We start from the raw sequence: 57,671 nt of genomic DNA, 5'->3' as shown, positions 1-57,671 counted from the left end.
CATCATGGTCGCCGCGTACGAGCAGCTGGCCGCGCAGTGCGACTACCCGCTGCACCTCGGTGTCACCGAGGCCGGCCCCGCTTTCCAGGGCACCATCAAATCCTCGGTGGCCTTCGGCGCACTGCTGTCTCGTGGAATCGGCGACACCATCCGCGTGTCCCTGTCGGCTCCGCCGGCCGAGGAGATCAAGGTCGGTAACCAGATTCTGCAGTCGCTCAACCTGCGTCCCCGCAAGCTCGAAATCGTCTCCTGCCCGTCGTGCGGACGCGCGCAGGTCGACGTGTACACCCTCGCCGACGAGGTCACCGCAGGCCTGGAGGGCATGGAAATTCCGCTGCGCGTTGCCGTCATGGGATGCGTCGTCAACGGTCCGGGCGAGGCGCGCGACGCCGACCTCGGCGTGGCGTCGGGCAACGGCAAGGGCCAGATCTTCGTCAAGGGCAAGGTCATCAAGACCGTGCCCGAGGCGCAGATCGTGGAGACCTTGATCGAGGAAGCAATGCGCATCGCCGAGGAATTCGAGAAGGATGAGACCGCAGACGGCGGCGCTCCGGTGGTGACGGTCAGCTGAGCAGGATCGATCCGGTCGGTGTCCGGTTTGCCGCTCTGCCACCGAGGGAACAGGTTCTCTGGAATGATTCGCTACACGCTCGGTCGGTGTGTATGCGGTAGGTGGGTCAGGAGGTCGGCAGGTGCTCAAGCTCCTCGGTGCGAAGCCTCTCGGTAATCGGGACGTTGCGCATGTCTTACGAGTGCTCGATGCCGACCCGGTTGCCACCTGCATGGTCGCCGCGAGGGTGCAGGAATCCGGACTGGATCCGAGGTCGTTTCACGGTGAGATGTGGAGCCGGGGCGGACCGGACGAGTCGTTGTGTTTCTACGGAGCCAACCTCGTCCCTCTGCTCGGATCGAGTGACGATCTGCGGTCGTTCGCCGACCGCGCATGTCGCGGTCCACGGCTGTGTTCCTCGCTGGTCGGTCGAGCCGAACTGACACTGCCGCTGTGGGAGATGCTCGAAACCGACTGGGGCCCGGCTCGTGAGGTTCGCGGTGAGCAGCCACTGCTGGCCACGTCGGTTCGATCGTGGGTCACCCCCGATCCACACGTACGTCTCGTTCGCCCAGAGGAACTGGACGTGTATCTGACTGCGGCCGTGGCCATGTTCATCGAGGAAGTCGGAGTCGACCCGAGGCAGAACGACGGCGGCCGCGGATACCGGCGACGGATCTCGAGTCTGATTGCCGCGCAGCGTGCGTGGGCTCGATTCGAGGACGGTCGGGTGGTGTTCAAGGCCGAGATCGGGTCGCAGTCGGCGACGGTGGGGCAGATCCAGGGGGTATGGGTTCACCCCGATCGGCGTGGGCACGGTCTCGGTGCGTCCGGTACCGCAGCGGTGGTGAATTCGGTGGTCCGCCAGGGCCGCACCGCAAGCCTCTACGTCAACAGTTTCAACTACGTCGCCAGACGGGCGTACGCGAAGATCGGTCTGACCCAGGTGGCGACCTTCACGACCGTGCTCCTCGACTAGATCGGCCGTCGCTCGAACGGGTTGTGCCGAACCGCGATTCGTTGCCGCAGCCGGAGGCAGCGCCCTATTACTATGGGGCGCAATGAGATCACGTGGTGCAACCGAAGTGCGGTATCGGATCGGCGCGGTATCGGTGGTCGCAGCCGTCGTTGCTGCCGCCCTCGCCGGATGTACCCCCAAGCCCGACGGCCCGGAGCCGGCTGCCCAGGCATTTCTCGCCGCGTTCGAGTCCAACGACATCGCCGCCGCGGCCGCGGACACCGACAAGCCCGACGCGGCGGCCACGGCACTGACCGAGGCGTGGACCAATCTTCAGGCCGAGGCTCTGGAAGCGGAGACGACGTCGGTGCAGGTCGACGGCGACACCGCCACAGTCGGCTACAAATACACGTGGCAGCTGCCGAAAGATCGGGTGTGGACGTACGACGGTCAGCTGAACATGGGTCGCAGCGAGGGCGAGTGGGTGGTGCGCTGGACGGCGTCGGACATCCATCCCAAGCTCGGTGACACTCAGACGATGTCCTTGCGATCCACGGCGGCTCCTCGCGCACGAGTCAACGAGCGCTCCGGGACCGATGTGTTGGTGCCCGGGGTGGTGCACCGAATCAAATTCGACGCGGCCGATGCGAACAATGTGGTTGCCTCGGCGACGGCGCTGTCGACGTTGCTGACGCCGTTCGATGCGTCCATCACCGCGCAGTCCATCGTCGAATCCGCCACCTCTGTCGACGGCGACTATCCGGTGGCGTTGCTTCGAGACAGTGACTACCAGCCCATCTCGGCCGCGCTGACCGAGATCCCGGGAGTGACCGCATCCGACGAATCGGATCTGGTGTCCACCGACCCCACGTTCGCGCCGGACCTGGTCGGCCAGGTCAAGAAGGCCGTCATCGACGAGGTCGACGGCAAGGCGGGGTGGAGTGTGGTCACCACGAATCGCAACGGCGTCGACATCGATGTCCTCACCGACACTCCGCCGGAGCCCTCTCCGTCGTTCTCCATCAGTCTCGATCGCAACATTCAGGTCGCGGCGCAGCGTGCGGTGAACGCACGCACCGAGCAGGCGATGACGGTGGTCATCCAGCCGTCCACCGGGGCGATTCTGGCGGTGGCACAGAACCCGGCTGCCGATCGGGACGGACCGGTCGCGTCGGCCGGCCTCTACCCACCCGGATCGACCTTCAAGATCATCACCGCCGGTGCCGCCATCTCGAGCGGACTCGCGTCTCCGGGAAGCACCGTCCCGTGTCCGGGTCGAATCGTCATCGGTGAGCGCAGTGTGCCCAACTACAACGAGTTCGCACTGGGTGACGTGACGATGAGTACTGCGTTCACTCGCTCGTGCAACACCTCGTTCGCCAAGCTGGCCAGCGAGATGACACCGGATGCATTGACCGTGGCGGCATCCCAGTTCGGCGTCGGGCCGGACTACGACGTCGTCGGGCTGCCTACCGATTCCGGTTCGGTGCCCCCGGCCGAGGAGCTCGTCCAGCGCACCGAGGACGGCTTCGGTCAGGGCCGAGTGGTCGTGTCGACGTTCGGTATGGCCCTGGCCGCCGCGACGGTGGCCCATGGCTCGACGCCGGTGCCGAACCTCCTGGTCGGACGCGACACCGTGATCACAGGAGAGCATCCGCAGATCGAGCCTGCGATGGTCGACGGGCTGCGCGGGATGATGCGTTCGGTGGTCACCAGCGGTACGGCCGAGCGCATCGCAGACCAGGGCGAGGTGTACGGCAAGACCGGCGAAGCAGAGGTCGACGGCGGCTCGCACTCGTGGTTCGTCGGCTACCGCGGAGACATCGCCTTCGCCACCCTCGTGGTGCGGGGCGGCAGCTCGGACAATGCGGTCGCGGTGACCCGAGAGATGTTCGAGCAACTGCCGCCCGGGTACTGACCGCTCGGCGGTGTGCCCGGTTCAGGAGGGCAGCACTCCGAGTCGACGGCAGGCCACCACGGCTTCGTATCGAGTGTGCGATTCGGTTTTGCGCATCACGCTGCGCAGGTACGACTTGACGGTCTCGGCACCGATCGACAAACGCGCGGCGACCTCGATGTTGGTGCAGCCCAGAGCAACTTGCGAGATCACGTCGATCTCTCGTGGTGTCAGCGACTGCGACACGTCCTGGGTCCGCGGGTCGTGGGGCATCTCCTGGCCGAACGACGCGGCCACGCGGGCTGCGACCGCGTCGAGTCTGCGCCGGATGGCCACGTCACCGACAGATCGGGCGAGATCGGACAGTTCCTCGTGGACGCTGCGCAGTTCGGCCGTGCGGGAGAGATCCGAGTCGAGCATCGAGCGGGTGGTCGCCAGCAGACGGATCCGGCGGTCGACCTCGTCACGCACGGAGATCTCCTGGCCGAGACGCCTGGCGGCGGTCGTCATGATGTCGCCGACGCGATCTCCGAGGGGGCCGCGTTCGCGTAGGGCCGCGTACATCACTATTCGCGCCACACCGGCAACGACCACCGGCACGGCCAGTATCGATTTGAGGCCCTCGCCGAGTACCGGTCGGTCGAAGTGATGGGTGATCGACATCGACGCGCCGTAATCGCTCACGGCCGCGGGCCTGCGCTGTTCCATGACTCGCCCGCCGAGGCCGGATCTGGGTGGGATGGCGAGTCCGTCCAGGCCGCGGGTTCTGGTTCCGTGGAATTCACTCAGGTACAGGGTCTCCGAGGAGACCTCGCCGCCGAACACGACGGGCACGTCGGACGCCGCTGCCACCTGGCGCAGTTCGGCGCGTAGGGCATCGCCGTCACGGGGCCGCAACAGATTCGAATGGACCACGGAGCTTCCTTTCCCGTGTCGGATGCACGAGCGACGAACGTGATCCAGATCATATCCACAACGGCAAGCGCTGTTTCGACTGGCACGGGCCACTGCGCTGCGGTTCGGGGCCGAATACGAGCCGACTACTCTGGACGCCATGTCTGTGACCGCCGAGAGCAAGCCCCGTCAGCCACTCGTACCAGGCGTCGTATCGCCCGTCCTCCCGGTGCCCAAGTCCATCGAGCGCCCCGAATACGCCTGGAAGTCGACCGTGGCCGAAGGCAGTGAGCCCTGGGTCCAGACCCCCGAGGTCATCGAGAAGATGCGAGTGGCGTCGAAGATCGCGGCCAGGGCACTACAGGAAGCGGGCCGGGCGGTGGCGCCGGGAATCACCACCGACGAGCTGGACCGGATTGCCCACGAGTACATGATCGATCACGGTGCGTACCCGTCCACGTTGGGCTACCGAGGGTTCCCGAAGTCCTGCTGCACCTCCCTGAACGAGGTCATCTGCCACGGCATCCCGGATTCCACCGTGATCGAGGACGGCGACATCGTCAACATCGACGTCACCGCGTACATCGACGGCGTCCACGGCGACACCAACGCGACCTTTCTTGCCGGCAACGTCTCCGAGGAAGCGCGCCTGCTGGTCGAACGTACGCACGAGGCCACCATGCGTGCCATCAAGGCGGTCAAGCCGGGGCGCGCGCTCAACGTGATCGGCCGCGTCATCGAGTCGTATGCGCACCGGTTCGGCTACGGCGTGGTGGAGGACTTCACCGGCCACGGCATCGGTACCACCTTCCACAACGGTCTGGTCGTTCTGCATTACGACCAGCCGTCGGTGGACACCGTCATCGAGCCGGGTATGACGTTCACGATCGAACCGATGATCAACCTGGGCACGATCAACGCCGAGATGTGGGACGACGGTTGGACGGTCGTCACGCACGACAAGAAGTGGACCGCGCAGTTCGAGCACACTCTCGTGGTCACCGAGACGGGCAGCGAGATTCTGACCCTCCCGTGAGCGGAGCCTGCGGAGTGAATAGAAATACGATGCCGTGAATCCGAAAGGTGCCTTGCTGGTTGCGGGGACGACATCCGACGCAGGCAAGAGTGTGTTGGTCGCCGGCCTGTGCCGGATGTTGGCACGACGGGGCGTGCGGGTTGCTCCGTTCAAGGCGCAGAACATGTCCAACAATTCGGTGGTCACGCTCGACGGCGGTGAGATCGGTCGAGCGCAGGCGATGCAGGCGTCGGCCTGTGGTCTCGAGCCGAGTGTCCGCTTCAATCCGGTGTTGCTGAAACCGGGGAGTGACCGGACCTCGCAGTTGGTGGTGCGCGGGCGGGCCGTTGCGCAGGTGAGTGCGAGCAACTACATCGAGCATCGGAAGTCGTTGCGCGCCGTGGTGGCAGACGAATTGGCCTCTCTGCGTGAGGAATTCGATGTGGTGATCTGCGAGGGGGCGGGCTCGCCCGCCGAGATCAATCTGCGCGCCACGGACCTGGCCAACATGGGGTTGGCGACGGCGGCGTCTCTTCCGGTGATCGTGGTGGGGGATATCGATCGAGGGGGAGTGCTGGCTCATCTGTTCGGCACCGTTGCGGTGCTGTCTCCGGAGGATCAGGCGCTCGTCGCCGGATTCGTGATCAACAAGTTCCGCGGTGATCCTGCTCTGCTGGCACCCGGTCTCGATCAGTTGCGCGCGTTGACGGGACGTCCGACGTACGGTGTCGTTCCCTTCGCAGACGGATTGTGGATGGACGCCGAGGATTCACTCGGAACCGTTCCCGATGCTCCGGTGGGGCGGCCGCGTGCACCGCACGGCTCGCAGTGGTTGCGCGTCGCTGCGGTGCGTTTGCCGAGAATCTCCAACACCACCGATGTCGAGGCGTTGGCCTGCGAGCCCGGGGTGTCGGTCCACTGGGTCACCGAGCCGTCCCGGCTCGAGGATGTGGATCTGGTGGTCGTTCCGGGCAGCAAGTCCACCGTGTCGGACCTGGAGTGGTTGCGGCGCACCGGTCTTGCCGATGCGATTGCGGCACGCGGGGCTGCGGGCCTTCCGGTTCTGGGGATCTGCGGTGGCTATCAGATGTTGGGCCGAACGATCGACGACACCGTCGAATCCGGAGCGGGGGCAGTCCGGGGTCTCGGTCTGCTCGATCTCGACATCGAGTTCGCAGCCGACAAGGTACTCGCGCAGGTGGCGGGGCAGTCGATACAGTTCGGCCCGAATCCCGTGTCGGGCTACGAGATTCACCACGGCAGGGTCGCACGAAACGGCGACGACGCCTTGTCGACCACCGCGTCGGGTATCGCCGAAGGCAGCCTACGCGGCAGCGTTCTGGGTACCCACTGGCACGGATTGCTCGAGTCCGACGATTTCCGTCGCTCCCTGCTCACCTGGGTGGCAGAGAAGTCGGGTCGTACGGGATTCGAGGTGGCACCCGACACGTCGGTCGCGGCACTGCGGGAGCAGCAGTTGGATCTGTTGGCCGATCTGGTGGAAGACAACCTCGACGTCGACGCCGTACTCGACCTCATCGAGCACGGCGTCGATCCGGGCCTCGACACCATTGTCACGCAGTTGCTTTGAGCAGACCGAACCAGCTGGCCGCAGACAGTATCGCCGTGATGGTCAACGGAATGACGACCAGTAGCAGAATTCGCGGTGTGTCGGTGAAGAAATCGCCGACGTTGGGCCACCAGTTCTGCCAGGTCACGAGTACAGATCCGCCGCCGAAGACTACTAGCGCTCCGAGTCCGAGGGTGAACAATCCGTTGGTGCGGAACCGTCGATACACGACGCCGATGAATGCACCGAAGCCGCCGAGGAGCAGCATGACGGTAACGAGTGCGGCCCACTGCACCAACGGATTGTCTGTCGCGTACCGAGCGATGCCGAACATTCGCAGTTTCAGGCCGAATCCATCCGTGGCTGCTTCGATCAAGGACAGCACGTAGATGATCGTGCCGAATGCAATCGACTGGCATACACCTACCAACGCTGTGGCGGTGAGGAATTCGCGGCGAGTGATGCTCAGACCCAGGGCATAGGGAAAGCACTGAGTGATCGCGGTGATGTAGAACGCCATGGCGAATCCATAGATCGAGAAGACGCTACCGGTGAAGTTGTATTCGGAGTCTGTGGTCGGGATGACCAGAAATATGCCGAAGGTGATCACGAAGGCAATCGCGAGAACCGCCATCGGCCACACGAATGTCGTTGCCCACGAAGTGTTGTGGATGCGAGCTACGTTCAGTATCCGTTTCATGACAACGCCTCCTCGGCGGTGGTGCGTTCGATGATCAACTGCTGCAGTGGAACAGCTTCGATGGTGAGCCCTGCGGCTCGGCCGTCGGATCTCTGCTGAGCAGTCAGTCGGGCGTCGATCGTCGTTCGTACGCTCGGTCCAAGAGCGGAGCGGTGCAGGGTCCGGTGAGCAGCGGCGAACGCGTCGACAGCCGGCGCAGGACCGGTGATCTCGAACGCACTCTCGCGCAGGGTATCCGACTCGTCGTCGAGCACGATCCTGCCCTTGTCGATGAGGATCACGTGTTCGATGAGATCGCTGACCTCATCGATGAGGTGAGTGGACAGAACCATGGTCCTGGGGTGCTCGGCGTAGTCGGCCAGCAATCTGTCGTAGAACAGGTGTCGCGAGACCGCGTCCAGTCCCAAGTAGGGCTCGTCGAAAAAGGTCAGTGGTGCACGCGACGCGAGTCCGATGACGATTCCGAGAGCCGACGTCATTCCTCGCGAGAGCTTCTTGATCTTGCGGCCGAGGGGCAGGTCGAAGTCGCGCAGCAACTCGGCGGCGAAGTCGCCGTCCCAGTGTGGAAGGACATGTGACGCGTGCGAGACGGCGTGCTTGACCTTGAGATCGTCGGGATATTTCTGGCTTTCCTTGACGAAGCACACGTGACCGAGCGCGTGAGGGTTTTCCCACGGACGTTGTCCGAATACCGAGATGTCCCCGGCGCTCTGGCGCATTTGAGCCGTCATCATCTGCATGACGGTGGTCTTACCCGCGCCGTTGCGGCCGAGGAAGCCGTAGATCTTGTTGCGTTCGATCTCGAAACTCACATCGTCCACCGCGGTGAACGAGCCGAAATTCTTGGTCAGGTGCGTGGCCGACGCAACGATGCTGCTGGGTTCGTCGAACGAGTCGAGGGTGTGGACGCTCATCGTGCTGCCTCCCAGTTGTCGAGCATGGTCTTGAGTTCGTCGACGGTCATGCCGAGCTTGCGAGCCTCGGTGACGAGCGGATCGATGTACTGGCGAGCGAAGAGGTCTCGGCGACGGAATCGAAGAGCGTCCCGAGCGCCTGTGGTCACGAACATTCCGATACCTCGTTTCTTGTAGACGACACCGTCGGCGACGAGCTTGGCGAGTCCCTTTCCTGCGGTGGCCGGGTTGATTCGATGGAATGCGGCCAGTTCGTTGGTCGAGGGGACCTGCTCTTCCTCTGAAAGGGAGCCGTCGATGATCGAGTTCTCGATCATCTCGGCAATCTGCAGGAAGATAGGCCTGCCCTCGTCCATCAGAACCGCCGCCGGTGCGTCGAGGTTGCTTGCCTCAGTGGTTCATTACTCATGTAACTAACCATAGAACCGACGCGTGGTCGGCGCAAGAGGCAGTACCGTCGTCCCCATGGAGTTCACGCATGTGAGTGCTGCGGGTGGGCAATGTTCGGTGCGAGTCGCAGGCCCGGACAGCAGGCACGCCGTTCTCTTGCTTCCCGATGCAGGCGATCCGGTGGATGTCTACGACGCCGTCAGTGAACGGTTGCACAATTCGGATCTGAAAACTGTTGCGCTGGAGAGCATCGACGGCATCAGCGACGAGGCAATCCTGACGGTTCTCGACGAGCTGAAGCTGTCGTGGGTGCACCTCGTCGGCAGCGGAGCGGGTGCGGAAACGGCATGGACGTTGGCCGCCAAGACCTTCGGACGCTTCGCAAGTCTGATCGCGGTGAACCGGTGCCACCCCGCGATCGCGGACGAGCAGGGAACCGTACGCGGCGCGGATTGCCCCCCGGTCGAGCTGCCGACGACATTGGTCGTCGGGTCCTCGTTGGGCCGCGCATCCGCCGACGCGAGCGGACGGTTCGTCTACGCGGACTTCCGCGTGGTCCAACTCGACGGCAGCGCGAATGTCGTCGCCGACGAGCCGGCTGCGCTGGCCACCGAGATCGTGCTCCGCACCAGCCCCTGGTGAACCGGAACTACAGTTCGAGTCCCAGGAGAGCGTTCTCGACCACCTCGGGAAGACCGGGGTGGATCCAGTACTGACCGCGGGCCATGTCCTGGGCGGACAAACCGAAGCTCATGGCCTGGATGAGTGGCTGGATCAACGTGGGGGCCTGTGCGCCGATGATGTGCGCGCCGAGGATCTTCCCGGTGCCCTTCTCGGCGATGATCTTGCACAGACCTTCGCTGTCCTCCATGGCCCAGCCGTAGGCGACATCTCCGTAGTTCTGGACCTTGACGGTGATGTCCAGGCCGGCGTCGCGGGCGTGCTCTTCGGTCATGCCCACCTCGGCGATCTGGGGATCGGTGAACACCGCAGCGGGAACGAACCGATGGTCGTTCTTCCGTAGCGTCGAGGTGTCGCCGTGCCACGCGTCCTGCAGCAGGTTGTACTGAACGACCCGAGCTTCCTGGTTGGCCACATGCTTGAGTTGGTACGGAGACGATACGTCGCCCAGTGCGAACACTCCCTCGGCCGTGGTGCGGCCGAATTCGTCCACCACGATGCGGCCTTCGTCGTCGAGCTCGATGCCTGCCGCAGCCGGATCGAGACGGTCTCCGTTGGGCTCGCGGCCCACGGCGACGAGGAACGCATCGCCGAGGACCTTGGTGCCGTCGGCGAGTTGGACCCCGTGCAACCCGCCCTCGGACAGGGGAGTGGTCTCGCCGGAGTCGAGGTGTACGTCCCACTTGGCGCGGGCGAGCTCGGTGAATCGCTTCGAGATGTCGGCGTCGAGTGCGCGGAGCAAGGTGTCCTTGCGGGCGACGATCGACACCTTGGAGCCGAGAGCCGAGAAGACGTGCGCGAATTCTGCTGCGATGTAACCGGATCCGAGAATCACCAGGTGCTCGGGTAGCTCGCGGAGACGCATCACATCACTGTTGGTGTGGTACGCGACACCCGAATCGGCGATGGCCTGCGGCACCGTCGGACGCGATCCGGCGGCGACGACGATCTGGTCGGCGGTGATCACGGCGCCGGTGCCGGTGTCGATGGTGCGCGGGCCGACGAAGCGCGCGTGACCCTCGAACAGGGTGAGATTGGGGCTGCCTTCGGCGCGGTAACGCTTGCCGCCCTCCGAGATCGGGTCGATGCGGCCGAAGACGCGATCGACGATGTCCGGCCAGCGCACTGCGTCCACGTGGGCGTCGACACCGTATTTCGAGGAATCGCGTACCGTCCGCGCAACCTCGGCGGCGTAGACGAACATCTTGGTGGGGATGCAGCCGACGTTGAGGCAGGTGCCGCCGAAGGTCGAGTTCTCCTCGATCAGAGCGATCTTCTTGTCTTCGAAGCGCGAATCGGCGATCGAGTTGCCGGATCCGGAGCCGATGATCGCGACGTCGAAATGCTCGGTCATGAAATGTGCCCGCTCTCGGTGTGGTCCTTGCCCGACGCGTGGTCGGTGCTCTCGCTTCGGTGCAACCACTCGATCCACTCGTCCATTTCCTCGAAGGCCCGAGCGCGTGGAGTCTCGGTGGACAGGAAGACGTCGTGGCGGGCTCCCTCGATGGGCACGATCGTGGTGCGGTCGCCCAGGCAGCCCGCCCAGCGCGCGATCTGGCGAACGTCGAGTACGGCGTCTGCGGCGTCGACTGCGGAGCTGTATCGGCGCGAGAAGTGCGTCACCTTGGAGCGCAGAATCAGTGCGGGGATACCGATGTCGAGGCCGCGATGAAGTTCGGCGTGTCCGTGGCGGACGGCGCGAATCCACCCGAAGGTGATGGGGAAGCCGGCCAGGGGCTTCCAGTCGAGGTCGTAGTCCCACTCGCCGTTTTCCGATGCCGCGAGCGACAACCCGTACGTATCGAGCCCGCCGCCGGGAACCTGTGCCTTGGACCGGAACCTGCCGATGACGTCGATCGCGGCGGTACCGACGCTGCGGATGGCAGGTGGGCCCTGCAGATCGAACCACGGGCTGTTGAGGACCACACCCGACAGGCCCAGCCCGGCCGATCCGCCCTCCTGACGGTTGAGACGGTTCAGCCATAGCGGCAGTACGAGGCCGCCGGTCGAGTGCGCCATGAGTAGGACCGGGGCACCCGGGCGTTCCGTGCGGACCAGGGCGAGAGCCTCGTTCAGCTCGGCGTCGTACATCGCCAGATCGGTCACGAAGTGTGCGGTCTGGCCCTCGCGGCGCGAGCGTCCGCATTTACGCAGGTCCAGGGCGTAGAAGGCGTATCCCTGCGCTGCGAAGTGCTCGGCGATGTGGCGCTGGAAGAAGTAGTCGGTGAACCCGTGGACGTAGATCACCGAACGCTCGAAGTTGGCGGCACCGGGCGGTTGGTACCGCACGAGAGTGGCCTCGACCTGCCCTTCGCCGTCCGGATCGTTGCCGAGTGGAATGGTCGTCTGTTCGTAGCCGTCGCCGAGGACGTCGGGCACCCAGGTAGTCACAGATCACAACTGTAGTGGGCACCGCGGGCGGCGTCCGAGGAGCACAATCGGAACCGGGTTGACGTGGTGTCCGACGGGGTAGGCCCAGCTAGTAACCTGACCGCATCGGGTGAAGTAGCCCTCTACAGCAGAGTTCTCCGGTCGATACCGCCACCGGCCGAGACCTCCACAGACAAGGAAGTCGATTCTCCAGTGTCCAAAGATGAGCAGGGTAAGCGGATCAAGACCGACGTCGTTCTGGTCGGTGCCGGAATCATGAGCGCCACCCTCGGTGCGCTGCTCCGTCAGCTCGAGCCGAACTGGTCGATCGACGTCTACGAGCGGCTCGACGCGGCCGCAGCCGAGAGCAGCGACGCGTGGAACAACGCGGGCACCGGCCACTCGGCACTGTGCGAACTGAACTACACGCCGCAGAACAAGGACGGCAGCGTCGATATCGCCAAGGCGCTCAACGTCAACGAGCAGTTCCAGGTGTCGCGTCAGTTCTGGGCACACGGCATCGAGACCGGTGTGCTCTCCGACGCCAAGAACTTCATCAACCCCATTCCGCACGTGAGCTTCGTGCACGGGGCCGAGAACGTGAAGTACCTCCGTGCGCGGTACGAGGCGCTCGTGGGCAACCCACTGTTCGCAGGCATGGAGTACATCGACTCCGAGGACGAGTTCTCGGCGCGACTGCCGTTGATGGCCAAGGGCCGTGACTTCTCCGATCCCGTGGCCCTGAACTGGAGTCAGGAAGGCACCGACGTCGACTTCGGTGCGCTCACCAAGCAACTGCTGAACTACCTGTCGTCCGCGGGCGGCACAGTGCACTTCGGACACGATGTGCGCAACATCACCAAGCAGTCCGACGGCAGCTGGGACGTCAAGGTCGCCAACCAGCGCACCGGCGTCAAGAAGACCGTCAACGCCAAGTTCGTGTTCGTCGGCGCAGGCGGCGGCGCACTGCACCTGCTGCAGAAGTCCGGAATCGCGGAGATCAAGGGATTCGGCGGCTTCCCGGTCAGCGGCGAGTGGTTGCGGTGCACCGATCCGGCTCTGATCGAGCAGCACTCGGCCAAGGTGTACGGCAAGGCTTCGGTCGGTGCTCCGCCGATGTCGGTCCCGCACCTCGACACCCGCGTGATCAACGGCCAGCAGGGTCTGCTGTTCGGCCCGTACGCCGGCTGGTCGCCCAAGTTCCTCAAGCAGGGCAAGATCACCGACCTGCCCACCTCGGTGAAGCCCGGAAACCTGATGTCGATGCTCGGGGTCGGTGTGACCGAACTCGGACTCGTCAAGTATCTGGTCAGTGAACTGGCTCAGTCGCAGGCAGATCGTGTCGAGACGCTGCGCGAGTTCGCGCCCTCGGTGCTCGGCGAGAACTGGGAGCTGGTCACCGCGGGTCAGCGCGTCCAGGTGATCCGCAAGAAGGGTCGCGGCGGTGTGCTCGAGTTCGGCACCGCTGTGGTCAACGCAGCGGACGGCACCATCGCCGGACTGCTCGGTGCCTCTCCCGGCGCATCCACCGCCGTTCCGGCCATGCTGGACGTGCTGCAGCGGTGCTTCGGTGACAAGTACGACGCGTGGCAGCCCAAGCTCAAGGAAATGGTCCCGTCGCTGGGGGTCAAGCTGGCGCAGAACAGCTCGTTGTTCGACGAGGTCTGGGGCTGGACGTCCAAGACACTGCAACTGGAAAATGCTCGTGAGCTCGCACAGCCCACGGGTGTGTGATAGCAAAAGGTATGAATACGCAAGCAGCAGCTCTCAAACGATCATGGGCTCTAGACCTGTCCAACAGCACGTTGTACGACCTGTTGAAGCTGCGTGTCGAGGTGTTCGTGGTCGAGCAGGCGTGTGCGTACCCGGAGTTGGACGGGCGTGACCTGCTGACCGAGACACGGCACTTCTGGCTCGAACGGGACGGCGAAGTGGTGTGCACACTTCGCCTGCTCGAGGAGCACGACGACGGCGAGAAGGCGTTCCGTATCGGCCGGCTCTGCACGCAGCGCTCGGCCAGGGGACAGGGCCACACCACGCGAATTCTGCGAGCCGCGCTTGCCGAGGTCGGTTCGGCCCCGTGCCGGATCAACGCTCAGAGCTACCTCGTCGACATGTACGCCAAGCACGGCTTCCTGCCGGACGGTGAGGAAGTTCTCGAGGACGGCATCCCGCACACGCCGATGCGTCGGGGTGGCGGCACCGCCTGGAGCGAGAGCTGACCTCCCTGTAGTACGACAAGAACGAATGCCACACACGGCCCTACCGTGTGTGGCATTCGTTCGTTCGGCGGTAGTGTTCCGTTCGAAGTCGGTCGCGGAGAAGTCCTGTGTCAATCAGGCGCGGTCCCGCCACTGTGTTCAGGAGAATCTTCGCTCGAGGAGATTCCCCTGTCAGCCAGATCGCCGCTCGGCTTCGCGTATCTCGACCGAACGTCCGGCGCGGAACTCCGGGCACGAAGGGAATTGGCTGTGCAGCGAAGTGGGAGTGTTCCCGAACCGGGATATCCGTTCAGTGCGATCGTCGGTCAGGATCAGCTGAGGTTGTCGCTGATTCTGTGTGCCGTGCACCCCGGTATCGGCGGTGTACTGGTGCGAGGAGAGAAGGGCACCGCGAAATCGACGGTGGTGCGCGCACTCGCGGCACTGCTGCCCGCCGTGGAAGACGAGGACGGCTCGCGTCCGGCGAAGCTCGTCGAACTTCCGGTGGGGGCAACGGAGGACCGAGTGGTGGGGTCCATCGACCTCGAGAAGGTTCTGCGCGACGGCGAACGTGCGTTTCAACCCGGTCTGCTGGCGGCTGCGCACCGTGGTGTTCTGTACGTCGACGAAGTGAATCTGCTGCACGATCACCTGGTCGACGTGTTGCTCGACGCGGCCGCGATGGGTCGGGTGCATGTCGAGCGTGACGGAGTCTCTCATTCTCACCCAGCGCAATTCGTTCTCGTGGGCACGATGAATCCCGAGGAGGGCGAGCTTCGCCCGCAGCTGCTCGACCGGTTCGGTCTGGCAGTGGAGGTGACGGCGTCGCGGGACGTGGACGTTCGCATGAACGTCGTCCGCCGCCGGATGAACTACGAGCGTGACCCGCATGCGTTCGCCGCCGAGTACCGCAACGAGGACATCGCCGTGGCCGAGCAGATTCTGGCCGCCCGAAAGATTCTCGACGATGTGGTGTTGAGCGACAAGGAACTTCGGCGTATCGCCGCGCTCTGCGCATCATTCGACGTCGACGGTATGCGCGCCGATCTTGTGCTCGCTCGCACCGCATCCGCCCACGCCGCCTGGCGAGGCGCAAGCGACGTGGCCGAGGAAGACGTGCGGATTGCCGCCGAACTGGCTCTGCCGCACCGGCGTCGGCGCGATCCCTTCGACGAGCCGGGCATCGACGACAAGCAACTGGACGACGCCATGCGGGACGCGGCCGAACAGGCCGAGCAGCAGCCGGATCCGGATCCAGACCCCGACGGTGGTGGGGGAGCTCCCGATCCCGAGGCTCCCGACGACGCCTCCCAGTCCCCGTCCTCCGACACACAGTCCTCCAATTCGAACGAGGATTCGGCGCAACCACCGCCGCCCTCGGGTACCGGCAGCGAGAAGCAGGCAGGCACTCCGGGAGCACAGTTCAGAGCCCGGTTGCTCGAGGTTCCCGGAGTGGGCGAGGGTGCGCCTGGTCGACGCTCGCGGTCACGGTCCGCGCACGGACGATCGGTACGTCCCACCGTCGAGTCGGGCAAGGGCCTGCACCTGGTTGGCACCCTGTTCGCCGCGGCCGAGCAGCAGGTCGTCCGCGGCCGCACCTCCGGCCGGCTGAAGCTCGAGCCCGCGGATCTGCGGGGCGCGATCAAGGAGGGCCGCGAGGGCAACCTGATCGTCTTCGTCGTCGATGCCTCGGGTTCGATGGCTGCGCGAGATCGACTGTCCGCGGTGACCGGTGCGGTGCTCTCGCTGCTGCGCGATGCGTATCAGCGCCGCGACAAGGTTGCGGTGATCACCGTGCGCGGCACGGAAGCCGAGACGGTGTTGCCGCCGACGTCGTCGGTGGACGTGGCGGTGACGCGGTTGCGGAAGATGAAGACCGGTGGCAGATCGCCACTGGCGCAGGGTTTTCTGCAGGCACGGGAACTCGTTCTGCGAGAGCGTGTTCGGGACCCGCTGCGCCGCGCTCTGGTCGTCGCGTTGACCGACGGCCGTGCCACCGGAGGCACCGACCCCGTCGGCCGGGCCCGGATCGCCGCGGGGCGTATCGCGTCGGACAAGATCGCCTCCGTCGTCGTCGACTGCGAATCGGGAATGGTGCGCCTCGGGCTCGCTGCCGATTTCGCGGCGTGCCTCGGCGGCGGTTACGTGGCGCTGGCGGATCTGTCGGCGGAGCAGGTCGCCGCAGTCGTTCGCGCAGCGGCGTAGGGGGGGTTCGCGATGCCTCAGGGTGTACCGGCCCCCGGAACCGTTCCGCAGGACGGTCTCACGACGCGTCAGCGTCGCAATCTGCCCGTGCTTGCCGTGCACACCGGACCGGGCAAGGGAAAATCGACAGCGGCTTTCGGAATGGCGTTGCGGGCCTGGAATCAAGGGTTCGACGTCGGAGTGTTCCAGTTCGTCAAGAGTGCCAAGTGGAAGGTCGGCGAGGAAGCGGCGTTTCGCACACTCGGCGAACTGCACGAGAGCACCGGGGTCGGCGGAGCCGTCGAATGGCACAAGATGGGCGAGGGCTGGTCGTGGACTCGGAAGAAGGGCAGCGACGTCGATCATGCCGAGGCCGCGGCCGAGGGCTGGCACGAGATCGCCCGGCGAATCGAGCAGGAGTCGCACCGCTTCTACGTGCTGGACGAGTTCACCTACCCGCTCAAGTGGGGGTGGGTCGACGTCGCCGAGGTGGTCGATGTCCTGACCCGCCGACCGGGCAATCAGCACGTCGTCATCACCGGACGCGACGCGCCCCGTGAACTGATCGAGGCAGCGGACCTGGTCACCGAGATGGCCAAGGTCAAGCATCCGATGGACGCCGGACGCAAGGGTCAGCGAGGCATCGAATGGTGAACCAGTCCTGTCCCGCAGTGGTGATCGCGGCTCCCGCCTCGGGCAGCGGAAAGACGACGGTGGCCACCGGACTGATGGGCGCGCTGCGCAACGCCGGCCGCACCGTCGCACCGTTCAAGGTGGGTCCGGACTACATCGACCCCGGATATCACTCGCTCGCGGCCGGACTCCCGGGCCGCAACCTCGACGCCGTGATGGTCGGTGCCGACCGCATCGGGCCCCTGTTCCGACACGGCAGTCGGGGCTGCGACATCGCGGTCGTCGAGGGCGTCATGGGACTGTTCGACGGCAAGATCGACATGACCGGACCGGGTGAGGCCTCCGCCGAGGGATCGACCGCACGGGTGGCCGCGATGCTCGGTGCCCCGGTGATCCTCGTGGTCGACTCCCGTGGACACAGTCAGTCGCTTGCCGCTGTGCTGCACGGGTTCTCGACGTTCGACGCCAGCGTCCGCATCGGCGGTGTGATTCTCAATCGCGTCGGCAGTCAGCGGCACGAGGACGTGTTGCGTCAAGCGTGCGAACGGGTAGGTGTTCCGGTACTCGGCGCGTTGCCGCGCATGAGCGAACTGGTGGTCCCGTCACGGCATCTGGGGCTGATCACCGCAGTCGAACACGGCGGTGCCGCAACCGATGCCGTCGACGCGATGAGCGCCCTCGTCTCGAGGTTCGTCGATATCGAGGCAGTGAGCGCCCTGGCTCGATCGTCGGTGACAGCGCCGCAGTGGTCCCCGGAGGACGAGGTAGGCACCTGCGAGGGATCGCCCGTCGTCGCGGTGGCCGGTGGCCCGGCATTCACCTTCGGATACACCGAGCACGTCGAACTGCTCCGCGCAGCCGGGGCCGACGTCGCCGTGTTCGATCCACTGCGTGACGGATTACCCACCGGCACAGCGGCAGTCGTTCTCCCCGGCGGATTCCCCGAGGAGCATGCGGCCGCGTTGGCGGCGAACGAACTGCTGCTGGCCGATATCAGGACGGCCGCGGCCGAGGGTTTGCCCATTCATGCCGAATGCGCCGGATTGCTGTATCTGGCAAGCCGATTGGACGGTCATGCCATGGCCGGGGTCGTCGACGTGGACGCGGAATTCGGGAACACCCTCACGCTGGGATACCGCGATGCGGTTGCCCTCGAATCGTCCACACTGTTCGACGCGGGTACCCGCGTCACCGGCCACGAGTTCCACCGAACGAAACTCGTGGACGTGCGCGAGAGCGCCTCGGCCGCGTGGGGCTGGCACAAGCAGAGCCCCGACGGCAGAACTGCGGCGCGCGAGGGATTCGTGCAGGGCGGTGTTCACGCGTCGTACCTGCACACCCATGCGGCGGGCAATCCCGGATCCATCACCCGGTTCGTTGCCGCCGCAGTCGACTACGCGCGAGTGTAGTGGGATCGCGAGAATGCGGGTCGTCGTCGGAATAGGTGCCCGAGCCGGCGTCGATGCCGCCGACGTCGAGGCGGCGATCTCGACGGTGCTGCAACCGGACTGGAGCGTCGAGGCGATCGCTTCCATCGACCGGAAAGCCGACCTGGTTGCCGCGGTGGCGTCGAGCATGGGGGTTCGGGGCGTGACGTACTCCGCGCTCGAACTGTCGACCGTCGTGACACCCACCGTGTCGGTGCGTGTGCTCGATGCCGTCGGATGCGCCAGCGTCGCCGAAGCAGCGGCACTGCTGGCCGGTCGTTCGACGGAGGTGACGGTACCCAGGTTCGGTCTGGACGGTGTCACCGTTGCCGTGGTCGAGCTCTGCCTTGACGGTGGACAGGGGGTTCGGGCCATCCTGTAGGTATGACCGAGACGATGAAAGCCGTTGCCTACACCCGCTCGCTTCCGATCGACGATCCTGCCGGCCTGACGGATGTGGTCCTCGACCTGCCCACCGTGCGCCCGCGCGATCTTCTGGTCGACGTGCGTGCCGTGTCGGTGAATCCGGTGGACGTCAAGGTCCGCGCCGGCAACGATCCGCAGGGCACCCCGAAGGTCCTCGGGTTCGACGCCGCCGGTGTGGTGCGCGCTGTCGGTGCCGACGTCACCATGTTCGCGCCCGGCGACGAGGTCTACTACGCGGGCGACATCGGCAGACCCGGAACGAACTCGCAGTTCCATGCGGTGGACGAACGCATCGTGGCGAAGAAGCCGACCACCCTCGATTTCGCACAGGCTGCGGCATTGCCGCTGACTGCGATCACTGCCTGGGAAGGTCTGTTCGACAAGCTCCGCATCACTGCCGAGACCACCGGAACTTTGCTGATGGTGGGCGCCACCGGGGGTGTGGGATCCGTTGTGCTGCAGCTGGTTCGGGGCCTCGTTCCTGGCGTCCGCGTGATCGCGACGGCAGCGGACGAGGACGCCGAGGAGTGGGCCCGTTCTCTCGGTGCAGCCGAGGTGGTGAATCACCGACGCGATCTTCGGGAGGAAGTACGCCGAGTAGCGCCCGACGGCGTCGATTACGTGTTCACTGCTCATTCCTCCGGGCAGGTCGAGATCTACGCGGACCTGTTGACGCCGTTCGGTCAGATCGTGGCGATCGACGATCCGGAGACCCTCGACGTTCTGCCGCTCAAGACGAAGGCGATCTCGTGGCACTGGGAGTTCATGTTCGCGCGTCCGATGCACGACACGCCGGATCTGATTCGCCAGCACGAGCTACTGACCAGGGTGGCCGAGCTCGTCGATGCGGGTTCGGTGCGCACCACCGTCACGACGGTTCTGTCTCCGATCGATGCCGAGCAGCTGCGCGAAGCGCATCGGTTGGTCGAAACCGGGCACGTACGGGGAAAGGTTGTGATCGCAGCCCGCTCGTGAGGACCGATCCGCGCCACTGACTGGCGAAAGCGGGCCGACGCAGGCAATGTGGATCCAATGACTTCCGACAGCCTCGTCCTACTCGGCCCGATCGTCCGGTACGTCGGCACCGAGACTGCGACCCTGTGGTTCGAGATGGCCGAATCGTCGACCGTAACGGTCGTGACCGACGTCGGCGTCCGCGCAGAAGAACGAACGTGGGGCGTGCACGGACACCACTATGCGCTGGTGCCACTGGAAGGTCTGCCCGCCAACTCTTCGGTGCACTACGAGGTGTTCGTCGACGAGCGTCGAGTGTGGCCGCCGGAAGGCCGAAGGGCCGCCATTCACACGGTCGACGCCGAAGGGCCTGTCACGCTGGCATTCGGATCCTGTCGGCGAGGGGACAACTACAGCGACGAATCCTTGAAGGAGATCGGAGCCGACGCGTTGGCCGGGCTCGGGAACGCGCTGATCGAGGAGGACCCGAGCCGGTGGCCGCAGGCCTTGCTGCTCCTGGGCGATCAGGTCTACGCCGACGATCCGTCGCCGGAAATCGTCGAACGGCTGCAGGCGCGGCGTCGGTCCGGCGAGGGTCCACGCAGTGCCGTCGGTACCGACGCGGAGAACGAGATCTGCGATTTCGAGGAGTACTCGTGGCTGTACCGAGAGTCCTGGGGACTCGAGCCGGTGCGGACACTGTTGGCGAGCATCCCGTCGTGCATGATCCTCGACGACCACGACCTGCGCGACGACTGGAATTCATCCGCTTCCTGGCGTCGAGACATCGTGACGCGGCCCTGGTGGAACGACCGAGTGGTCGGCGCGTATTCGTCGTACTGGGTGTATCAGCACTTGGGCAACCTCTCGCCCAAGGAGCTTGCGCAGGATGAGATGTATGCCGCGGTACGATCGGCCGCCAGTGACGCAGAGCGCGAGAAGTTGTTGTCCGACTTCGCTTTACGAGTCGACCGGCGGCCCGAGACCGGACGCTGGAGCTTCTACCGCGACTTCGGCGACACGCGGCTGATCATGATCGATTCGCGCTGCTCTCGAAACCTGGATCCGGACAACAGAGAAATGGTCGACGAGAAGGAGTGGGCGTGGGTACGTGAACGCGCGCTCGAGACCACTCCGCGGCATCTGCTGTTCGGATCGTCGTTGCCCTACCTCATGCTGCCCGCGCTGCACTACCTGGAACAGTGGAACGAGGCTGTGGCGCAGGGCAGTTGGGGCTCGATGTCGGCAAAGGTGGCCGAGAAGATGCGGATCGGTCTCGATCTCGAACACTGGGCCGCTTTCACCAACTCGTTCAACGACATGGCCGCTCTGACGCGTGAGCTCTCCCGCGGCGAGAACAAACCCGCCTCGATCATGTGGCTGTCCGGAGACGTGCACTGCTCCTACGTGGCGAACGCGGACTTCGGTGTCGGCGGGCGCGAGGTACCGGCCACGTATCAGCTCACTATGTCGCCGTTCCGCAATCCACTCGATCTGCCGATTCGCGCGGTCAACAAGCTGGCCATCAAGCGTCCCGCCGCCCGAATTCTGTCGAAGCTGGCGCGCGCTGCCCACGTGGGCCCCTCCGGTGTCGAATGGGAGGCCGAGGCCGGGCCATGGTTCGCCAACGGCGTCATGCTGCTGACTCTGCACGGCGACTCCGCCCGGTTGCGGGTGCACCATGCTCATGTCGACGACGCGGGCAAGCAGGTGCTCACCGAGACGTCGACCCTGGCCCTCGCCTAGCGAACGGTAAACGATTGGCCATAGCCGGGCCGATGAGGTTGGCTGGTTCGTTGTGGCCCACCTCGAACTCAACGACATCGTCTACTTCCTGCCCGACGGGCGGCAGTTGCTCAACGGTGTCGGGTTTCGTGTCGGCGACGGTGCCAAGACCGCCCTCATCGGGCCCAACGGAACCGGTAAGACCACGCTGACGCGCATCATCGCGGGTGACGAGACCCCCGACGAGGGATCGGTGTCGAGTTCGGGCTCGCTCGGAGTGATGCGGCAGTTCGTCGGCCAGCTACGAGACGACTCGACAGTGCGTGATCTGCTGCTGTCGGTTGCGTCCCCGGCCGTGCGGACGGCCGCCGCTGCCCTCGACACTGCCGAGAACACGATGATCGAGGTCGACGACGAGAAGACCCAAATGAAATACGCGCAGGCCCTGTCGGATTGGGGCGATGTCGGCGGTTACGACCTCGAACCGTTCTGGGACAAGGTCACCACGGCGGCCCTCGGAATGACGTTCGACCGCGCGAAGTGGCGCGCTGCATCGACTCTCAGTGGCGGTGAGCAGAAGCGCCTGGTGCTCGAAGCGTTGTTCGCGGGCTCGGACAATCTGTTGCTTCTCGACGAACCGGACAACTACCTCGATGTGCCGGGCAAGCGCTGGCTCGAATCGACCATTCGTGATTCCGACAAGTCCGTCCTGTTCATCAGTCACGACCGGGAGCTCATCGCCAACGCCGCGAATCGGATCGTGACCCTGGAACCGGGCGTCAGCGGTGCCACTTCCTGGGTGCACGGCGGCGGGTTCGCGACGTATCACGCTGCGCGTGAGGACCGGAATGCTCGGCTCGACGAACTGCGACGGCGGTGGGACGAGGAACTCGTCAAACTCCGTGCACTGGTGCTGCGCCTGCGGGAGAAGGCCAAGTTCAACGACGGGGTCGCTGCGCGCTACCACGCGTCCCAGACTCGATTGGCGAAGTTCGAGGAGGCCGGACCGCCGGAAGCGGTGCCGTTGAAGCAGCACGTCACCGTTCGTCTGCGCGGCGGCCGCACAGCCAAGCGCGCGTTGGTGTGTACGGCACTGGAACTGACCGGACTGATGAAGCCCTTCGACACCGAGATCTGGTACGGAGACCGCGTCGCCGTGCTGGGCTCCAACGGTTCCGGCAAATCGCACTTCCTGCGTTTGCTCGCCAACGGTGGAACCGATCCGGAGAAGGAGCACGAGCCGGTTCAGGAACTGGCACTCGATCCCGTTCCGCACACCGGCACCGCGGTGCTCGGCGCTCGCGTTCGGCCCGGCCTGTTCGCGCAGACCCACACTCGGCCCGATCTCGCGGGCAACACACTCCTCGATATCCTGCACATGGGCAACGAACACCGCGACGGCATGGGCCGGGAGGCCGCGGGCCGGGCACTGGACCGCTACGGTCTGGCCCGAGCCGCCGAACAGTCCTACGACAATCTTTCCGGTGGCCAGCAGGCGCGCGTACAGATTCTGCTGCTCGAACTCTCCGGGGCCACCCTGCTGCTGCTGGACGAGCCGACCGACAACCTCGACCTGATGTCCGCCGACGCACTCGAAGACGCCATCGCCGCGTTCGACGGCACCGTCATCGCCGTGACCCACGACCGCTGGTTCGCGCGCAGCTTCGACCGATTCCTCGTGTTCGGCAGCACCGGTCAGGCCTACGAATCGAACGAGCCCGTATGGGACGAGAAGCGGGTGCAGCGCGCGCGGTAGCGTTTCCTCTCGTGAACGCGACTGACTCTCCCTATCTGGTCGGCCTCAATCTGGAAGGTCGACGCGTCGTCGTGGTCGGTGGCGGCACCGTCGCGCAGCGCCGATTGCCGCTGCTCATCTCCTGCGGTGCTGTGGTTCACGTCATCACTCGGGAGGCCACGCCCGCTGTGGAGGCGATGGCAACTGCCGGTCAGGTGACCATGGAGTTGCGTGACTATCGCGAGGGCGACCTCGCCGACGCCTGGTACGCCGTCGCGTGCACCGACGAGGCCGCGACCAACATCGCCATCGTCGCCGAGGCCACCGCGTCCAAGATCTTCTGCGTGCGAGCCGACATCGCCAAGGACGGCACCGCGGTCACCCCGGCGTCCGCCGAATGGGACGGGCTGACCCTCGGAGTGCTCGCCGGCGGTGAGCACCGTCGATCGGCCGCGGTACGCAATGCCGTCATGGAAGCCCTGCAGTCCGGTGTGGTCGCCGACTCGGACCGTGCGCCGTTGACGGGCGTCGCGCTGGTCGGGGGCGGACCCGGCGATCCGGACCTCATCACCGTCCGCGGGCGCAGGCTGCTCGCCTATGCCGATGTCGTGGTGGCCGATCGGCTCGCGCCGCCCGAGCTGCTGGCCGAACTGGGCCCGCACGTGGAGGTCATCGATGCCTCGAAGATTCCGTACGGCCGCGCGATGGCGCAGGAGGCGATCAACCAGGCGCTGATCGACGGGGCGAAGGCAGGCAAGTTCGTCGTCCGACTCAAGGGCGGGGACCCCTACGTGTTCGGTAGGGGATACGAAGAACTCGAAGCGCTCGCTGCCGAGGGAATTCCGGTCACCGTGGTGCCCGGCATCACCAGCGCCATTTCGGTGCCCTCGTCCGCCGGGATCCCGGTGACGCATCGCGCCGTCACCCACGAGTTCGTCGTTGTCAGCGGCCATGTGGCACCCGACCATCCCGATTCGCTCGTCGACTGGGACGCGTTGGCCAAACTCAAGGGCACCATCGTGTTGCTGATGGCCGTCGAACGCATCGGGCTGTTCGCCGACGTTCTCATCGCCGGTGGTCGGCCGTCCGACACCCCGGTGATCGTCGTCCAGGAAGGCACCATGCGCACCCAGCGTGAAGTTCGCGCGTCTCTGAGCACCGTCGCCGATGCGGTTCGCGACGCGGAGATCAGGCCTCCGGCGATCGTGGTCATCGGAACCGTTGCCGGTTTCTCTGTACACGCCGGTAACGTGAACGCCCGTGCCTGAATCATCGATGTCCGATACCTCCAGTACCGAGGTCAAGTACCCGGTGACGACCCGAGCGTTCGGGTTGGCGATCATCGTCCTGAGCGGCCTGCAATTGATGGTGGTGCTCGACGGCACCGTGGCCAATCTGGCACTTGCTCCGTTGCAGGCGGATCTGGGCCTGTCCGATGCCGGACGCAACTGGGTGCTCACGTCGTATGCCCTCGCCTTCGGCGGGCTGATGCTCCTCGGCGGCAGACTCGGTGATGCCTTCGGTCGCAAGAAGATGTTCCTGGCCGGCGTCGTGCTGTTCACCATCGCGTCCCTGCTGTGCGGGCTCGCGGTCAACGAGGCAACGCTGGTAGCGGCGCGCGCGCTCCAGGGCGTCGGAGCCGCGGTGGCGTCGCCCACGGCGTTCGCGCTGGTGGCGACCACCTTCGCGCCGGGCCCGGTACGAAACCAGGCCATCGCGATCTACGCGGCCATGACCGGTGTCGGCTCCATCGCAGGCCTGATCATCGGCGGTGCGCTGACCGAGGTGTCGTGGCGGTGGATCTTCCTGATCAACGTGCCGATCGGTGTCGTCATCGTGGTGCTCGCAGTCGTGTCGCTGCAGGAGACGGTGGGGGCGAAGCTACCGCTCGACGTGCCGGGAGCGATTCTGGCGACGCTGGGCTGCACCGGAGTGGTGCTCGCTCTGAGCGAGGGCACCGAACTCGGCTGGACCAATCCGATCGTCATCGTCTCGCTGATCGCCGGTCTGCTCTTCCTCGGGCTGTTCCTGCTGGTCGAGCGTCGTGCCGACAACCCATTGCTGCCGTTCTCGCTGTTCGGCAGCCGAGACCGGGTGGCGACGTTCGTGGCCATCTTCTTCGCCGGTGGCGTGATGTTCTGCCTCGCCGCCTACGTGGCACTGTTCGTCCAGGACATCCTGGGATACAGCCCGTTGCATGCGGGCCTGGCGTTCGTGCCGTTCGCCTTCGGACTCGGTGCCGCCGCATTCCTCGCCTCGCAGCTGGTGACGCGCATCGCCCCACGGTGGCTGATACTGAGCGGTGCCGTCATCATGGTCGGGTGGCTGATGGTGTCGGTCGCGACGATGAACGCCGACTCGTCGTACTTCCCCGGACTGTTCTTCCCCGTCATCGGCATCGGATTCGGCGTCGGCCTGACGGTCGTGCCACTCCCGCTGTGCGCCATCGCTGGAGTCAGCCCCACCGAGATCGGCCCGTTGACCGCCATCGCCCTGGTTGCCCAGACCCTCGGCGGGCCGCTGGCGCTGGCCGTGATCGGTGCGCTGGTGACCTCTCGAACCTTGTCTCTCGGTGGCATCTCCGGACCGGCAACGTTGATGAACGACAGCCAACTCGACGCGTTGAGCTCGGGCTACATGTTCGCGCTCTTCTGCTGCGCAGTCTGCGCCGTGGTCGCGGGAATCGCTGCGGTGTTCATTCGCTTCACCCCGGAGCAGGTCGCGCAGGCACAGGCCGCTCAGGAAGACGCCCAGAAGGGCTGACGAGCAGGGCCGATCACACGCCCAGTACGGCCTTGGCGATGAGGAAGTAGACGATCAACCCCGTCGCGTCGCAGAAGGTGGAGATGAAGGGCGTCGAGAAGACCGCCGGGTCCACCCCGATCTTCTTGGCGATCAGCGGCATCGCACCGCCGACCGTGGCTGCGAGAGTGCAGATCGACAACAGCGTCGTACCGATGACGACCCCGAGGTGCCAGTCGTAGACGAGTCCGGCGATGACGAAGCCCAGGGTGCCGAGCATCGCACCCATCGTCGCGCCGACGCGAACCTCGCGAAACAGCACCGAGGCGATGTCCCGCGGTCGCACGTCACCCAGCGCAAGTGCCCGCGTGACAGTGGTCGCGGCCTGCGAGCCGGTGTTGCCGCCGGTCCCGGTCAGCAGCGGAATGAACAGCGCGAGAGTGACGACTGCGGCGAGCGCGTGCTCGAAGATCTCTAGAACCTGCACCGTGAGGATGGCCGACAGCGCCAACACCAGCAACCACACCACGCGCGAGCGAACGATGGACAGCACCGGCGTGGACAGATACGGCCGACGCAGCGGCTCCGAGCCACCCGCGCGAGCGGCGTCCTCGTCCTCGGCTTCCTCCAGGATTCGAGAGGACTGTTCGAGTGTGAGAATGCCGATCAGCCGTTGCTCGGAATCGACCACCACCACCGCAGGACTGCGGTGCTCGAAGCACAGCCGTGCAGCCTCCTCCGCCGACGAATCGGCCTCGACCACAGGATGATCCGAGTACAGATCCCCGACCGGAGTGCTCGGTGCCGCCGTCGCCAGATCGGCGAGGGTCACCACCCCCAGCAGAGTTCGGTGATCGTCGGTGATCGGCAACAGATACACCGACTCGGCGTCCGAGCCGGTCCGCCGCACGGCGACGAGTGCGTCGCCGGCGGTCGCGGCGGTCCGTAGCCGAACGAACTCCGGGCTCATCCGGCGGCCGACCGACCCGCGGTCGTACCCCAGCATGGGCGCGGTGAGTGCGCGCTCGTCGGGGGACAGGCCCACCAACAGTCGATGCGCGACATTGGAGGGGAGTTCGTCGAGCAATTCGACACGGTCGTCCGGGTCGAGATCCTCGAACAGCGCGATCACATCGTCGCTGCGCAGACTCTCGAACAACTCACCGCGAACGGTGGCGTCGAAGCGTTCGAAGACCGCCACGGCCTCGTCCTTGGGCAGAAGGCGAAACAACACCGCGCGTCGAGACGAGTCGACACGCTCGAGCATGCGCACCGCATCGGTCGTCGACAGCTCGCCCATCAGAGTGGACAGGGCGGCCATGTCACGGGCGGTCAGGAGTTCGGACGTTCGCGTCATGATGTCGTCGAGAGTTTCGGGCACAGAACCATTTTGCCTTGCGAACGGGCGGTCGACTCACATACCTCAGCGCGAGAGATCGGCCCGATCCGCCGCAGCCTGGCCCGAATCCCATCCCTCGGCGTCCAGGCGTGGGCCGCGCATCGGCTTCGCCGTCGGGAACAGTCGATCGAATTCGGCTTCGACGGCGACGGTCTGTGCGGCGAGTATCGGTAGTAGATCACCGGATTCGTGACTCGCCTCCTCGAGGGCGTTCGCATCGGCGTCGGTCAGACGGTCTCCGATACGGACGGCGTACGCGTACAGGAATGCCTTGCCGAACGCCGCCGATCCGGCCTTCTTGCGCTTCTTCGCCTGCGGTGAATGCCCGAGGGCGCGTGTGGCCTGAACGAGCAGAGAGGTGAACAGCAACTCGGTTTGCTCCACGTCCACCGGCGCTCCGACCAGAGTTGCGACGGCGAACTCCGGGTCCCAGATCGCCTTGACGCGGTTGGCGGTTCCGACGACGTGCAACAGCTGCGCCTTGGCCGGGGCATGCGGGCCGTCGACATGAACGCGTCGGCCGTGAATATCGATGTGGCCCTGCGAGAGCAACATGGTGTCGATGGAGTAGCGCGTCATCAACTCCTGCGCCTTGGCCGTCAGCGTCTCGGCCTCCTCCTCGAAGTCCGTGGCGTCGGCCTTGGCCAGTAAGCCGCGAATCTTGCTCAGCATCTTGGTGTTCGGGGAGTCGGAACCGGAAACACCCGTCACCGTGGGACGAGTGCGCGGCCACTGGGACGGTTTCGGGCCGAGCTGAGGCCAACGGGGGAGTGTCTGCCATCGACCGAGCAGGGTGAGTACGTCGAGCCACTGATCACTGGCCGCGATGTAATCGGTCTTACGGGAAGAGGTCAGGTACGCGGTCAGGAAATCGGGCGTGGCCTCGACCCGGGCCGCAACCTTCGGGAACTGCTCGCAGATCGTGGACATCTGATCCACCCAGTCCTGTGGAGCCCGCGAGTCCGCGTCGGCGAGATCGGCCTGATGCAGCAGTACCGCGGCAGCGAGATCGGCCACGGCCACCGTGTGCTGACGCCGCACGACGTGCACCAGATCCATGGGCTGCCAACCGTTTTCGTACATCGTCTCGATCATGTTCGTCAGCGCGCGAGAGCCGAGTTCGGTCGCGTCCATCGAGACCAGTCGATCCGCGACGTCGTCGGCGACGCGTTGGCTCTTGGTCTTGCCGACCGAGGCGTCGGCGCCGCGGCGGAGCAGTCCAGGAATCTCGCTCATTCGGTTAGCACGATCAATTCGGTGCTCGATGCCACTTCGACTCGCAGTCCGGCCTTGGACGCCACGCGCGCAACGGCTTTCACGTCCTTCGGCTCGGCGGTGGTCAGAGTCAACGCGCGTGCCAGCAGGCCCTTGTGATGCTTGTTGAAGTGGCTCACCACCGAACGGGTGCCGTCGGGCTTCTCGGTGAGCACCGTGGCGGTGATCGCACCGGGGACGGGACCGAGCTGCTGGTAGGTGCCGGATCGGAGGTCGACGACGATCCCCTCGTCCTCGGCGTCGATGGCGTCGGAGAGTTCGGGCTTCCAGTGTGAGCGCAGGGTGCCGAAATTCGGAACGGTCGATCCACCGGAGAGTCGGTAGTACGGAATCGGGTCGCAGGCACGGACGGCTCCGAACAGGGCCGAGCCGATCCACAGCCGCGCGTCCGCTCGGGCGCGACCGGCCCGGGTGAACGACGCCGCGTCGAGGGCGTCGTAGAGCACGCCGGTGTACCGCTGCAGCGCAGGTGTGGTGGGTGAGGTCCACAACCGGGCGTTGCGTTCGATCTCGTCCACCTGGGTGGGGCCCAGGCCGAGCGCCGCGATCGACGCGTCGACGTCGGCGGACAATTCCACCAGCGCGTCGGCGAGCTTTCGACGAAGCGGAGTCAGCGAGGCCAACGACAGTCGGTCCAGATCGAGAGGTGCTCCGGAACCGCCGTCGGACTTCGTCTCGGAGGGAGGCAGCAGAATCAGCACGGGCTCGAGGCTACTCACTGTACGGCCGCCTGCTCACAGGCACTGCAGGAGCGACTAGTCTGACAACCCGTGATCACCCGTCTTTCGCAGTTGTTCCTTCGTACCCTTCGCGACGACCCGGCCGACGCCGAGGTCGACAGCCACAAGCTGTTGGTCCGCGCCGGCTACGTCCGTCGTATCGCGCCGGGCGTCTACTCCTGGCTGCCGCTGGGTCTGCGGGTGCTGCGCCAGGTAGAGCGTGTCGTGCGCGAGGAGATGAACGCCATCGGTGCACAGGAGATATCCCTGCCCGCACTGCTGCCGCGCGAGCCGTACGAGACCACCAATCGGTGGACCGAATACGGCGACGCCCTGTTCCGGTTGCAGGATCGCAAGGGCAACGACATGCTGCTCGGTCCCACCCACGAGGAACTGTTCGCGCTGACGGTCAAGGCCGAGTACAACTCGTACAAGGACCTGCCGGTCACTCTGTACCAGATTCAGACCAAGTACCGCGACGAAGAGCGTCCCCGCGCAGGCATTCTTCGCGGCCGCGAGTTCGTGATGAAGGACTCGTACTCCTTCGACATGGACGAGGACGGACTGAAGAAGTCCTACGCCGCCCACCGCGAGGCGTACCAGCGCATCTTCGCCCGCCTCGGTGTCAGCTACGTCATCGTCGCCGCCACGTCCGGTGCCATGGGCGGCAGCGCCTCCGAGGAATTCCTCGCCGAGAGCGACATCGGTGAGGACACCTACGTGCGCTGCATCGAGTCGGGATACGCGGCCAACGTCGAGGCCGTCACCACTCCGGCACCTGCGCCGCTGCCCATCGAGGGGCAGCCCGCTGCCGTCGATCACGAGACCGGCGACACCCCCACCATCGCGACCCTGGTGGAGTGGGCCAACTCCGCCGATCTCGGACGCACCGTCACCGGCGCGGACACGCTGAAGAACATCTTGCTCAAGGTGCGGGGTGCCGAAGGTGAGTGGGAACTGCTCGCCGTCGGCCTACCCGGTGACCGCGAGGTCGACGAGAAGCGCCTCGAGGCGTCGCTGGAGCCGGCCGAGTTCGCTCTTCTGACCGACGCGGACTTCGCAGCCAATCCGTTCCTCGTCAAGGGATACATCGGGCCTCGCGCGTTGCAGGCCAACGGAGTTCGCTACCTCGTCGATCCCCGGGTGGTCGACGGCACGTCGTGGATCACCGGCGCGGATGTCAAGGGCAAGCACGTGGTGAACCTCGTCGCCGGTCGCGATTTCGTCCCCGACGGCACCATCGAAGCAGCCGAGGTGCGTGACGGCGACATGTCTCCCGACGGTCGTGGACCGCTCGTCAGTGCTCGCGGAATCGAGATCGGGCACATCTTCCAGCTCGGCTACAAGTACACCGACGCGTTCTCCGTCGACGTGCTCGGCGAGACCGGCAAGCCGGTTCGCCTGACTCAGGGTTCCTACGGCGTCGGCGTCTCGCGTCTGGTCGCCGTGATCGCCGAGCAGATGCACGACGACAAGGGCCTGCGGTGGCCGTCGGAGGTCGCACCTGCCGATGTCCACCTGGTGATCGCGAACAAGGACGACGCTGCTCGCGCGGGCGCGGAATCGATTGCGACACAACTCGATACACAGGGCATCGAGGTGTTGTTCGACGATCGCAAGGCCTCGCCAGGAGTGAAGTTCAAGGACTCGGAACTGATCGGTGTTCCGCTCGTGGTCGTTCTCGGCCGCGGTTGGGCCGACGGCAAGGTCGAGATCCGTGATCGCTTCAGCGGTGAGAGTCGCGAACTCGACATCGACTCGGCGGTCGAGGAGATCGTCAAGGCCGTGCGAAACACCCCGTAGAACAGTCTCGCGATCTTTCTGCGCGGTCGTTTACCCGCTGGTAGCTTCGGGGCAACGACTAGGAGAGGTCACACCGTGGCTCAGTATGCGCTGTTCGATCCGACAACCTTCGATCCGGCCGAGCTCGACGAGGATTCTCGCCGACAATTGCGTGCATTGATCGAGTGGTTCGAGAGTCGCGGCAAAGGCAGGCTTCTGGCGGACGATCTGGACAGCGTCTGGCCGGCCGACTTTCTCGAATTCGTCGCCGAGCAGAAGCTGTTCGCAACCTTCTCCACGCCAGCCGCTTATGCGGAGGGACTGCCGAACACGCGATGGGACGCTGCTCGCAACGCCGCGCTGAGCGAGGTTCTCGGGTTCTACGGTCTGGCCTACTGGTACACCTGGCAGGTCACCGTGCTGGGTCTCGGGCCCATCTGGATGAGTGCCAACGACGACGCCAAACGCCGCGCCGCACGCGAGCTGGACCGCGGCGGTGTGATGGCGTTCGGACTGTCCGAGCGCGCACACGGAGCCGACGTCTACTCCACCGACATGCTGTTGACGCCCACGCCCGAGGACTCCGAACTCGAGTTCACCGCGTCGGGGGAGAAGTACTACATCGGGAACGGCAACGTCGCGGGCATGGTCTCGGTGTTCGGCCGACGCACCGACCTGGACGGACCCGATTCGTACGTGTTCTTCGTGGCCGACAGTGCGCACCCGGCCTATCGGCTCCGCGAGAGCGTCGTTCACGGTCAGATGTACGTCAGCACGTTCGCACTCGAGAACTACCCCGTCCGGCGACAGGACATCCTGCACACCGGTGCCGACGCGTTCTCGGCAGCTCTCAACACGGTCAACGTCGGAAAGTTCAACCTGTGCACCGGATCCATCGGCATCTGTGAGCACGCCTTCCACGAGGCGATCACGCATGCGAACAACAGAATTCTGTACGGCAATCGGGTCACCGACTTTCCGCACGTGCGCAGTGCGTTCGTCGATGCCTATTCGCGCTTGATCGCGATGAAGCTCTTCAGTGCGCGGGCACTGGACTACTTCCGTGCCGCAGGGCCCGAGGACCGGCGCTACCTGCTGTTCAACCCGATGACGAAGGCGAAGGTGACCTCGGAGGGCGAAACCGTCGTGCGGCTGCTGCACGACGTCATCGCGGCCAAGGGCTACGAGAAGAACACCTACTTCCGCGAAGCCGCCCAGCTGATCGGAACACTGCCCAAGCTCGAGGGCACGGTGCACGTCAACGTGGCGCTGATGCTCAAATTCATGCCGGCCTACATGTTCTCGCCCACCGACTATCCGGACGTCGGTACCCGAACCGAGCCGGTCGACGACAGCTTCTTCTTCGCCCAGGGGCCGGCCCGCGGTGCGAGTTCGGTGCGGTTCCACGACTGGAAGCCGCTGTACGAGAAGCACTCCGGCATCCCCAATGTGGGACGCTTCTACGAGCAGGCACAGGCATTCACCTCGTTCCTCGCCGAGTGTGCGCCCGACGAGTCCCAGCAGAAGGACCTCGATTTCCTGCTGGTGGTGGGTCACCTGTTCTCGCTCGTGGTCTACGGTCACCTTCTGCTCGAGCAGGCCGACGAGATCTCGTCCGAGATGATGGACCAGATCTTCGACTTCCAGATCAGAGACTTCTCCGGCTATGCCGTCGCGCTGTACGGGAAGCCGTCATCGACTGGAGCGCAACAGCAATGGGCGCTCGATTCGATTCGCAAGCCGGTGGTCGACGCGGGGCGTTTCGAGACGGTCTGGAACGAGGTCGTCTCGTACGACGGTCGGTACGAGATGCGTCCCTAGCGCCGACGCTCAGCCGGGATCGGCCGGGACCAGATTGGTTCCGAACGCGCACACCGTCATCTCGTGCAGTCCGGCGCTGTCGTTCGGATGCTCGAGCGCCTGCATCGACATGAGGACGTTGAGCAGCATCCCGTGCGCGATGAACTGCCGTGCCTGATCCTCGGAACAACCTGTGCCGGCACGTATCTGGCCGTAGATGGCACCCATTCCCTCCCGGGCTGCCCGGCCGATCTCGGGTACCGAGCCTGCGCCGAATCCGTGCATCATGACCATCAACAGGTCGCGATCGGCCACCAGATCGGCATAGGCGGAACCGAGATTCGCCCAGGTGCTGTCGTCGTCGGGGTCGAGCGGGCCCGCCGCCAGCACGGCATCGAACGCGGCCATGATGCCGTCGACGGAGCGTTGGAACACCAGACGAAACAACTCGACCTTGGTGCCGAACATGCGGACCACATACGGCTGAGAGACGCCCGCTTCCTTCGCGACCGCATCGGTACTGGTGCCGGCGTAACCCCCGCGCGCGAACGCGCGCATCGCTGCGTCGAGCACGAGCTCTCGGCGGTCGGCCGCATCCATGCGGGTGGCTCTGGGCTTGGGCGCTGACGGGTCGGACATGTTGACAGGTTATCAGTTGATAACTTACGGTCTCGAATAAGTAATCATTCGATGCTTACAAGCGTGAGACGGGACGACCACAATGACCGCCACAGACTCTCCACCTGCAGTGCAGCCCGCCACTCGGAACGTTCCCGTGTGGCTCGGCATCCTCGCAGCATCCCTGCCGATGTTCATGGCAACCCTCGACAATCTGGTGATGACCAGCGCACTACCGGTCATCCAGCAGGACCTGAACGCCTCTGTCGGACAACTGCAGTGGTTCCTCAACGCGTACACCCTCAGCTTCGCCACCTTCATGCTGACGGCGGCGACGCTCGGCGACAGGTGGGGCAGGCGCGCGGTATTCCTCGGCGGCATCGCGGTCTTCACTCTTGCCTCGGTGGCCAGCGCGCTCGCTGCGAGTCCAGCGATGCTTATCGCCGCGCGCGCCGTGCAGGGAATCGGTGCCGCCGCGATCATGCCGTTGTCCCTGGCGTTGCTCGCCGCGGTGGTACCGGTGGGCAAGCGCGCGATGGCAATCGGGATCTGGGGTGGAGTCTCCGGACTCGGCGTCGCGCTGGGACCGGTGGTCGGCGGAGCCGTCGTCGACGGGATTTCCTGGCAGGCGATCTTCTGGATCAACGTTCCGGTGGCCCTCTTCGCAGTTCCGCTGGCGTACGTCGCGCTGAAGGAAACAGCAGGGCGCATCCAACCGCTCGATCTGCCCGGCGTGGTCCTCGCAGGCGGCGGTGTCTTCCTCCTGGTGTGGGCGGTGGTCCACGGCAACGACGACGGGTGGGCGTCGGCCACGGTGCTCGCCGGTTTCATCGGCTCGGCGGTGCTGCTCGTGGCGTTCGTTCTGCGCGCCTCGCGCACCCGACACTCGGTACTGCCGCTCGCACTCTTTCGTTCGCGCAGCTTCACCATCGCCAACATCATCGGAATCACGTTCTCGCTCGGCATGTTCGGGGCGGTGTTCCTCCTCGCGCAATACCTGCAGATCGTGATGAACTACACGCCGTTCCAGGCGGGCCTACGCACGCTGCCGTGGACCGCCGCACCGATGGTGGTCGCACCGATCGCAGGTCTGCTTGCCGAGCGCGTCGGACTGCGTGGGCTGTTGGTCGGCGGCCTGTCGCTGCAGTCGGTCTCGCTCGTGTGGATGGCGCTGATCCTGGGACCCGACACCGAGTATTCGTCGATGGTCCCGGCCCTGCTGATGGCGGGAGTGGGCATGGGGCTGACGTTCGCACCGTCCGCCACCGCAGTGCTGCGGGACATGAAGGACGACGATCACGCCACCGCCAGCAGCGCCAACTCCACTGTGCGGGAGGTGGGTATCGCACTCGGCATCGCGGTATTGACAGCGGTGTTCATCGGAGCCGGTGGATCACTGACGCCCACCGGTTACACCGACGCCTTGGCACCCGCTCTGCTCGTCGGCGCTGGGGCAGTGGCGATCGGACTGGTGGCGGCGTTGTTCATGCCGGGGCGTTCCGTCGGATCGGCACACGTGCTCACGGTTGGCCGGGAAATGCCGTCGACGACGGACTGACTCCCAGAATTTGCTGCCACGTCGCGAGGCGAATCGCGGCGTCGGTCAGCGCTTGAACACCCATGTCGCGGGTCGCTCCCGACCTGCTGCGTTCGATCAGCGAACGCCACGCGATGCTGGTGTCGATCTCGGCTTGCGCGGCCAACTGCGCGGCCGAGATCGCGTCGGTCACCGGGAACGGGGACGCATACGCCGGATCGGGCAGCGGCACAGTGACACTCGCCGCCCGGAGTGCATCGATGGTCGCGTCTCGACGCGCGCGGTGGGCGGCAGTGTTCGACGCCACCAGATCTGCTCGCGTGGGATTGGAGAATGCCGCGACGACGCCGTAGGCGAACACCGCCGCATACTCGGCGGCCAGTGCATCGACGAGGCCTTGCTGTTCCGGGCCGAGATCGCTCATGCCAGCACCACCAGGGCCGAGACCGTGCACGAGGCGCTGATGGAACCGAGAAGGCCTGCTCGGTAACCGCTTTCGTTGCGAGCCGCATCTGCCGCGCTGCGAGCGGAGGCCGTCAACATCTCTCGCACGGCGGCGAGATCGGGCGGCGGCGTCGTGGGAACGGGTGTCGTGGTGGCCGTGACCGACGACGTCTCGGTCGAGGCGCCGGTGGCGCGGGCGATCTCGGTGTCGAGCGCATCGGCGTGCTCGGTCCGCTGCGCCGCAACGATCCCCAGGGCGGCGGCGTAGTCGGCGATCACCGTCGCGGCCGCGGTGGCATCCGCGGCGTCGGCGCGGGCAGCGCGCAACTGCGCAGTCAGGGTGTCGAGGGCAGGACCCGAGATCGTCTCCTGACCGCAGGCCGCAACAGTCGACACGGTGGCCGCGGACAGAGCAGCGACGCCGGCGAGTCGGAACAACCCGCGGCGACTGAGCGCGAAGGGGACGGTCGGCGTTGGCACTCCGATATCGTGCCAGACCGCGGCGCTCGCACGTGCCGTGCCCGTGTGTCGCGTCGGCCGATCGTGGTCACGAGCACTGCCTGCGGGGCGGTAGGCTGTTGGTTCACCAAACGCAGTCCTGCTGCCGTACGCCGGATCGCCCACAACTACACACGAGGAGTTCGCGACATGCCTGTTCCGTCCAAGGAAAGGGTTGTCGAACTGCTCGCCGACCTCGTTCGAGAACGGGGTTACGACCTCGAAGACGTGAACGTCGTCGCCGCAGGAAAGCACAGTGCAGTGCGGATCATGGTCGATCGCGAAGAGGGAATCGACCTCGACGCTCTCCCGGAACTGAGCCGCGAGATCTCGGATGCCTTCGATGCCGTGACGGATTTCGGGGAAGCTCCGTACACGTTGGAAGTCACCACCCCCGGAATCGACCGCCCACTGACCGAGGCACGGCATTGGCGTCGGGCTCGCGGACGCAAAGTGCGTATCGAACTGGCCGACGGCAAGTTCGACGGTCGCGTCGGGGTACTCGACGGCGATTCGGTCACCGTGGTGATCAAGGAGAAGGGTGCGCTGTCGACTCGCCCCGTTGCCTTGTCCGATGTTGTGAAAGCTGTTGTACAGGTGGAGTTCTCCCGGCCGAGCGCCGAAGAGATGGACCTGGCGGGTGGCGTGGTCGGCAGTAGGCCGTCACCCGCGAACACCGATGAGATCGTGGACGTGGAAGCACCGGAAGAAGGGTCGGACAAGTGAATATCGACATAGCCGCATTGCGTGCCATCGAGGCGGACAAGGGAATTCCGATCGAGATGGTGATCTCGACGATCCAGACTGCGCTGCTGACGGCCTACCGGCACACCGAGGGTCACCAGTCCAACGCTTGGATCGACGTCGATCGCAAGACCGGCTCCGTTCGGGTGATGGCCAAGGAACTCGACGCCGACGGCAATCTGATCTCCGAATGGGACGACACCCCGGAAGGCTTCGGACGCATTGCGGCAACCACGGCGCGTCAGGTCATCCTGCAGCGCCTGCGCGACGCCGAGCACGAGCGGTCGTTCGGTGAGTACTCCACGCACGAGGGTGAGATCGTCAACGGTGTCATCCAGCGTGACACGCGTGCCAATGCGAAGGGCACCGTGATCGTCCGTATCGGAAGTGACGCCAACGGAGCCGACGGCCTGCTGCCGCCCGCAGAGCAGGTGCCGGGCGAGAGCTACGAGCACGGCGAGCGCATCAAGTGCTACGTCGTCGGAGTCGCCCGGGGTAACCGGGGTCCGCAGATCACGCTCTCGCGCACGCACCCGAATCTGGTGCGCAAGCTGTTCGCCCTCGAGGTTCCCGAGATCGCCGACGGCTCGGTCGACATCGTGGCAGTGGCTCGCGAGTCGGGGCACCGCTCGAAGATCGCCGTCGCGTCCACCGTGTCCGGGCTCAACGCCAAGGGTGCCTGCATCGGACCGATGGGTCAGCGCGTGCGCAACGTGATGAGCGAACTGGCAGGCGAAAAGATCGACATCATCGACTTCGACGAGGACCCGGCCACGTTCGTCGGGAATGCACTGTCCCCGTCGAAAGTTGTTTCGGTGACCGTCGTCGACGCGGTTGCCCGTGCGGCCCGTGTCGTGGTTCCCGAGTACCAGCTCTCCCTGGCCATCGGCAAGGAAGGGCAGAACGCCCGACTGGCTGCTCGATTGACCGGTTGGCGCATCGACATCCGCAGCGATGCGGCGGCACCCGAGACGACCAGCGCGTAGGGCCGGAATGCGGAGTTCGGGGCAATACAGCGGTAGAGTGGTCGATGGTTCGGGAACGACCTCTCCGCCCAGGGGCATGAACGCGAGTATCCGGCAGTGACAAGCCGGCCGATTCGTACATGCATCGGGTGCAGGGAGCGAGTGCCGGCCGCCGATCTGTTGAGGATCGTGGTTCGAGAAGCTGGTTCGCACGAATTCGCTCTCGTCCCCGATGTCCGGCATTCGATGTCCGGCCGTGGTGCGTGGTTGCACTACAACCGAGAGTGCCTGCACAATGCGGAACGACGCCGAGTCTTCGGTCGTGCGTTTCGGATATCGGGAAATGTGGAATCGTCCGCAGTGACAGCCGTGCTCGACGAGCACGAACAACTGCAGGTCGAGGACACGACAAGAGCAACACCCGTCGACAAGAACAGGCAACAGCACTGATGAGCACACCGTGAAGCACCAACGATGAACGTCCATCGGAGATAACCCGAGGTCGTGCGGGCACCAAGCCTCGCTCGGCCTCTCAGTGAGGAGAGCAGTGGCAGGCAAGGCCCGCGTGCACGAGTTGGCAAAAGAACTCGGTGTCACCAGTAAGGAACTACTCGCACGGCTCAAAGAGCAAGGCGAGTTCGTCAAGTCCGCATCATCCACAGTCGAAGCCCCCGTGGCGCGTCGACTGCGTGAATCCTTCCCGTCCGAGAACACGGACGCGTCGGCACCGGCCGCAGCTGCACCGAACGGTCGCGCAGCGGCCGATCGGGCAGCGAGCAGCACCGCGAAGCCGGGTGCCGCCAAACCGGGCGGACCCCGTCCCGGCCCCAAGCCGGCACCGCGTCCGGCAGAGCCGGAAGCACCCGCAGCGCAAGCTCCCGTGGAGGCAGCACCCGCTGCACCCGCGACTCCGGCTGCCGCGCCGGCTCCGGCCCCCGCAGCGCCTACCCCCGAGCCCGCAGCTCCGGCCGCTCCGGTCGAGCAGGCTCCCGCCGCGTCGGCTGCCACCAGCGACGCTGCCTCGGCCCCGGCCGCTCCGAAGCCCGCAGGTCCCGGCCCCAAGCCCGGCCCCAAGGCTCCGCGTGTCGGTAACAACCCGTACTCCTCGGCTCCCGTGGAGCGTCCAGCTCCTCGACCCGCTCCCGGTGCTCCGCGCCCCGGTGGCGGACGCCCCGCTCCCGGACAAGGTGGGCCTCGTCCCGCAACACCGTCCGGTGGCAGTCGTCCGGCTCCAGGGCAGGGTGGGCCCCGTCCCGCACCGGGCCAGGCCGGACCTCGTCCGAGCCCCGGCTCGATGCCTCCTCGTCCCAACCCCGGTGCCATGCCGACCCGTTCGGCACGTCCCGGCCCCGCAGCAGGTCGCCCCGGTCGTCCCGGTGGTGCTCCGGGCGGACGCCCGGGCGGCGGCGGTGGCGGTGGCTACCGCGGTGGCGGCGCTCCCGGCGCTCCCGGTGGTGCCCCCGCAGGCGGCGCTCCCGCAGGTGGTTTCCGTGGTCGTCCCGGTGGCGGTGGACGCCCCGGTCAGCGCGGCGCAGCAGCAGGTGCATTCGGTCGTCCCGGCGGAGCAGTTCGTCGTGGCCGCAAGTCGAAGCGGGCGAAGCGCGCCGAGTACGAGAGCATGCAGGCTCCCGCAGTCGGCGGCGTCAGGCTGCCCCGCGGCAACGGTGAGACCATTCGTCTCGCCCGCGGCGCATCGCTGTCGGACTTCGCGGACAAGATCGACGCGAACCCGGCTGCACTGGTGCAAGCCCTGTTCAACCTCGGTGAGATGGTCACTGCGACGCAGTCCGTCAACGACGAGACGCTGGAGCTTCTCGGCGGCGAGATGAACTACGTCGTTCAGGTCGTCAGTCCCGAGGACGAAGATCGTGAGCTGCTGGACTCGTTCGACCTCACCTACGGCGAGGATGCCGGCGGCGAGGACGATCTGGAGCAGCGTCCCCCGGTGGTCACCGTCATGGGCCACGTCGATCACGGTAAGACGCGACTGTTGGACTCGATTCGCAACACCACGGTGCGCGAAGGCGAGGCCGGCGGAATCACGCAGCACATCGGTGCGTACCAGGTGCTGACCGAGCTCGAAGGCAACGAGCGTCTCGTGACGTTCATCGACACCCCCGGTCACGAGGCCTTCACGGCCATGCGTGCCCGTGGTGCCAAGGCCACCGACCTCGCGATCCTGGTGGTCGCAGCCGACGACGGCGTCATGCCGCAGACGGTGGAGGCCATCAACCACGCACAGGCAGCCGACGTGCCGATCGTGGTCGCGGTGAACAAGATCGACAAGGAGGGCGCGAACCCGGACAAGATCCGGCAGCAGCTCACCGAATACGGTCTGGTCGCCGAGGAATACGGCGGCGAGACGATGTTCGTCGACATCTCCGCCAAGCAGGGCACCAACATCGATGCCCTCCTCGAAGCGGTGCTGCTGACGGCCGACGCGTCGCTCGATCTGCGCGCCAACCCGGACATGGACGCTCAGGGTGTCGCCATCGAGGCACACCTCGACCGTGGTCGCGGCCCGGTCGCGACCGTGCTCATCGCTCGCGGAACCTTGCGTGTCGGTGACTCGATCGTCGCCGGTGACGCATACGGACGCGTTCGTCGCATGGTCGACGAGCACGGCGAGGACGTCACCGAAGCGATGCCGTCTCGTCCCGTGCAGGTCATCGGCTTCACGTCGGTGCCCGGTGCAGGCGACAACCTTCTGGTGGTCGACGAGGACCGAATCGCTCGACAGATCGCCGACCGTCGAAATGCGCGCAAGCGCAACGCTCTGGCAGCCAAGAGCCGCAAGCGCATCAGCCTCGACGATCTCGATGCAGCTCTGAAGGAGACTTCGCAGCTGAACTTGATCCTCAAGGGTGACAACTCGGGAACCGTGGAAGCGCTCGAAGAGGCGCTGCTCGGAATCGAGATCGACGACGAGGTCGAACTGCGCGTCATCGACCGCGGTGTCGGTGGCGTCACGGAGACCAACGTCAACCTGGCGTCGGCATCCAACGCGATCATCATCGGCTTCAACGTTCGAGCGGAGGGCAAAGCCACCGAGCTGGCCAACCGTGAAGGCGTCGACATCCGGTACTACTCGGTGATCTACCAGGCCATCGACGAGATCGAGAAGGCCCTCAAGGGCATGCTCAAGCCGGTGTACGAAGAGGTTGCCCTCGGGCAGGCCGAGATCCGCGCGCTGTTCCGTTCCTCCAAGGTCGGAAACATCGCCGGTTGCCTCGTCACCTCCGGTACGATCCGTCGCAACGCCAAGGCGCGACTCATCCGAGACAGCGCCGTTGTCGCGGAAACCGTCACGATCTCCTCGCTCCGTCGCGAGAAGGACGACGCGACGGAGGTCCGCGAGGGCTACGAATGTGGTTTGACGGTGACGTACTCCGACATCAAGGTGGGCGATGTCATCGAGGCGTACGAGCTCCGTGAAAAGCCGCGCGACTAGAACGGATGCGGAGCCTTTCGGCTCCGCACCCGGTCGCGTCGGCTCGGTGGTGAAGCCAGGGGAGTGACACTGCGCTCCGACTTTCGAGCCGGTGGTGGTACGACAGATGTACCGCCACCGGCTTTGTCGTCGAAGCTGATCGAAGGACGTCAGCGTGTATCTGGGTGCTCTGGAGTTGGACGTGTTGTTGGGGGATGTGCGTTCGCTCGCCGAGAAACGGTCGATGGTGGAACCGGTGCTCGGTGATCTGCAACGGCTGGGAGTCTCGGCTGCCGAAACCGGTGAGCGAGAACGTATTCGGCGGTCCCTGCTGGGGGTTGCCGCGGCCGGTACCGACGTCGACCTACTGCACGACAAACTGGACGAGTGCGAACGGCATGTCGCCGAACGCCACGATCTGGAACTGTTGGCAGTACGCCGGAGAATCTTCGGACCCGAGGATTGATCCGGGAAGTCCGCCGAGCGCTGCTCGGCGGACGAGAAGTGCACAACCGCCGCTTCGTCGGAACAGAATCGACGTTCGGCCATGAAAGAGGAGTGTGATTGTCGTGGTGGATCAGGCCAGGGCTCGAAAGTTGTCCAAGCGAATCGCCGCCATCGTTGCAACGGCGATCGATCACGAGATCAAGGATCCACGGCTGGCATTCGTGACCATCACCGACACCAAGGTGACCGCCGACCTGCACGACGCCACGGTGTACTACACCGTGATGGGTGAAGACCTCGATACTCCGCCCGATCTGCAGGCCGCCGCGGCAGGGCTGGAGAAGGCCAAGGGCGTGCTGCGCTCGAAGGTCGGAGCCGGAACGGGTGTGCGGTACACGCCGACGTTGACGTTCGTGACCGACACGGTGCCCGACACCGCACGCCACATGGAAGACCTGCTCGAACGCGCCCGCGTGGCCGACGAAGAACTGGCCCGCGCGCGTGCGAACGCCAAGCCCGCCGGGGACCCGGATCCGTACAAAGCTCCACGCGAAGTCGCAGACACAGATGGTCATTCCGCAGGCTCCACTCCTGCAGGCGTCGAGCCCGCCGAAGCCGACTGACATGTCCTACGGTTCGGGGGCAGTGTCGGAGGCCGACGAGGATCTGGCGCGGGCGATCGAGATGCTCGAACGTGCATCCTCGGTGACCGTGCTGTGCCATGTTCAACCCGATGCCGACACGATCGGTAGTGGGCTTGCGCTCGGTTCGGTGCTCGAACGTCGCGGCGCGACCGTTCAGGTGGCATTCGCAGCACCGGCGTCCCTGCCCGAGTCGATGGACGAATTACCGGGTAGACACCTTCTCGTCGGCGCAGACGAGGTCAGCGAGTCCGTCGATCTGGTGGTCACGGTCGACGCCGGAAGCAGGGGGCGGCTGGGTTCGCTGGGCGACCGACTCGATACGGCGTCGGCCAGCCTCGTCATCGATCATCACCGCAGCAACACACGATTCGGAACGCTGAATGTGGTGCACGCGTCTGCTGAGTCCACCACCGCCGTCATCGCGCGGTTGTTCGATCGGTGGGGCGTCGAGATCGATGCCGATCTGGCCCACTTGCTGTTCGCGGGTCTGGTCACCGACACCGGGTCGTTCCGCTGGGTTCGCCCGGGTTCTCATCTGCTGGCCGAGAGACTGTTGGCCACGGGGATCGACGGGGCTCACATCGCCCGCAAGCTGCTCGACACTCACCCGTTCGACTGGTTGCCGATGCTCGGGTCGGTGCTCGGTTCGGCATCGTTGCTTCCCGACGCAGCCGACGGACGAGGGCTGGTGTACGCCGTCATCAGGAGCGAGGATTCCGCCGGATTGCGGTCCGAGGAGATCGAGAGCGTGATCGACATCGTGCGCACCACCTCCGAGGCCGAGGTCGCCGCGGTACTCAAGCAACAGGATTTCGGGTCGGTCTGGGTGGTCTCTCTGCGGTCGAAGACCGAGGTCGACGTGTCGGCGGTGGCGTGCGCGCTCGGCGGTGGCGGGCACCGCAATGCAGCCGGCTACACCGCGACCGGCGACCTGCCCGACGTGATCGATGCGCTGCGTGAGGCCCTGTCGGCGTCGTGAGTTCCACCCCGGTCACGGCTCGAAAGATCCTCGGTCTGTCGTTGCCCTCTCTCGGCGTCCTCGCTGCCGAGCCCCTGTACCTGTTGTTCGACGCCGCCGTGGTCGGCCGGCTCGGCGCGCTCGCTCTCGCCGGCCTGGCCATCGGTGGGCTCGTGTTGGCCCAGGTCAGCACGCAGCTGACGTTCCTGTCCTACGGCACGACCGCGCGAGCGGCTCGCATGCACGGTGCAGGCCGCGAACGCGACGCCGTCGGTGAGGGTGTGCAGGCAACCTGGTTGGCCTTCGCGATCGGTATCGCCATCGTCGCGGTGATGCAGCTCGCCGCCGAGCCCGTGGTCTCGGTGCTGACCGGCGGAGGGGACATCGCTGCCGAGGCCGTCGCGTGGCTGCGCGTGGCACTGCTGGGTGTGCCGTTCATCCTGGTGTCGCTGGCCGGAAACGGATGGATGCGTGGAGTTCAGAACACGGTGACGCCACTACGTTTCGTCGTGTTCGGCTTCGGTGTATCAGCGGTGTTGTGCCCCCTCCTGGTCCACGGGTTGCTGGGATTCCCACGGCTCGGGCTGGTGGGATCGGCCGTGGCGAACGTGATCGGCCAGGGCGTCGCCGGTGCGCTGTTCGTCGGCGCAGTCGTGCGGGCGAGCACCGAATTGCGCCCGCATTGGTCGGTGATGCGCGCACAACTGGTGCTGGGCCGCGACCTGATCGTGCGCAGTCTGGCGTTCCAGGCCTGTTTTCTGTCCGCCGCAGCGGTCGCGTCGAGGTTCGGCGCCGCCTCGGTCGCCGCCAACCAGGTGGTTCTGCACATGTGGAACCTGGTGTCGTTGATGCTCGATTCACTGGCAATCGCCGCACAGACCCTGGTCGGAGCCGCCCTGGGTGCGAGCAGGATCGACGATGCGCGCGCCCTGGCGTGGCGATTGACGGCATGGTCGACGGTGTTCGCGGTCGTTCTCGCCGGTGTGTTCGCCGTCGGGCGGTCGTTCGTCCCGGATCTGTTCACCACCGACGCATCGGTCATCGACGAGATGCATGCGATCTGGTGGATATTCGTCGCGATCATCCCCATTGCCGGCGTGGTGTTCGCGTTGGACGGTGTGCTGCTCGGCAGCGGCGACGCTGCATTTCTGAGAAACGCGACCATGGCCTGCGCCGTTGTGGGCTTTCTGCCGTTCATCTGGTCGGCTCTGGTGTTCGACTGGGGACTGGTAGGGATCTGGACAGGGCTCGGCGTCTTCGTCGCACTGCGGATGCTTGCAGTCGCGGGCCGGGTACTGTCCGGAAAGTGGCTGGTGATCGGCAGCGATCGCCAACTCCGCCGATAGCCGTCAGGGTTGCGACGGCAACGCGGGGTGCAATGCCACCTCACGGCTCTTGACGACGAAGAAGACGGTGCCGCCGGGCTCGAGCCCGAGATCGGACACCGCGGCAGGGGTGATGTCTGCAGCCATGCCGGGAGACCCGTCGGGTTGCGGACGTGATCGAACACGAATGCCGGAGCCCTGCACCTCCATCTCCTCGATCACCACCTCGAACACGTTTCTCGGGCTGGCGTGCGGGGCCGTCGGGTGTACCGAGACGGCGGCGGGGGAGAACACCGCCACCAGTGCGGTTCCGGTGGTGTACCGCCCGGAGCCGTGGACCGTCAGTCCCCAGTTCGTGGTCAGGGACGTCGAGTCGTCGGCGTCGACAGCCCGTCCCGAGAGCAGGTTCACCCCCGCGATGCGGGCACCGAATTCGCTGCGAGGTGCGGTCAGGACCTCGGTGACCGAGCCTCGCTCGACGACGCGTCCGCCGTCGACGACCGCGACGGAATCGGCGAGCGCGACGACGTCGAGCAGATCGTGGGTGACGATCAAAGCCGTGCGACCGCTCTCGCGCAGCACCGTGCGCAGTACTCGTCGAATGCTCGGTGCCGTGTCCACATCCAGCGCCGCGAGGGGTTCGTCGAGCAGCAGCAGGCGTGGGTCGGCCGCAAGAGCGCGCGCGATGGCGATTCGTTGAGCCTGCCCGCCGGACAGCTGGCCGGGGCGGCGATCGGCCAGGTGGGAGGCTCCGACCGTGTCGAGCCAGGTATCGGCGACGGCACGCGCGGCGACGCGGTTCGCGCCTGCGCTACGCGGCGCGAAGGCCACGTTCGTACGAGCGTCCATGTGAGGAAACAGCAGAGCTTCCTGAGAGAGGGTCGCGACGCCTCGGGCGTGAATCGGGACGACGGTGTTCGAGACGGTATCGGTCAGCACGTCCTCGCCGAGTCGGACGATTCCTTCGTCGGGTGCCACCACACCGGAGACGAGCTGCAGCAGTGTCGATTTGCCTGCCCCGTTCGGTCCGAGGATGGCCACCGTCTCACCCTCGGGGACGTCCAGTTCGAGATCGATGCCGCGGACGCCGAGTGTGGCCCGCAGGTGCAGTGAGTTCACAGCGTTCCCGACGACCGAGTGCCGCGTGCGGTCACGACGACGAGTGCCGCTACGAGAATCAGTACCAGCGAGAGCGCTACCGCGGCATCGGGGTCGCTCTCGCGCTGCAGATAGATTTCCAGCGGCAGTGTCCTGGTCACGCCTTCGAGGGATCCGGCGAAGGTCAAGGTCGCTCCGAATTCTCCGAGTGCGCGCGCGAAGGCGAGGACGGTTCCTGATATCAGTCCGGGAAGTATCAGCGGAACGGTGACGCGCCGTAGGACGGTCGTGGGGGTGGCCCCCAGCGTCGCGGCCACCACGTCGTACCGGTCGCCGGCCGTGCGCAGTGCGCCCTCGACGCTGACGACCAGGAAAGGAAGCGATACGAACACCTGTGCCAGCACCACGGCCGAGGTGGTGAACGCTATTCGAATCCCGAAGGCGTCGAGGTGCTCGCCCAACAGGCCTTGTCGCCCGAAGGTGTAGAGCAGCGCGATGCCCCCGACCACCGGGGGCAGAACCAAGGGCAGTACGACGAGAGAGCGAAGGATCGAGAGCCCGCGAATCGAGCTGCGCGAGAGCACGATTGCCATCGGCACGCCCATAGCCACGCACACTGCGGTGCTGGCCGTCGCCGTCTTCAGGCTCAGGATCAACGCCGCGACAGCGGATTCGGAGGTGATGAGTCCGAGAAAATTGGACCAGTCGATTCGGGTGAACATCGCGGCCAGCGGTGCCACCACGAGGAGTGCACCGATGGCTGCCGGAACGAAAATCCACACCGGCACACCGACGGTCGACCGCCCGTTGTGTGCGACTCGTACGGTCACGGAGCTGCGAAGCCGACTCGACCGAGTACGTCCTGCCCGACGGGGCCGGTGACGAACTCGGTGAATGCGCGAGCGGTGCCCTCGTTGTCGGACCCGCTCAGTGTCGCGATCGGGTAGGTGTTGACGGCCTCGCTCGACTCCTCGAAGGGCACCGCGGTCACGGCCTCTCCTGCCCCGGCAGCGTCGGTCACGTAGACCAGTCCGGCATCGGCCTGCCCCGAGGTCACCTTGCCCAACACGTCGGTGACCGAGGATTCTTCGCTCACGGCCGGGATCTGCGTGCCGGTAGCGGCCTCGACCGAGGCCGTCGCCGCGCCGCATGGCACCTGGGGCGCGCAGATCACCGTGAGAACGTCGGGATTCGCCAGATCGGCGAACGATGCGATGCCGTCCGGGTTTCCGGGGGCGGTCACGATGGTCAGCGTGTTGGACGCGAAGTCGACGGGGTCATCCGCAACCAGGCCCTCGTCGACCGTCTCGGTCATGTTCTTCGTATCCGCGGAGGCGAAGACGTCGGCAGGGGCGCCGGACATCAGCTGCGCGGCCAGATCGGATGAGCCCGCGAAGCTGAACTCCACCGAGGTGCCGGGGTGTTCGGCCTCGAATCGATCACCGAGCTCGGTGAACGTCGCGCGAAGCGATGCTGCGGCGAAGACCGTGATCTTGCCTCGGACCGCGCTGCCGTCCGAGGGTCCATCGGGCGCGGTCGAATCGGACTGCGAGCTGCACCCGACGAGCACGAGGGTGGCTGCAATGAGGAGCGCGAATACCGGGCGCAGTGTCTTCACGAACATCTCCTGTGTCCTACGGTGTCTCGACGATGACGGTCGTGGCCTTGACCACAGCGACGGTGACCTTGCCGGGCTCGAGCCCCAGTTCGCGAACCGAGCGGGTGCTCATCAGGGACACGATCGTGAACGGCCCGCACTGCATGCTCACCTCGCTCATCACCGCATCCGAGACGACCTCGGTGACCAACCCCACGAGTCGGTTGCGTGCAGAGCTTCCGCCCGACGCGATCTCCGGCGGAGGGACAGCATGTTCGCGCGCGTAGTCGGCCAGGTCCCGGCCGGCGATGACCTTGCGTCCGTTCTCGTCCTCGAGCGCCGGGAGCGCTCCGGTGTCGATCCATCTACGGACGGTGTCGTCACTGACACCGAGGAGTGCTGCGGCGTCTCGAACGCGGACCGGGGGCACCGTCATCGAGACGCCACCCGAGCAGACATCCGCAAACAAGTCATGAACGGCACCATATACCCGAATCTGCGGGTGTTTCGACCAGATCCTGTTTTCGGTGAGCCGTACCGTCCCACCGTCGACCGGGTTGCCGCATCACCCCGCCGGATACGTCGCGGAATCTGCAGGGAGTATTGGACGTTGGTACGTTCTCGGACGGTTCTGGCGATTCGACGCCGGCGGCCGAGCGCATCGGAAGGAATTTTCAGTGGCAGCGAAGCTGTGGGCAGTGAGCGACATTCACGTCGGACATCGGGGCAACCGGCCCGTGACCGAGGACATCTTTCCCGAATCGCCCGACGACTGGCTGATCGTCGCCGGCGACGTGTCGGAGAAGACCGACGACATCAAGTGGGCGCTCGAACTGCTCCGTAGCCGTTTCGCGAAAGTCATCTGGGTTCCCGGAAACCACGAGCTCTGGACGACGGTGAAAGATCCCGTCCAGATCCACGGGGCGGCTCGGTACGAGTACCTGGTCAACCTGTGCCGCGAGATCGACGTCGTCACCCCGGAGGACCCTTATCTGCGGTGGGAGGGTGAGGGTGGCCCGGCGACGATCGTGCCGATGTTCCTGCTCTACGACTACACGTTCCTGCCGCAGGGAGCGAGAGACAAGGAACACGGCCTGGCGATCGCACGTGAGAAGAACGTGGTCGCCACCGACGAATTCCTGCTGTCCTCGCAGCCGTACGCGACGCGCGATGCCTGGTGCCATGCGCGGATCGACGCCACCCGGGAGCGTCTCGATGCGCTCGACACCTCCGTTCCGACGGTGTTGATCAACCATTTCCCGATGGTTCGGCAGCCGACCGAGGTGCTGTTCTACCCGGAGTTCGCACTGTGGTGTGGTTCCACTCTGACGGCGGATTGGCATACGCGGTACAACGCGATCTGTTCGGTGTACGGGCATTTGCACATTCCACGGACGACCTACTACGACGGCGTTCGCTTCGAGGAGGTGTCGGTGGGCTACCCGCGTGAATGGCAGCGCCGCGGCCTACCGAAAAACGTTCTGCGACAGATTCTTCCGGTCCCCGAGTATCCGCCAGGCGCGTTGAACAAGTGGGGCGGGCACTTCACGGTGACGCCCGAAATGGAGGCAGAGGTAGAGAAGATGAGGGCAGGAAAGTGATCGAATCGATACTTCCCAACGGCGTCGTCTCGGCCGAATTGTTCGCGGACCCACCGGGTTTGACGCCCCATCCGCTCGAGGCCCCGCTGGTGGCCAAGGCGGTGGACAAGCGCAAGCGTGAGTTCACCTCGGCCCGACACTGTGCGCGGGTGGCGATGGAGAAGCTGGGTGTCGAGCCTGCGCCGATCATGCGCGGCAAGTCCGGTGCTCCGCAGTGGCCGAAGGGTGTGGTCGGATCGTTGACGCACTGCGACGGGTATCGCGGTGCGGTGTTGGCCTACTCGATGCAGGTGCGTTCGGTGGGAATCGACGCCGAGCCGCACGGACCCTTGCCCGATGGAGTGCTCGAGGCGGTGAGTCTCGAGGCCGAACGGGAGTGGCTCGCGACCGCGGGCCGCGAGGACGTGCACTGGGATCGAGTGTTGTTCTGCGCCAAGGAAGCGACGTACAAGGCCTGGGAGCCGTTGACCGGACGCTGGCTCGGCTTCGAGGACGCACACATCACCTTCGAGCGCACCGGCTCCGGTGACGACATTTCGGGAACGTTCCGTTCCGAGCTGCTGGTGCCAGGAGACACGGTGTCCGGTCCGCCGCTGCGGGCCTTCGACGGTCGATGGATGGTGGCGGGCGGTCTGGTGATGACCGCGATCTCGGTGATGTGACGACCTGCTCCGCGAGCCTGGCACAATGCTCTCTCGTGAGTGCTCGCGAAAAGATTTCGTCCGGTCTCGTCGGTGCCGGCCTGCTGGTGGTCGACAAGGGGCCGGGAGTGACGAGCCACGATGTGGTGGCGTCGTGCCGAAAACTGTTGCGCACCAGAAAGGTCGGCCATGCGGGGACCTTGGACCCCATGGCGACCGGCGTGCTCGTGCTCGGCGTGGAGCGTGCGACCAAGATGCTGGGACTGCTCTCGCTGACCACCAAGTCGTACACCGCCACCATCCGGCTCGGCCGGAGCACGACGACCGACGACGCCGAGGGCGACGTCCTGGCCGATGTTTCGGCCGCGCATGTCTCCGACACCGAGATCTCGACCGCGATTGCCGCCCTGACCGGTGACATCGAGCAGGTTCCCGCCAGTGTCAGCGCCATCAAGGTCGACGGGCAACGCGCCCACAAACTGTCTCGCGCAGGTGAGGAATTCACACTCGCCCCGCGCAAGGTCAGCGTCACCCGATTCGACGTGACGGCCAGGCGCGACGTGGCGGAGGGCGAATCGGCGTTCGTCGACCTCGATGTCGAGGTTGACTGCACGTCGGGGACGTACGTTCGGGCTCTGGCGCGCGACCTCGGCGCGGCGCTCGGCGTCGGCGGCCACCTGACCGTGCTGCGCCGCACCCGCGTCGGACCTTTCACCCTCGACCACGCACGGACACTCGAAGAACTGGCAGAGGACCCGGCCGTGAGCCTGGACATCGATCAGGCGGCCCGAACGGCGTTCCCGCACCGGCAGATCGACGCGAGTGAGGCGGAATCGTTGAGCCAGGGACGGTGGCTGGATCCGATAGGAATCGACGGGGTGTACGCGGCGGTCGATCCCACCGGGCACACCATCGCTCTGCTCCAGGAGAAGGGCAAGCGCGCCAGTTCGGTCATGGTCGTGCGGCCCGCGACCTTGCGCGGGCACTGAAACATTCGGCACGGATGCGGCACCGACCCGGCGATCAGGTCGCCGGAACCATCCAGATCGCCTCTGCGGCGCGGTGGCCGAGATCGATCGAATCAGTGGCGTCGGTGCGGGCCAACTCGATGGCGACGGTGCCGGCGTAGTCGCGTCGTTCGACCACCGTGATCGGCAGGTCCAGCGTGATGCCGACGGAGTCGAAGTAGCGGAGCATCGCCGGGTCGGAGTCGGAAATTCTGGCGACTCGGCCGGACTGTCCGTCGAGGTAGTCGCTCAGGCGGGTCGCGGACGGGGCCTCGATCGCACCGTCGACGGACGGAATCGGGTCGCCGTGCGGATCGCGTTCGGGGTGGCCCAGTTTGGCGTCGATTCGATCCATCATCAGATCCGAGACGGCATGCTCGAGGATCTCTGCCTCGTCGTGCACTTCGTCCCAGCCGTAACCCAGCTCTCGGACCAGGTAGGTCTCGATCAGTCGATGTCGACGCACCATACCGATGGCAGCGAGACGACCCTTCTCGGTCAGTGAGATGGCTCCGTAACGGGCGTGGTCGACCATGCCCTGGTCGGCGAGCTTGCGAATGGCCTCGGACACCGTCGAGGCGGAAACACCGATGCGCTCGGAGAGCATCTTGGTGCTGACCGAGTCCTCGCTCCACTCACTGGCCGTCCAGATGACCTTGAGATAGTCCTGCGCAACCGCGGACAGCTGGACGCCCTCGTCGGCCGGTGCGGGATCGTCTTTTCGTAGCGCCACGTCGCCGAGCTTAGGCAATCCAATGGAAAAAGACATCTCACCCGGCCGGAGCCACCGGCACCTGTCTGCGCTGCCGCAGGGCGCGGACGACGATGCCCTGCGACGGGCTCAGCAGGTAGGCAAGGACGAAGACCAGTCCCTGGGTGAGCACGACGCTGCCGCCGGAGGACACGTCGAGGTAGAAGCTGGCGTAGATCCCCACCAGCGCGCAACCCACCGAAATGACCGGTGCCAGCACGAGCATGCGGCCGAAGCTGTGCGTGAGCAGATAGGCGGACGCACCGGGAGTGATCAGCATCGCCACCACGAGGATGACGCCGACGGCCTGGAGCGCGACCACGGTCGTCAGGGCGAGCAGGGTCAGCATGACGGCCGAGATCACCGACGGGTTGATGCCTACGGCGCGGGCCTGGGTGCGGTCGAAGGCGAAGAGAGTGAAGTCGCGACGCTTGACGATCATGACGACCAGCGCGATACCGCCGAGGACGAACACCTGAACCATGTCTGCCTGCGAGACTCCCAGCAGATTGCCGAACAGGATGTGATTGAGGTCGATCTGACTCGGAAACTTGGAGATCAGGACGACGCCGAGCGCGAACAAGGTGGTGAAGACGACGCCGATCGCGGCGTCCTCCTTGACGATGGTGGTGTTGCGGACCACTCCGATGGCACCGACCGCGATGAGGGCGAACAGCAGCGCTCCGATCGCGAACGGTGCCCCGAACAGGTACGACAGCGCGACGCCGGGAAGAACTGCGTGCGAGACGGCGTCGCCCATCAGCGACCACCCGATGAGGACGAGCCAGCAGCTCAGCACCGCGCACACGATGGAGGCGGTGACAGTGACCAGGAGGGCTCGCTGCATGAAGGTGTATTCGAGTGGGTCCACGAGAAAATCGATCAGATACACGGTTCAGCTCGCTTCCGTGGTTCGGGTGGCCGGATTTCGAGTGCCCGCACCCAACTCGCCGACCTTCGACGGGTCGATGCCGAAGGCCAGCGCCAGGTTCTCCGGGCGCAGTACGTCGGTCGGACTGCCGTGCATCAGCACGCGCTGCTGCAGCAGGATCGCTTCGTCGCACAGTTCCGGTAGGGCATGTAGATCGTGTGTGGACACCAGAACCGACGCACCCTGTGCTGCGAGTTCGCGGAGCAGCCGGGTGATGGTTGCCTCGGTTTTCTTGTCCACACCGGCGAAGGGCTCGTCGAGCAACAGCAGCGATGCCTCCTGGGCGATGGCGCGGGCGACGAACGCACGCTTGCGCTGACCGCCGGAGAGCTGGCCGATCTGTCGGTTCGCCAGTTCGGCGAGGTCGACGCGCTGCAGAGCCTCGTCGACGGCCAGTCGATCGGCGGCTCGGGGAGTGCGGAGAAAATTCTGCTTCCCGTATCGGCCCATCATCACCACGTCGCGCACGCTGATCGGGAATGTCCAATCGACGGATTCCGCCTGGGGCACGTAGCTGACCGTGCCGGCCTTGCGCGCCTGCGCCGGGTCTCCGCCGAACACGGTGATCGAGCCGGAGTTGGGCTTGACCACTCCCATGACGGCTTTGAACAGCGTCGACTTGCCTGACCCGTTCATTCCGACCAACCCGCACACCCGGCCGGGTGCGAGGGTCAGGCTGGCATCGGTGAGGGCTACGACGTCGCGGTATCGAACGTTGACGGCGTCCACCGACAGCGCTGCCCCGGTCTCGTGCGGGGTCCTTTGACGCGGGTCTCCAGTGTGCTGGGTCATCGTTCTCCTACCAGTGCGTCGGCGATCAACCGTGCGTCGTAGCGCAGTAGATCCAGGTACGTGGGGACCGGTCCGGTGGCGTCGCTCAGAGAATCGACGTAGAGCTGTCCGCCGAACCGCGCGCCGGTGTCCTCGGCGACCTGCAGCTGCGCCTTGTCCGAGACCGTCGACTCGCAGAACACGGCAGGTACGTCGTTGTCGCGAACGAAGTCGATGGTGCGGACCACCTGCTTCGGCGTTCCTTCCTGCTCGGCGTTGACCGGCCACAGGTAGGCCTCCTGCAGATCGAAGTCGCGGGCCAGATAGCCGAATGCGCCCTCGCAGGTGACGAGCGCGCGCTGACGAGCCGGTAGCCCGGAGAGATCCGCGGCCAGTTCGGCACCGACCTCGCGTAGTTGTCCCACGTATGCGGCTGCGTTCGCGCGGTAGTCGTCGGTGTTGGCGGGATCGAGCGCGACGAAGGCGTCGGCGATGTTCTCGACGTACGTCTCGGCCACGACGGGCGACATCCATGCGTGGGGGTTCGCTTTGCCGGCGTAGGCGTCGTCGCGAATGTAGATCGGGTCCACGTTCGCACTCACCACGGCGTGGGGTGCGGGGATGCGCTCGACGAATTTATCGAACCAGGCCTCCAGCCCGAGACCGTTGTCCAGGATCAGCTCGGCCTGCTCTGCGGTGCGTAGGTCTCCTGGGGTCGGCTCGTAGCCGTGGATCTCGGCTCCGGCTTTTGTGATCGATTCCACTCGGAGGTGATCGCCGGCGACATTGGCGGCCATGTCGGCGAGGACGGTGAAGGTCGTCAGAACCAGGGGTCTGCCGTCGTCGAGCACCGCCGGATCGTCCTCCCCGACGGCACGGGCGCAGCCGCTCGAGGCTGCCACCAGTAGTCCCACCACGGCCCAGCTCGCGAGAATCCGCCCACTGCGCGATCCACACCGGCGAAGAAAAAAGTTAGGCACACCGAAACATTTACCGTGGGGATACCTTTTTGTCCATACGTGCCGCGCGCGACACGCCTGTCCGAGAGTGACCGAGCGGCCGTCGGGCCGTAGGCTTCGCGGTGTGCAGAGATGGCGAGGTCTCGACGATGTACCTGCCGACTGGGGTCGGTGCGTGCTCACGATCGGCGTCTTCGACGGCGTTCATCGCGGACACGCACAACTGATCGGGCGAGCGGTGGCCGCTGCGAAGAAGCGCGGCGTTCCCAGCGTGCTCATGACGTTCGATCCCCATCCGATGGAGGTCGTGCGACCGGGAAGCCATCCTGCTCAGTTGACGACCCTGACGAGGCGGGCCGAACTCGCCGAGGAGCTGGGTATCGACGTCTTCTGCGTCATGCCGTTCACGCCCGAGTTGATGAAGCTCACTCCCGAGCGTTACGTGCACGAGATCCTGATCGAACGCCTGCACGTTGCCGAGGTCGTCGTCGGTGAGAACTTCACCTACGGGAAGAAGGCGCTCGGCACCGTGCCCATGCTGCGCAAGATCGGCGAACGGTCCGGATTCGCAGTCGACGGAGTCAACCTGCTCGCCGAGCACGCCGTGACGTTCTCCTCGACGTACATCAGATCGTGTGTGGACGCCGGTGACGTCGCTGCAGCCACCGCCGCGCTCGGGCGACCGCATCGCGTCGAAGGAGTCGTCGTGCACGGAGACGGCCGAGGTCGCCAAATGGGTTATCCCACAGCCAATGTCGCGCCGCCCATGTACTCGGCCATTCCCGCCGACGGCGTGTACGCGGCATGGTTCACCGTGCTCGGGCCGGGTCCGATCATGGGGACGGTCACTCCGGGGGAGCGGCATCCGGCTGCCGTATCGGTGGGCACCAATCCCACGTTCTCGGGTCGTACCAGGACCGTCGAGGCATTCGTCCTCGACGGTGAGGCCGACCTGTACGGGCAGCACGTGGCAGTCGACTTCGTCGACCGACTGCGCGGCATGGAGAAGTTCGACTCGATGGAAGCCCTCGTGGAGGAGATGGGCCGCGACGCCGAGCGGGCCCGGACGATCCTGGCGGCCAGCACGGCCTGATAGGCTGTCCCCTCGGTGCTCGCTGCGGTCCGCGGCGGCTGTACCGGCTTCGATCCCGTGGTCTCGACACCGGGCGCGTAGCTTCCTTTCACGCGGACGTCATTGATCAGGAGTAGTACCAGTGGCATTGACCACCGAACAGAAGAAGGCCGTTCTCGGCGAGTACGGCTTGCACCCCACCGACACGGGTTCGCCCGAGGCGCAGGTTGCAATGCTCACCAAGCGCATCGTCGACTTGACCGAGCACCTCAAGACGCACAAGCACGACCACCACTCCCGCCGCGGCCTGCTGCTGCTGGTCGGACGTCGTCGTCGTCTGCTCAAGTACATCGCGAAGGTCGACGTCACCCGCTACCGCTCGCTCATCGAGCGTCTGGGTCTGCGTCGATAATTCGCATCGACGCGAGGATGTCACCGATGCACGGTTCGACGCGCCGGTGCGCACCCGACTCGCAGCAATAGTGCAGTAGCCAACGAGGCAGTGCTTAGACTGTTCCTCGTTGGCTATCTGTGTTTGTACCGCAAGAACAGTTTCGCCAGCACGAGAAAGCGAATGCACAGCATTCGCACACCGCCGTGTATGCCTGTCATGCCGTGGTGACGGTCTTCGGTAGTGGCCTTTCGGATACGAGATCCGGTGGGCTTCGATCGATGGCCGCCTCCGCGCAGCCGCGTCCCGAGAGAAGCTCGGAGATGGACGGCACAGGTATGCCGCCACAGCCAGGAGGGCTGGTGGTGTGTCCACGCGGGCACGGCAAAGACGAGAGGACGAGAACAGAACACATGTCGGAAACCACAACCTTGGACGTCGAAGAAGGCGTCTACGAAGCAACTGCGATCATCGACAACGGCACGTTCGGCAAGCGGACCATCCGCTTCGAGACCGGCCGCCTCGCGCAGCAGGCCGCAGGCGCAGTCGCCGCGTACCTCGACGAGGACACCATGCTGCTGTCGGCAACGACCGCCGGCAAGCACCCTCGTGAGGGCTTCGATTTCTTCCCGCTGACGGTCGACGTCGAAGAGCGCATGTACGCCGCGGGCCGTATCCCCGGATCGTTCTTCCGCCGCGAGGGCCGTCCGTCCACCGACGCCATCCTCACCTGCCGCCTGATCGACCGGCCGCTGCGTCCGACGTTCGTCGACGGACTGCGCAACGAGATCCAGGTCGTCATCACGGTCATGAGCCTCAATCCAGCCGATCTGTACGACGTCGTCGCGATCAACGCGGCATCGGCCTCGACGCAGATCGCCGGACTGCCGTTCTCCGGGCCGATCGGCGGCGTTCGCGTCGCACTGATCGACAAGCAGTGGGTCGCGTTCCCGACCAACGAGCAGCTCGAGAAGGCCGTGTTCAATATGGTCGTAGCCGGCCGCATCGTCTCCGGCTCCGGTGCCGACGCAGACGTCGCGATCATGATGGTCGAAGCCGAGGCCACCGAGAACGTCATCGAGCTCATCGAGGGTGGCGCTACCGCCCCCAACGAAGCGGTCGTCGCCGAGGGCCTCGAGGCATCGAAGCCGTTCATCGCAGCCCTGTGCACCGCACAGCAGGAGCTCGCGTCCAAGGCAGCAAAGCCCACCGGCGACTATCCGGTTTTCCCGGCGTACCAGTCGGACGTCTTCGAGGCCGTCGAGAACGCCGCGAAGATCCCGCTCAACGAGGCGCTGACCATCGCAGGCAAGGCCGAGCGTGAGAGCAAGCTCGACGAGGTCAAGGCTCAGGTGCTCACGTCGGTCGGAGACAGCTTCGCCGGCCGCGAGAAGGAGCTCGGTGCCGCATTCCGCGCACTGACCAAGAAGTCGGTTCGCCAGCGCATCCTCACCGATCACTTCCGCATCGACGGCCGCGGCATCACAGACATCCGGTCGCTGTCCGCCGAGGTCGCGATCATCCCGCGTACCCACGGATCCGCCCTGTTCGAGCGCGGCGAGACCCAGATCCTGGGCGTCACCACCCTTGACATGGTCAAGATGGCGCAGCAGGTCGACTCGCTCGGGCCCGAGACGTCCAAGCGCTACATGCACCATTACAACTTCCCGCCCTACTCCACCGGAGAGACCGGCCGCGTCGGTTCGCCGAAGCGTCGCGAGATCGGCCACGGCGCACTCGCCGAGCGCGCTCTGCTGCCGGTTCTGCCCAGCCAGGCAGAGTTCCCGTACGCCATCCGCCAGGTCTCCGAGGCACTGAGCTCCAACGGCTCGACCTCGATGGGCTCGGTCTGTGCATCGACGCTGTCGCTGCTCAACGCCGGTGTGCCACTGCGTGCCCCGGTCGCCGGAATCGCAATGGGCCTCGTGTCCGACGAGGTCGACGGTGAAACCCGCTACGTCGCCCTCACCGACATCCTCGGTGCCGAGGACGCATTCGGTGACATGGACTTCAAGGTCGCTGGAACCAAGGACTTCGTCACCGCACTGCAGCTCGACACCAAGCTCGACGGCATACCCTCCAAGGTGCTCGCCGGCGCGCTGTCGCAGGCCAAGGATGCGCGCACGACGATCCTCGAGGTCATGGCCGAGGCCATCGACACCCCGGACGAGATGAGCCCGTACGCACCTCGCGTCACCGCGATCAAGGTGCCGGTCGACAAGATCGGCGAGGTCATCGGGCCCAAGGGCAAGATGATCAACTCCATCACCGAGCAGACCGGTGCCAACATCTCGATCGAAG

General features: G+C 65.6%; 54 protein-coding genes (2 of these 54 cut by a window edge). 34 read left to right on the top strand and 20 right to left on the bottom strand.

What is annotated here, in order from left to right:
* The 3 genes from ispG to CH291_RS23915 form a co-directional block, all read left to right on the top strand.
* On the top strand, positions 1 to 571 hold the 3' portion of the coding sequence (gene ispG / locus CH291_RS23925) for a flavodoxin-dependent (E)-4-hydroxy-3-methylbut-2-enyl-diphosphate synthase (RefSeq protein ID WP_068050276.1). 569 nt of this gene lie to the left of the window's left edge; 571 of the gene's 1,140 nt are visible here — the last part of the coding sequence; the start codon falls outside the window, past its left edge; it ends in the stop codon at positions 569 to 571.
* 121 nt (positions 572 to 692) lie between these two features.
* Positions 693 to 1,529 carry a GNAT family N-acetyltransferase gene (locus tag CH291_RS23920; protein ID WP_094688788.1) on the top strand — a complete coding sequence of 279 codons (837 nt, stop codon included), beginning with the start codon at positions 693 to 695 and terminating at the stop codon, positions 1,527 to 1,529.
* Between the two features lie 82 nt (positions 1,530 to 1,611).
* Complete coding sequence (locus CH291_RS23915) at positions 1,612 to 3,426, top strand: penicillin-binding transpeptidase domain-containing protein (protein WP_179276643.1); 1,815 nt, start codon at positions 1,612 to 1,614, stop codon at positions 3,424 to 3,426.
* A gap of 21 nt (positions 3,427 to 3,447) precedes the next feature.
* On the opposite strand, the gene CH291_RS23910 is transcribed toward CH291_RS23915, so the two are convergent.
* Positions 3,448 to 4,320: a helix-turn-helix transcriptional regulator gene (locus CH291_RS23910; RefSeq protein ID WP_255183280.1), complete on the bottom strand. Its 873-nt coding sequence runs from the start codon at positions 4,318 to 4,320 to the stop codon at positions 3,448 to 3,450.
* A gap of 139 nt (positions 4,321 to 4,459) precedes the next feature.
* Between CH291_RS23910 and map the strand changes: the two genes are divergently transcribed.
* Together map and CH291_RS23900 are read left to right on the top strand one after the other, a co-directional pair.
* Complete coding sequence (map, locus tag CH291_RS23905) at positions 4,460 to 5,335, top strand: type I methionyl aminopeptidase (RefSeq protein ID WP_094688787.1); 876 nt, start codon at positions 4,460 to 4,462, stop codon at positions 5,333 to 5,335.
* A gap of 34 nt (positions 5,336 to 5,369) precedes the next feature.
* Complete coding sequence (locus tag CH291_RS23900; protein WP_094688786.1) at positions 5,370 to 6,905, top strand: cobyric acid synthase; 1,536 nt, start codon at positions 5,370 to 5,372, stop codon at positions 6,903 to 6,905.
* Here CH291_RS23900 and CH291_RS23895 read toward each other — a convergent pair.
* Genes CH291_RS23895 through CH291_RS23885 form a run of 3 tightly spaced genes read right to left on the bottom strand, consistent with a single transcriptional unit; the run spans position 6,889 to position 8,857 of the window.
* Positions 6,889 to 7,584, bottom strand: a complete 696-nt coding sequence (locus CH291_RS23895) for an ABC transporter permease (RefSeq protein ID WP_094669814.1) — start codon at positions 7,582 to 7,584, stop codon at positions 6,889 to 6,891. The two genes, CH291_RS23900 and CH291_RS23895, sit on opposite strands and share 17 nt — an antisense overlap.
* On the bottom strand, positions 7,581 to 8,498 hold the full coding sequence (locus tag CH291_RS23890) for an ABC transporter ATP-binding protein (RefSeq protein WP_094688785.1): 918 nt from the start codon (positions 8,496 to 8,498) through the stop codon (positions 7,581 to 7,583). The genes CH291_RS23895 and CH291_RS23890 overlap by 4 nt, the downstream gene beginning before the upstream one ends.
* Positions 8,495 to 8,857 (bottom strand): GntR family transcriptional regulator, encoded by a 363-nt coding sequence (locus CH291_RS23885; RefSeq protein ID WP_179276670.1) that lies wholly within the window; start codon positions 8,855 to 8,857, stop codon positions 8,495 to 8,497. Before CH291_RS23885 ends, CH291_RS23890 begins: the two co-directional genes overlap by 4 nt.
* A gap of 106 nt (positions 8,858 to 8,963) precedes the next feature.
* Here CH291_RS23885 and CH291_RS23880 point away from each other — a divergent pair, with 106 nt between their 5' ends.
* Complete coding sequence (locus CH291_RS23880) at positions 8,964 to 9,530, top strand: alpha/beta fold hydrolase (RefSeq protein WP_094669816.1); 567 nt, start codon at positions 8,964 to 8,966, stop codon at positions 9,528 to 9,530.
* 7 nt (positions 9,531 to 9,537) lie between these two features.
* Here the strand turns inward: CH291_RS23880 and mtr are convergent, their stop codons facing one another.
* Together mtr and CH291_RS23870 are read right to left on the bottom strand one after the other, a co-directional pair.
* Entirely contained in the window at positions 9,538 to 10,923 is a 1,386-nt protein-coding gene (gene mtr, locus CH291_RS23875) for a mycothione reductase (RefSeq protein ID WP_094642178.1), read from the bottom strand.
* Complete coding sequence (locus tag CH291_RS23870) at positions 10,920 to 11,960, bottom strand: alpha/beta hydrolase (protein WP_068050242.1); 1,041 nt, start codon at positions 11,958 to 11,960, stop codon at positions 10,920 to 10,922. The genes mtr and CH291_RS23870 overlap by 4 nt, the downstream gene beginning before the upstream one ends.
* A 192-nt stretch (positions 11,961 to 12,152) precedes the next feature.
* Between CH291_RS23870 and mqo the strand changes: the two genes are divergently transcribed.
* From mqo to CH291_RS23815, 11 genes are all read left to right on the top strand, one after another.
* Entirely contained in the window at positions 12,153 to 13,673 is a 1,521-nt protein-coding gene (mqo, locus tag CH291_RS23865) for a malate dehydrogenase (quinone) (protein WP_068050240.1), read from the top strand.
* Between the two features lie 11 nt (positions 13,674 to 13,684).
* On the top strand, positions 13,685 to 14,161 hold the full coding sequence (locus CH291_RS23860; protein ID WP_068050238.1) for a GNAT family N-acetyltransferase: 477 nt from the start codon (positions 13,685 to 13,687) through the stop codon (positions 14,159 to 14,161).
* A gap of 243 nt (positions 14,162 to 14,404) precedes the next feature.
* Positions 14,405 to 16,345, top strand: coding sequence for a magnesium chelatase subunit D family protein (locus CH291_RS23855; protein ID WP_179276642.1), 1,941 nt, complete (start codon positions 14,405 to 14,407; stop codon positions 16,343 to 16,345).
* A 12-nt stretch (positions 16,346 to 16,357) separates the two neighbouring features.
* On the top strand, positions 16,358 to 16,978 hold the full coding sequence (gene cobO / locus CH291_RS23850; protein WP_094642174.1) for a cob(I)yrinic acid a,c-diamide adenosyltransferase: 621 nt from the start codon (positions 16,358 to 16,360) through the stop codon (positions 16,976 to 16,978).
* On the top strand, positions 16,972 to 18,366 hold the full coding sequence (locus tag CH291_RS23845; protein ID WP_179276641.1) for a cobyrinate a,c-diamide synthase: 1,395 nt from the start codon (positions 16,972 to 16,974) through the stop codon (positions 18,364 to 18,366). Before cobO ends, CH291_RS23845 begins: the two co-directional genes overlap by 7 nt.
* Before the next feature lie 13 nt (positions 18,367 to 18,379).
* On the top strand, positions 18,380 to 18,766 hold the full coding sequence (locus tag CH291_RS23840; protein ID WP_068050234.1) for a cobalamin biosynthesis protein: 387 nt from the start codon (positions 18,380 to 18,382) through the stop codon (positions 18,764 to 18,766).
* A gap of 2 nt (positions 18,767 to 18,768) precedes the next feature.
* Positions 18,769 to 19,785 (top strand): zinc-binding alcohol dehydrogenase family protein, encoded by a 1,017-nt coding sequence (locus CH291_RS23835; protein WP_094688781.1) that lies wholly within the window; start codon positions 18,769 to 18,771, stop codon positions 19,783 to 19,785.
* A gap of 57 nt (positions 19,786 to 19,842) precedes the next feature.
* On the top strand, positions 19,843 to 21,510 hold the full coding sequence (locus CH291_RS23830; RefSeq protein WP_068050231.1) for a DUF7800 domain-containing protein: 1,668 nt from the start codon (positions 19,843 to 19,845) through the stop codon (positions 21,508 to 21,510).
* Positions 21,511 to 21,562: 52 nt separating this feature from the next.
* Positions 21,563 to 23,245: an ATP-binding cassette domain-containing protein gene (locus CH291_RS23825; RefSeq protein ID WP_094688779.1), complete on the top strand. Its 1,683-nt coding sequence runs from the start codon at positions 21,563 to 21,565 to the stop codon at positions 23,243 to 23,245.
* Positions 23,246 to 23,256: 11 nt separating this feature from the next.
* Positions 23,257 to 24,492, top strand: a complete 1,236-nt coding sequence (cobA, locus tag CH291_RS23820) for a uroporphyrinogen-III C-methyltransferase (protein WP_373455155.1) — start codon at positions 23,257 to 23,259, stop codon at positions 24,490 to 24,492.
* A gap of 7 nt (positions 24,493 to 24,499) precedes the next feature.
* Positions 24,500 to 25,987: an MFS transporter gene (locus CH291_RS23815; protein WP_094642161.1), complete on the top strand. Its 1,488-nt coding sequence runs from the start codon at positions 24,500 to 24,502 to the stop codon at positions 25,985 to 25,987.
* A gap of 13 nt (positions 25,988 to 26,000) precedes the next feature.
* Here CH291_RS23815 and mgtE read toward each other — a convergent pair whose 3' ends face one another.
* Genes mgtE through yaaA form a run of 3 tightly spaced genes read right to left on the bottom strand, consistent with a single transcriptional unit; the run spans position 26,001 to position 29,341 of the window.
* Complete coding sequence (gene mgtE / locus CH291_RS23810) at positions 26,001 to 27,347, bottom strand: magnesium transporter (RefSeq protein ID WP_094669824.1); 1,347 nt, start codon at positions 27,345 to 27,347, stop codon at positions 26,001 to 26,003.
* A 42-nt stretch (positions 27,348 to 27,389) separates the two neighbouring features.
* The gene (locus tag CH291_RS23805) at positions 27,390 to 28,601 is read right to left on the bottom strand and encodes a DUF2786 domain-containing protein (protein ID WP_094688778.1); all 1,212 of its coding nucleotides are present in this window, start codon (positions 28,599 to 28,601) and stop codon (positions 27,390 to 27,392) included.
* Positions 28,598 to 29,341 carry a peroxide stress protein YaaA gene (yaaA, locus tag CH291_RS23800; protein WP_094642155.1) on the bottom strand — a complete coding sequence of 248 codons (744 nt, stop codon included), beginning with the start codon at positions 29,339 to 29,341 and terminating at the stop codon, positions 28,598 to 28,600. The genes CH291_RS23805 and yaaA overlap by 4 nt, the downstream gene beginning before the upstream one ends.
* 69 nt (positions 29,342 to 29,410) lie before the next feature.
* Between yaaA and CH291_RS23795 the strand changes: the two genes are divergently transcribed.
* Together CH291_RS23795 and CH291_RS23790 are read left to right on the top strand one after the other, a co-directional pair.
* Positions 29,411 to 31,162, top strand: coding sequence for a proline--tRNA ligase (locus CH291_RS23795; RefSeq protein WP_094642153.1), 1,752 nt, complete (start codon positions 29,411 to 29,413; stop codon positions 31,160 to 31,162).
* A 75-nt stretch (positions 31,163 to 31,237) separates the two neighbouring features.
* Positions 31,238 to 32,962, top strand: a complete 1,725-nt coding sequence (locus CH291_RS23790) for an acyl-CoA dehydrogenase family protein (protein WP_094688777.1) — start codon at positions 31,238 to 31,240, stop codon at positions 32,960 to 32,962.
* Between the two features lie 9 nt (positions 32,963 to 32,971).
* Here the strand turns inward: CH291_RS23790 and CH291_RS23785 are convergent, their stop codons facing one another.
* Positions 32,972 to 33,580, bottom strand: a complete 609-nt coding sequence (locus CH291_RS23785) for a TetR/AcrR family transcriptional regulator (protein ID WP_068050212.1) — start codon at positions 33,578 to 33,580, stop codon at positions 32,972 to 32,974.
* Between the two features lie 82 nt (positions 33,581 to 33,662).
* On the opposite strand from CH291_RS23785, the gene CH291_RS23780 reads away from it, so the two are divergent.
* Entirely contained in the window at positions 33,663 to 35,117 is a 1,455-nt protein-coding gene (locus CH291_RS23780; protein ID WP_094669829.1) for a DHA2 family efflux MFS transporter permease subunit, read from the top strand.
* Here CH291_RS23780 and CH291_RS23775 read toward each other — a convergent pair.
* Together CH291_RS23775 and CH291_RS23770 are read right to left on the bottom strand one after the other, a co-directional pair.
* Positions 35,080 to 35,520 (bottom strand): ferritin-like domain-containing protein, encoded by a 441-nt coding sequence (locus tag CH291_RS23775; protein WP_094669830.1) that lies wholly within the window; start codon positions 35,518 to 35,520, stop codon positions 35,080 to 35,082. The two genes, CH291_RS23780 and CH291_RS23775, sit on opposite strands and share 38 nt — an antisense overlap.
* On the bottom strand, positions 35,517 to 36,020 hold the full coding sequence (locus CH291_RS23770; protein WP_094642143.1) for a hypothetical protein: 504 nt from the start codon (positions 36,018 to 36,020) through the stop codon (positions 35,517 to 35,519). Before CH291_RS23770 ends, CH291_RS23775 begins: the two co-directional genes overlap by 4 nt.
* 168 nt (positions 36,021 to 36,188) lie before the next feature.
* Between CH291_RS23770 and rimP the strand changes: the two genes are divergently transcribed.
* From rimP to CH291_RS23730, 8 genes are all read left to right on the top strand, one after another.
* Positions 36,189 to 36,764 (top strand): ribosome maturation factor RimP, encoded by a 576-nt coding sequence (gene rimP, locus CH291_RS23765; RefSeq protein WP_094688776.1) that lies wholly within the window; start codon positions 36,189 to 36,191, stop codon positions 36,762 to 36,764.
* Positions 36,761 to 37,768 (top strand): transcription termination factor NusA, encoded by a 1,008-nt coding sequence (nusA, locus tag CH291_RS23760; protein ID WP_068050201.1) that lies wholly within the window; start codon positions 36,761 to 36,763, stop codon positions 37,766 to 37,768. The genes rimP and nusA overlap by 4 nt, the downstream gene beginning before the upstream one ends.
* Before the next feature lie 96 nt (positions 37,769 to 37,864).
* The gene (locus CH291_RS23755) at positions 37,865 to 38,197 is read left to right on the top strand and encodes a YlxR family protein (protein WP_068050199.1); all 333 of its coding nucleotides are present in this window, start codon (positions 37,865 to 37,867) and stop codon (positions 38,195 to 38,197) included.
* Between the two features lie 97 nt (positions 38,198 to 38,294).
* Positions 38,295 to 41,198, top strand: a complete 2,904-nt coding sequence (gene infB, locus CH291_RS23750; RefSeq protein ID WP_082898773.1) for a translation initiation factor IF-2 — start codon at positions 38,295 to 38,297, stop codon at positions 41,196 to 41,198.
* Positions 41,199 to 41,352: 154 nt separating this feature from the next.
* Positions 41,353 to 41,643: a DUF503 domain-containing protein gene (locus CH291_RS23745; RefSeq protein ID WP_068050194.1), complete on the top strand. Its 291-nt coding sequence runs from the start codon at positions 41,353 to 41,355 to the stop codon at positions 41,641 to 41,643.
* A gap of 103 nt (positions 41,644 to 41,746) precedes the next feature.
* Positions 41,747 to 42,247 carry a 30S ribosome-binding factor RbfA gene (gene rbfA, locus CH291_RS23740; RefSeq protein ID WP_094642414.1) on the top strand — a complete coding sequence of 167 codons (501 nt, stop codon included), beginning with the start codon at positions 41,747 to 41,749 and terminating at the stop codon, positions 42,245 to 42,247.
* Position 42,248: 1 nt separating this feature from the next.
* Positions 42,249 to 43,247, top strand: coding sequence for a DHH family phosphoesterase (locus CH291_RS23735; protein ID WP_068050192.1), 999 nt, complete (start codon positions 42,249 to 42,251; stop codon positions 43,245 to 43,247).
* Entirely contained in the window at positions 43,244 to 44,572 is a 1,329-nt protein-coding gene (locus CH291_RS23730) for an MATE family efflux transporter (RefSeq protein WP_094642139.1), read from the top strand. The genes CH291_RS23735 and CH291_RS23730 overlap by 4 nt, the downstream gene beginning before the upstream one ends.
* Positions 44,573 to 44,575: 3 nt before the next feature.
* On the opposite strand, the gene CH291_RS23725 is transcribed toward CH291_RS23730, so the two are convergent.
* The 4 genes from CH291_RS23725 to CH291_RS23710 are packed head-to-tail and all read right to left on the bottom strand — an operon-like array spanning position 44,576 to position 47,682.
* Positions 44,576 to 45,670, bottom strand: a complete 1,095-nt coding sequence (locus CH291_RS23725) for a sulfate/molybdate ABC transporter ATP-binding protein (RefSeq protein ID WP_094688775.1) — start codon at positions 45,668 to 45,670, stop codon at positions 44,576 to 44,578.
* The gene (locus CH291_RS23720; RefSeq protein WP_094688774.1) at positions 45,667 to 46,479 is read right to left on the bottom strand and encodes an ABC transporter permease; all 813 of its coding nucleotides are present in this window, start codon (positions 46,477 to 46,479) and stop codon (positions 45,667 to 45,669) included. The genes CH291_RS23725 and CH291_RS23720 overlap by 4 nt, the downstream gene beginning before the upstream one ends.
* Entirely contained in the window at positions 46,476 to 47,258 is a 783-nt protein-coding gene (gene modA / locus CH291_RS23715; RefSeq protein ID WP_373455165.1) for a molybdate ABC transporter substrate-binding protein, read from the bottom strand. The genes CH291_RS23720 and modA overlap by 4 nt, the downstream gene beginning before the upstream one ends.
* 25 nt (positions 47,259 to 47,283) lie before the next feature.
* On the bottom strand, positions 47,284 to 47,682 hold the full coding sequence (locus CH291_RS23710; protein ID WP_094668559.1) for a TOBE domain-containing protein: 399 nt from the start codon (positions 47,680 to 47,682) through the stop codon (positions 47,284 to 47,286).
* Between the two features lie 241 nt (positions 47,683 to 47,923).
* Between CH291_RS23710 and CH291_RS23705 the strand changes: the two genes are divergently transcribed.
* From CH291_RS23705 to truB, 3 genes are read left to right on the top strand one after another with little or no spacing between them, the layout of a single operon-like run.
* Positions 47,924 to 48,847 (top strand): metallophosphoesterase family protein, encoded by a 924-nt coding sequence (locus tag CH291_RS23705; RefSeq protein ID WP_032397841.1) that lies wholly within the window; start codon positions 47,924 to 47,926, stop codon positions 48,845 to 48,847.
* Positions 48,844 to 49,509: a 4'-phosphopantetheinyl transferase family protein gene (locus CH291_RS23700; protein ID WP_094642129.1), complete on the top strand. Its 666-nt coding sequence runs from the start codon at positions 48,844 to 48,846 to the stop codon at positions 49,507 to 49,509. The genes CH291_RS23705 and CH291_RS23700 overlap by 4 nt, the downstream gene beginning before the upstream one ends.
* Before the next feature lie 35 nt (positions 49,510 to 49,544).
* Positions 49,545 to 50,477, top strand: coding sequence for a tRNA pseudouridine(55) synthase TruB (gene truB / locus CH291_RS23695; protein WP_094642127.1), 933 nt, complete (start codon positions 49,545 to 49,547; stop codon positions 50,475 to 50,477).
* A 34-nt stretch (positions 50,478 to 50,511) separates the two neighbouring features.
* Here the strand turns inward: truB and CH291_RS23690 are convergent, their stop codons facing one another.
* From CH291_RS23690 to CH291_RS23675, 4 genes are read right to left on the bottom strand one after another with little or no spacing between them, the layout of a single operon-like run.
* Complete coding sequence (locus CH291_RS23690) at positions 50,512 to 51,264, bottom strand: metal-dependent transcriptional regulator (RefSeq protein WP_373455154.1); 753 nt, start codon at positions 51,262 to 51,264, stop codon at positions 50,512 to 50,514.
* A 1-nt stretch (position 51,265) separates the two neighbouring features.
* Positions 51,266 to 52,138, bottom strand: a complete 873-nt coding sequence (locus CH291_RS23685; RefSeq protein WP_094688772.1) for a metal ABC transporter permease — start codon at positions 52,136 to 52,138, stop codon at positions 51,266 to 51,268.
* Positions 52,139 to 52,141: 3 nt separating this feature from the next.
* On the bottom strand, positions 52,142 to 52,969 hold the full coding sequence (locus tag CH291_RS23680; RefSeq protein ID WP_068050756.1) for a metal ABC transporter ATP-binding protein: 828 nt from the start codon (positions 52,967 to 52,969) through the stop codon (positions 52,142 to 52,144).
* Entirely contained in the window at positions 52,966 to 53,928 is a 963-nt protein-coding gene (locus CH291_RS23675; protein ID WP_373455153.1) for a metal ABC transporter substrate-binding protein, read from the bottom strand. The genes CH291_RS23680 and CH291_RS23675 overlap by 4 nt, the downstream gene beginning before the upstream one ends.
* A 103-nt stretch (positions 53,929 to 54,031) precedes the next feature.
* On the opposite strand from CH291_RS23675, the gene CH291_RS23670 reads away from it, so the two are divergent.
* From CH291_RS23670 to CH291_RS23660, 3 genes are all read left to right on the top strand, one after another.
* Positions 54,032 to 55,000, top strand: a complete 969-nt coding sequence (locus CH291_RS23670; protein ID WP_094669994.1) for a bifunctional riboflavin kinase/FAD synthetase — start codon at positions 54,032 to 54,034, stop codon at positions 54,998 to 55,000.
* A 121-nt stretch (positions 55,001 to 55,121) separates the two neighbouring features.
* A complete protein-coding gene (gene rpsO, locus CH291_RS23665) occupies positions 55,122 to 55,391 on the top strand; it encodes a 30S ribosomal protein S15 (protein WP_032397847.1) in 270 nt (89 codons plus the stop codon).
* A gap of 392 nt (positions 55,392 to 55,783) precedes the next feature.
* A protein-coding gene (locus CH291_RS23660) for a polyribonucleotide nucleotidyltransferase (RefSeq protein ID WP_094688771.1) crosses the window boundary here: on the top strand, positions 55,784 to 57,671 show its 5' portion. The gene runs 374 nt beyond the window's last position; the window shows 1,888 of its 2,262 coding nt (coding positions 1-1,888); it begins with the start codon at positions 55,784 to 55,786; its stop codon lies beyond the right edge, outside the window.

It is taken from the genome of Rhodococcus sp. 14-1411-2a (assembly GCF_002259485.1).
GTDB lineage: Bacteria > Actinomycetota > Actinomycetes > Mycobacteriales > Mycobacteriaceae > Rhodococcoides.
The sequence above is the reverse complement of the archived record's forward strand: the minus strand, read 5'-3'. Positions and strand labels throughout refer to the sequence as shown.

What these genes read in the sequence shown, in the direction of transcription:
- CH291_RS23915 (WP_179276643.1), top strand. Translation starts at nt 1,612, where the DNA reads ATGAGATCACGTGGTGCAACCGAAGTGCGGTATCGGATCGGCGCGGTA.
- map (WP_094688787.1), top strand. Translation starts at nt 4,460, where the DNA reads ATGTCTGTGACCGCCGAGAGCAAGCCCCGTCAGCCACTCGTACCAGGC.
- CH291_RS23895 (WP_094669814.1), bottom strand. Translation starts at nt 7,584, where the DNA reads ATGAAACGGATACTGAACGTAGCTCGCATCCACAACACTTCGTGGGCA.
- CH291_RS23890 (WP_094688785.1), bottom strand. Translation starts at nt 8,498, where the DNA reads ATGAGCGTCCACACCCTCGACTCGTTCGACGAACCCAGCAGCATCGTT.
- CH291_RS23880 (WP_094669816.1), top strand. Translation starts at nt 8,964, where the DNA reads ATGGAGTTCACGCATGTGAGTGCTGCGGGTGGGCAATGTTCGGTGCGA.
- mtr (WP_094642178.1), bottom strand. Translation starts at nt 10,923, where the DNA reads ATGACCGAGCATTTCGACGTCGCGATCATCGGCTCCGGATCCGGCAAC.
- CH291_RS23860 (WP_068050238.1), top strand. Translation starts at nt 13,685, where the DNA reads ATGAATACGCAAGCAGCAGCTCTCAAACGATCATGGGCTCTAGACCTG.
- cobO (WP_094642174.1), top strand. Translation starts at nt 16,358, where the DNA reads ATGCCTCAGGGTGTACCGGCCCCCGGAACCGTTCCGCAGGACGGTCTC.
- CH291_RS23845 (WP_179276641.1), top strand. Translation starts at nt 16,972, where the DNA reads ATGGTGAACCAGTCCTGTCCCGCAGTGGTGATCGCGGCTCCCGCCTCG.
- CH291_RS23840 (WP_068050234.1), top strand. Translation starts at nt 18,380, where the DNA reads ATGCGGGTCGTCGTCGGAATAGGTGCCCGAGCCGGCGTCGATGCCGCC.
- CH291_RS23835 (WP_094688781.1), top strand. Translation starts at nt 18,769, where the DNA reads ATGACCGAGACGATGAAAGCCGTTGCCTACACCCGCTCGCTTCCGATC.
- CH291_RS23830 (WP_068050231.1), top strand. Translation starts at nt 19,843, where the DNA reads ATGACTTCCGACAGCCTCGTCCTACTCGGCCCGATCGTCCGGTACGTC.
- CH291_RS23815 (WP_094642161.1), top strand. Translation starts at nt 24,500, where the DNA reads ATGTCCGATACCTCCAGTACCGAGGTCAAGTACCCGGTGACGACCCGA.
- CH291_RS23805 (WP_094688778.1), bottom strand. Translation starts at nt 28,601, where the DNA reads ATGAGCGAGATTCCTGGACTGCTCCGCCGCGGCGCCGACGCCTCGGTC.
- CH291_RS23785 (WP_068050212.1), bottom strand. Translation starts at nt 33,580, where the DNA reads ATGTCCGACCCGTCAGCGCCCAAGCCCAGAGCCACCCGCATGGATGCG.
- CH291_RS23780 (WP_094669829.1), top strand. Translation starts at nt 33,663, where the DNA reads ATGACCGCCACAGACTCTCCACCTGCAGTGCAGCCCGCCACTCGGAAC.
- CH291_RS23775 (WP_094669830.1), bottom strand. Translation starts at nt 35,520, where the DNA reads ATGAGCGATCTCGGCCCGGAACAGCAAGGCCTCGTCGATGCACTGGCC.
- rimP (WP_094688776.1), top strand. Translation starts at nt 36,189, where the DNA reads ATGCCTGTTCCGTCCAAGGAAAGGGTTGTCGAACTGCTCGCCGACCTC.
- CH291_RS23735 (WP_068050192.1), top strand. Translation starts at nt 42,249, where the DNA reads ATGTCCTACGGTTCGGGGGCAGTGTCGGAGGCCGACGAGGATCTGGCG.
- CH291_RS23710 (WP_094668559.1), bottom strand. Translation starts at nt 47,682, where the DNA reads ATGACGGTGCCCCCGGTCCGCGTTCGAGACGCCGCAGCACTCCTCGGT.
- CH291_RS23690 (WP_373455154.1), bottom strand. Translation starts at nt 51,264, where the DNA reads ATGTCTTTTTCCATTGGATTGCCTAAGCTCGGCGACGTGGCGCTACGA.
- CH291_RS23680 (WP_068050756.1), bottom strand. Translation starts at nt 52,969, where the DNA reads ATGACCCAGCACACTGGAGACCCGCGTCAAAGGACCCCGCACGAGACC.